This window comes from Thiohalomonas denitrificans (assembly GCF_016841685.1).
Lineage (GTDB): Bacteria > Pseudomonadota > Gammaproteobacteria > Thiohalomonadales > Thiohalomonadaceae > Thiohalomonas > Thiohalomonas denitrificans_A.
Map to the genome: position 1 here is coordinate 1 of NZ_JAENYR010000025.1, position 42533 is coordinate 42533.

Here is a 42533-nt window from a genome sequence, read left to right on the forward strand (position 1 = left end):
CCGCACAAGCGGTGGAGCATGTGGTTTAATTCGATGCAACGCGAAGAACCTTACCTGCCCTTGACATCCTCGGAACTTGGCAGAGATGCCTTGGTGCCTTCGGGAACCGAGTGACAGGTGCTGCATGGCTGTCGTCAGCTCGTGTCGTGAGATGTTGGGTTAAGTCCCGTAACGAGCGCAACCCTTGTCCCTAGTTGCCAGCACGTAATGGTGGGAACTCTAGGGAGACTGCCGGTGACAAACCGGAGGAAGGTGGGGATGACGTCAAGTCATCATGGCCCTTATGGGCAGGGCTACACACGTGCTACAATGGCCGGTACAGAGGGCTGCCAAGCCGCAAGGTGGAGCAAATCTCAGAAAACCGGTCGTAGTCCGGATCGGAGTCTGCAACTCGACTCCGTGAAGTCGGAATCGCTAGTAATCGCGGATCAGAATGCCGCGGTGAATACGTTCCCGGGCCTTGTACACACCGCCCGTCACACCATGGGAGTGGGCTGCACCAGAAGTCGCTTGTCTAACCTTCGGGAGGACGGCGCCCACGGTGTGGTTCATGACTGGGGTGAAGTCGTAACAAGGTAGCCGTAGGGGAACCTGCGGCTGGATCACCTCCTTTAAAACTATCGCGCGGCCGTCGGCGCGAGCGTCCACACAAATTACCTGACCGATAGAGATGTACTCTTGCCCGGCAAGAGTGCCAAGAGCACGGGTCTGTAGCTCAGTTGGTTAGAGCGCACCCCTGATAAGGGTGAGGTCGGTGGTTCAAATCCACCCAGACCCACCATTATCAAGTGGCGAGTGACGAGTAGCGAGTGGCCAGGAAAAAACAGCCTCGCTACTAGTCACTGGCAACTGGCCACTCAGCATGGGGCCATAGCTCAGCTGGGAGAGCGCCTGCCTTGCACGCAGGAGGTCGGCGGTTCGATCCCGCCTGGCTCCACCATTTCCAGAAGCAGGCGGTCAGAGAAAAGGGCATTGTAGAGTGCCCTTTTCTCTGATTGAGAAGTTCAATCAGTGCTCTTTAACAATTTGGGAAGTTGCTGCATAGCATCAGCGAAAGGGTTCGGCATTCGCGCCGAAACCCAGCTAATAGGGTTTTTGCTGAAAAGCGAAAGCCCGCCAAGGTGTTATTCGTACATAGGCTCCAGACTGTTTGGGGTTATATGGTCAAGCGAATAAGCGCATATGGTGGATGCCTAGGCGGTAGGAGGCGATGAAGGACGTAGTAGCTTGCGATAAGCCTCGGGGAGCCGGCAAACAGGCTGTGATCCGAGGATTTCCGAATGGGGCAACCCGGCCATCTTTTGGTGGTCACCGGCATCTGAATACATAGGGTGTCGGGGCGAACCCGGGGAACTGAAACATCTAAGTACCCGGAGGAAAAGAAATCAACCGAGATTCCCCAAGTAGCGGCGAGCGAACGGGGAACAGCCCTTAAGCTTCTTTTGATTTAGCGGAACACTCTGGAAAGTGTGGCCATAGCGGGTGATAGCCCCGTACGCGAAAGGTCAATTGAAGTGAAATCGAGTAGGGCGGGACACGTGATATCCTGTCTGAACATGGGGGGACCATCCTCCAAGGCTAAATACTCCCTACCGACCGATAGTGAACCAGTACCGTGAGGGAAAGGTGAAAAGAACCCCGGAGAGGGGAGTGAAATAGAACCTGAAACCGTATGCGTACAAGCAGTGGGAGCCCCGTCAAGGGGTGACTGCGTACCTTTTGTATAATGGGTCAGCGACTTACTTTCAGTGGCAAGGTTAACCATTTAGGGGAGCCGTAGGGAAACCGAGTCTTAATAGGGCGTCTTAGTCGCTGGGAGTAGACCCGAAACCGAGCGATCTACCCATGGTCAGGGTGAAGGTGGGGTAATACCCACTGGAGGCCCGAACCCACTTATGTTGAAAAATGAGGGGATGAACTGTGGGTCGGAGTGAAAGGCTAATCAAGCTCGGAGATAGCTGGTTCTCCCCGAAAGCTATTTAGGTAGCGCCTCGTGTATCACTGCCGGGGGTAGAGCACTGTTTCGGCTAGGGGGCCATCCCGGCTTACCAACCCGATGCAAACTCCGAATACCGGCAAGTGCAATCACGGGAGACACACGGCGGGTGCTAACGTCCGTCGTGGAGAGGGAAACAACCCAGACCGCCAGCTAAGGTCCCAAAATTGTGGCTCAGTGGGAAACGATGTGGGAAGGCTAAGACAGGCAGGAGGTTGGCTTAGAAGCAGCCATCCTTTAAAGAAAGCGTAATAGCTCACTGTTCGAGTCGGCCTGCGCGGAAGATGTAACGGGGCTTAAGCCACATACCGAAGCTGCGGATGCCAGTTTACTGGCATGGTAGGGGAGCGTTCCGTACGCCGTCGAAGGTGTGCTGTAAGGCATGCTGGAGGTATCGGAAGTGCGAATGCTGACATGAGTAACGATAATGCGGGTGAAAAACCCGCACGCCGAAAGCCCAAGGTTTCCTGCGCAACGCTAATCGGCGCAGGGTTAGTCGGCCCCTAAGGTGAGGGTGAAAACCGTAACCGATGGGAAACAGGTTAATATTCCTGTACCGCGTATGACTGCGATGGGGGGACGGAGAAGGCTAACCGATCCGGGTGTTGGAAGTCCCGGTTCAAGCGTGTAGGGAGTCATTCCAGGAAAATCCGGAGTGGCCATTCTGAGACGTGATGACGAGCTCCCACGGGAGTGAAGTCGGCGATGCCAAGCTTCCAGGAAAAGCCTCTAAGCTTCAGGTCATAGGTGACCGTACCCCAAACCGACACAGGTGGGCAGGGTGAGAATCCCAAGGCGCTTGAGAGAACCCAGGTGAAGGAACTAGGCAAAATAACACCGTAACTTCGGGAGAAGGTGTGCCCCCGCTAGGTGAAGAGACTTGCTCTTGGAGCCGAAGGGGGTTGCAGTGACCAGGTGGCTGCGACTGTTTATTAAAAACACAGCACTCTGCAAACTCGTAAGAGGACGTATAGGGTGTGACGCCTGCCCGGTGCCGGAAGGTTAATTGATGGGGTTAGTCTTCGGACGAAGCTCTTGATCGAAGCCCCGGTAAACGGCGGCCGTAACTATAACGGTCCTAAGGTAGCGAAATTCCTTGTCGGGTAAGTTCCGACCTGCACGAATGGCGTAACGATGGCCACACTGTCTCCACCTGGGACTCAGTGAAATTGAAATCGCTGTTAAGATGCAGTGTACCCGCGGCTAGACGGAAAGACCCCGTGAACCTTTACTATAGCTTCACACTGAACTTTGAGCCTGCTTGTGTAGGATAGGTGGGAGGCTTTGAAACCGGGACGCCAGTTCCGGTGGAGCCATCCTTGAAATACCACCCTGGCATGTTTGAGGTTCTAACTCCGGCCCGTTATCCGGGTCGAGGACAGTGTGTGGTGGGTAGTTTGACTGGGGCGGTCTCCTCCCAAAGCGTAACGGAGGAGCACGAAGGTACCCTCAGCACGGTCGGACATCGTGCATTGAGTGCAAAGGCATAAGGGTGCTTGACTGCGAGACAGACACGTCGAGCAGGAGCGAAAGCTGGTCTTAGTGATCCGGTGGTTCTGTATGGAAGGGCCATCGCTCAACGGATAAAAGGTACTCCGGGGATAACAGGCTGATACCGCCCAAGAGTTCATATCGACGGCGGTGTTTGGCACCTCGATGTCGGCTCATCACATCCTGGGGCTGTAGCCGGTCCCAAGGGTATGGCTGTTCGCCATTTAAAGTGGTACGCGAGCTGGGTTTAGAACGTCGTGAGACAGTTCGGTCCCTATCTGCCGTGGGCGTTGGAGATTTGAGAGGAGCTGCTCCTAGTACGAGAGGACCGGAGTGGACGTACCTCTGGTGTTCCGGTTGTCACGCCAGTGGCACTGCCGGGTAGCTATGTACGGAAGGGATAACCGCTGAAAGCATCTAAGCGGGAAGCCCCCCTCAAGATGAGATCTCCCTGGGACCTTGAGTCCCCTGAAGGGCCGTTCAAGACCAGGACGTTGATAGGCTGGGTGTGGACGCGCAGTAATGTGTGAAGCTAACCAGTACTAATTGCCCGTGAGGCTTGACCATATAACACCCAAGCAGTTTGGTGTTTCGGTCGAATGCCGGACCCTTTTGTTGATGTACAGCAACTTCCCAGAACAGGTCGATGACGCGACAGGTGGCATCGACGAAGGTTTGCCTGGCGGCCATAGCGAACGGGAACCACCCGAACCCATGCCGAACTCGGAAGTGAAACCGTTCAGCGCCGATGATAGTGCGGGGCTTCCCCGTGTGAAAGTAGGTCACTGCCAGGCTTTATAACAAGAAGGCCCCAGCACGTCGTGCTGGGGCCTTTTTTTTGGTGGTGCGCCATCATGGCGCTGCGCGCGCCATGACTGGGCGCGGCCCCGGTCCGCTGTAGTGGCCGCCCGGGGTGACTTGGCAGTGCAAGTCTCCGCAGCTATCTTCAGGCTGGTATCATGGAAGGCAGGATCACGACCCCACGGACTGAGAGTACACCGCAAGACGGGCCGCTCTTTCGAGAAGAGGATCTGCGAGATTATCGCTTCTGCCGGTATGCCGATGACGTGCAGATGGAAGGCGCCTTGCGCAGGAATGGAGGGACTTTGACGCGCAGGGATGCACTGATGCTGCAGGGGAAATGGATGCCCGGGAGCAGCCAGGTAAGGCAATGCCGCAGTCGGCCGGCCAGTTGGCGCCTTGTGCTTTCGGGCAGGGCAACCGCATACTTTGAAGCGAGCGATATAAGTCCTTGATAGCAGATCGTCGGCAGCACGCCGCCAGGGATGGCGGTGTTAGACAATGCAGGAGCACACTTGTCGAGGGATGCTGCCGTCGAGCGTACACGGATGAAAGATGATTGCTCCTGCATCATCTTCACTTCCTACATCCCTGTAGGTCGTATTCACAGCGTACCTGCTATCAAGGACTTAGTTCGTTCGTCCGGCATCAAAAATGTGAGTATGCGTTTACCCTGTGCTTTCGGGGGTTCTGAATGCACCTCTAAGCATGAAACAGTACACTACAAACTCCCGATCAGGAGAACGTCGTGTCCGGATACCGAAAAATACTGCTCGCCGTCGACTTTGCCAAAGAGGCGGATTTGGTCTGTGAACGGGCCGTCTCCCTGGCGAATCTTTATGACACTGAGCTCTACCTTGTGCATGTCATCGAGCCGATCATCATTGATCCTGCCTATGATATCTTGCCTGCCCTGCCGGCCGGTTTCGAAAAAGAGTTGACCGATAATGCCAGAGAGCGACTTCGGGAAATCGGGCACCGCCTCGGGGTACCCGAAAACAGGCAAGCGGTAAAATTGGGCTCTACGAAAGCGGGCATTATCGGCCAGGCTGAAGAAGCCGGCTGCGACCTCATCGTTCTGGGCAGTCACGGACGGCACGGGCCCGCACTGCTGCTTGGTTCCACGGCCAATGCCGTGTTGCACAGCGCCTCCTGTGATGTCCTCGCGGTAAGGATTTACGACAGAACGGGTGAATAACCGTTGTGAATGTTGAACCGGACGACATTATCGAGCGTTTGGTCAGGTTGCTGGCGGACGGTCGATTCCACTCCGGTGAGGAGCTTGGGCTCCTGACGGGTATCAGCCGTGCGGCCGTATGGAAGCGTCTGCAGCAGCTCGAACCCCTGGGGCTGTCCGTCCACTCGGTACGGGGCCGTGGCCACCGGCTTGAAAAACCCCTCGATCTCCTCGACCGCGAGCGGGTATTGGCTGGTCTTGATGCGCGGGCCAGCGATCGATGTACCGGTCTCGACCTTAAATTTGCGGTTGATTCGACGAGCGCCTATCTGGGTCGACGGGCCAGCGAATACACATCGGGCCATGTCTGTCTGACGGAGTATCAGACTGCGGGACGCGGTCGGCGCGGCCGTCCCTGGGTATCACCCTTCGGCTCCAATCTCTATCTTTCACTGCTATGGCGGTTTCAGGGGGCGGGGCAGCTCGGCGGGCTCAGTCTCGTGGTGGCCGTTGCTGTGATTGAAGCCCTTGAGAGGATTGGGGCGGCCCGGTTGCTGCTCAAGTGGCCCAACGATGTGCTTTATGAGGGCCGCAAACTGGCCGGGATTCTGATCGAGGTGGCCGGTGAGGCTACCGGGGAATGTCAGGTGATTGTGGGGGTTGGAGTGAATATGGGGATGCCGTCATTAGAAGGCGATCAGATAGATCAGCCCTGGGCGGATCTTACGGAAACCGGGGCGCGCCTCGACAGGAACCATACCGCCGGTGCAATAATCGCGAGCCTGGTACGCGGATTGGAGCGCTTCGAGCGTTACGGATTAGCCCCCTTTCTGAACGCTTGGCGGGTGCGGGACGCCCTGTACGGACAACCGGTAACCGTCCAATTCGCCGACAGCGAGCTTGTCGGGATCGGACGGGGAATTGATGAAGTCGGACAGTTCCTGGTGGAACATGGGGAAGGCACCGAACGGTTGAGCTATGGTGAGGTCAGCATCCGACGGTATGCAAGCTGATGCTGTTGGCCATTGATATAGGCAATACACGCCTCAAATGGGGACTGTTTGCCGAGGGGATACTGCACGAGAGGGGCACGCAGTTCCTCTCGGTTGCTCCGAGCCCGGAGGACTGGGGCGGTTTGCGGGACCTGCCGCCCCCGGATCGGGTAGCCATCGCATCGGTTGGCGGCGAGTCGCGGTTCTCGGCCCTGCGGACGTGGTTGACCGGACAGTGGAGATGCCCTGTCCTGCAGCTCCAAAGCACCGCTTACGCCCAGGGGGTGACCAATGCCTATCGTGAACCGGTGAAGCTGGGGGTGGACCGCTGGGCTGCACTGGTAGCGGCGCGCTCACTTTCATCGGTCCCCATGATTGTGGTGGATGCCGGCTCCGCCTGCACGATAGATGCAATGGATAGCGCAGGCCGGCATAAAGGCGGATGGATAGCGCCCGGGTTGCGCTTGATGGAGTCAGCCCTTCTCAAGGGAACCCGGGAAGTGGCACTTGGATCGGAGCCGGTTCACCGGATGGAATGGGGGGTGGATACCACCCGGGCGGTGCAGGCCGGCCAGGAGGCGGCTCTGGCAGGAATGATAGAGCGCGCGGTCCGGCGCCTCGAACGAGAAGAAAATGCGCCAGTTGAGTGCCTGATGACTGGAGGGGATGGAAAACGCTTGAGATCACTGCTCGAGTTGCCGTGCCGTTACGACCCTGCACTGGTCCTTAAAGGCGTGGCTCTGCTGGCAGGTAAGGAGGCACACGGACGATGAGGGCACTTTTTTTACTATTCATTGCCGTCAACCTGGCGTACTTCGCGTGGGAAGGGTTTTATCGTCCCCCACAGGAGTTTCCACCCGAGGTGAAGGTGCCGGCAGCTATAGGCACGGGCGGCACTTTGACCCTGCTCAGTGAAACTCCCGAGATGGTGCCCGGCAAATCGACCGACCCAGCGGACCGTCGAACCACGAAAGTGGCCGAGTCCCGCAAGCAGGTGAAGGCATCTTCCCCTCCAGTCACGGAAAACGACTCGCCTGTCACCTTGCCCTCGGAGTGTTATCGGATCTCCGGCTTCAGGGAAACGAGCGAGGCCGATGCCCTGACGCTGGCCGTTCAGCAGAAAGGGGCGCGACTCTCAGGGAGGGGGGCCAGCCAGATGACTCGTAGCAATCACTGGGTGATAATCCCGCCGGTTGAGTCCCGGATCGCTGCCCGAAAGGTTATCCGTGAACTGCAAGCCCACGGAATGAATGATTTCTATCTCGTTCGCAGCGGTGAATACAAAAACGCGATTTCACTCGGGGTGTTTTCTACCGAAACCGCGGCCGTGAAGCGACTGAAGCGTATCCATGCGTTGTCTCTATCCGGTCCCAACCCTCGCCTCGATCATAGGGAAATGACCGCCAAACGCTATTGGGTCGAGGTGCAGTGGCCTGATGGCGAAGAGCCACCAGGTAAAAAACTCGTTTCGGAAAACGCCGAAATCGAAGTGGCTCGTATATCCTGTCGTTCACCGCGCTGATCCGTGAGTGAAATTCTGTCTTGTCTGGAACTCCCCTGCTGCCTTTCGGGTTTGCCTATCGTAACGTGGCCTTTTCGACTCTCGACGCGAAGACATCGTTGTGCGACGCATGCCGCCATCAATGCGAACGAACAGGTTAGCGTTGCGCCCGATAGGCTGCTAGAATACGCGCCCTCCAAAGGGAGGCCTGTGCTGGCGTAGCTCAGTCGGTAGAGCAGCTGATTTGTAATCAGCCGGTCGGGGGTTCGAATCCTCTCGCCAGCTCCATTGTTGAAGTTCCTGCCCTGCTCTGGGGGAGGTAAGCGCTTCGGATTTACGCCCGGAACGTACCGGTCATTGTGATGCGAGGTTGGAAGCGCGGCCAAAGGTCTATTGACAAACAGGCTCCAGGGGCCCAAAATTGCGGGCTTACGTTTTGGAGGGGTTCCCGAGTGGCCAAAGGGGGCAGACTGTAAATCTGCTGGCTCAGCCTTCGGAGGTTCGAATCCTCCCCCCTCCACCAAACAGTAGCAAGGTGTCAGGAAAGAGCACGGCCTGCTGCCCGGTCATGCCGGGCTTCTGGCGATGAGGTCTTGGAACCTGGCCCTGAATATGCGGGTGTAGTTCAACGGTAGAACCTCAGCCTTCCAAGCTGATGACGTGGGTTCGATTCCCATCACCCGCTCCAAAGGTGAAGTAGTTTTCGAGTTTCGAAGTACGAGGATAGCATCGAACGAGGCGTACCCTCGTTCCTCGCCCTCGTACTGTTTTTTTTTGGCCCACATAGCTCAGTCGGTAGAGCACTTCCTTGGTAAGGAAGAGGTCACCGGTTCAAATCCGGTTGTGGGCTCCAGTTTCCTGATGTAATGAAAGACGTCTTAGCACCGGTAGGAGGTCGTCCGAATGTCCAAAGCAAAATTTGAGCGTAAGAAGCCGCACGTTAACGTAGGCACCATTGGTCACGTCGACCATGGCAAAACTACGCTGACGGCGGCCATCACCAAGGTGATGGGCGAGAAGTACGGCGGCGAAGCCCAGGCTTTCGACCAGATCGACTCCGCACCGGAAGAGAAGGCGCGCGGCATCACGATCGCCACCGCCCACGTTGAGTACGAGTCGGAAGCCCGGCACTACGCCCACGTGGACTGTCCCGGCCATGCCGATTACGTGAAGAACATGATCACGGGTGCGGCGCAGATGGACGGCGCCATTCTGGTGGTCTCCGCTGCCGACGGCCCCATGCCGCAGACGCGTGAGCACATCCTGCTGTCCCGTCAGGTCGGCGTCCCGTACATTGTCGTGTACCTGAACAAGGCCGACATGGTGGATGATGCCGAGTTGCTGGAGCTGGTCGAGATGGAAGTGCGCGAGCTGCTCGACAGCTACGACTTCCCGGGCGACGACACCCCGGTCATTACCGGTTCGGCGCTGAAGGCGCTGGAAGGAGATACCTCCGAAATCGGTGCACCTTCCATCGAGAAGTTGGTCGCGGCAATGGATGACTACATTCCGGAGCCGGAGCGTGCCATCGACGGTGCCTTCATCATGCCCATCGAGGACGTGTTCTCGATCTCCGGTCGCGGCACCGTGGTGACCGGTCGTATCGAGCGCGGCATCGTCAAGGTGGGTGACACGATCGAAATCGTCGGCATCAAAGACACGACCTCGACGACGGTCACCGGCGTCGAGATGTTCCGCAAGCTGCTCGATCAGGGCCAGGCTGGCGACAACGTCGGTGTGCTGTTGCGCGGCACCAAGCGTGATGAAGTGGAGCGTGGTCAGGTTCTGGCCAAGCCGGGTTCCATCACGCCGCACACCAAGTTCGAATGCGAAGTGTACGTTCTGTCGAAAGAAGAGGGTGGTCGTCACACGCCGTTCTTCAACGGTTACCGTCCGCAGTTCTACTTCCGGACCACGGACGTGACCGGCGCATGCGATCTGCCCGAAGGTGTCGAGATGGTGATGCCGGGCGATAACGTTCTGATGACGGTATCGCTGATTGCGCCGATCGCGATGGAAGAGGGGCTGCGTTTCGCAGTTCGTGAAGGCGGCCGCACCGTAGGTGCCGGCGTTGTCGCGAAGATCCTCGAGTAATCTCGGGTAATTGAAAGAATGAACGCGGGTCCCGGCTATGGCCGGGTTCACGCACATCGGGTTAAAAGGCCAGTAGCTCAATTGGCAGAGCAGCGGTCTCCAAAACCGCAGGTTGGGGGTTCGATTCCCTCCTGGCCTGCCACTTTTTGCCCGGACAGGCAAAGGCTTAGCTAAATAGATGGCCGACAAACTAAAGTTGCTGGCAGCAGCACTGATCGTCGCGGGAGCCATTGTCGGCTTCTACGTGTTCGCGGATCAGGCGCTGTTTGTGCGCGTACTGGGAGTACTGGTTGCGGCCGGCATTGCCGTAGCTATCACGCTGCGCACGGAGCCGGGTGCAAACACCTGGCGATTTGGTCAGGGTGCGTTGATTGAGATTCGCAAAGTCGTCTGGCCTTCACGCAAAGAAACCACTCAGACCACATTGATCGTGATGGCGATGGTGTTCATCGTCGGCATCATCCTTTGGGTGTTCGATATGTTTCTGGCGTGGGCTATCCAACTGCTGACCGGCCAAGGGGGCTGAACGGAATGGCATTGCGTTGGTATGTGGTCCATGCCTACTCGGGCTTTGAGAACCAGGTCAAGCGTTCGCTGGAAGAGCGCATCGTACGCAGCGGTCTTGACGATAGGTTCGGAGAAATCCTTGTGCCGACCGAAGAAGTGGTCGAGATGCGGGAGGGTCAGAAGCGTAAGAGTGACCGCAAATTCTTCCCGGGCTATGTGCTCGTTCAGATGGATATGAACGATGAGACCTGGCATTTGGTAAAGGATGTCCCGCGAGTCATGGGCTTTATCGGTGGTACTGGTGACCGGCCGGTACCGATCTCCGATCGCGAAGCTCAGTCCATTCTCGAGCGTGTTCAGGAGGGTGCCGAAAAACCGCGTCCAAAGGTACTGTTCGAGCCGGGAGAAGTGGTTCGGATTACCGAAGGCCCGTTCAACGATTTCAACGGCGTCGTCGAGGAAGTGGATTACGAAAAGAGCCGACTGCGAGTCGCAGTGCTCATTTTCGGTCGTTCCACGCCCGTCGAGCTGGAGTTTGGGCAAATAGAGAAAGGTTAAACGTGGACCGCACAGCATGACGGGTGAGGCGAGGAATCGCCGCACCCGTCATGGCGTGCGTGTTTGCAAAACATCGGGGAGCCGTAAGGCGTTCGAACCCACGCTAAGGAGTCATCATGGCTAAGAAAATCCAGGCTTACATCAAGCTGCAGGTGCCTGCGGGGCAGGCGAACCCGAGCCCGCCCGTTGGCCCCGCGCTGGGTCAGCATGGCGTGAACATCATGGAGTTCTGCAAGGCGTTCAACGCGCAGACGCAGAGCATGGAACAGGGCCTGCCGACACCGGTGGTGATCACGGTCTACAACGACCGCAGCTTCACGTTCGTCACCAAGACCCCCCCAGCCTCCATTCTCCTGAAGAAGGCCGCTGGCGTTCAAAAGGGCAGCAGTGTGCCCAACCGTGACAAGGTGGGTTCGGTCAACCGGGAGCAGCTCGAAGAGATTGCCAAGACCAAAGACCCCGATCTGACAGCTGCCGATCTTGATGCTGCGGTGCGGACCATTGCTGGCAGTGCCCGCAGTATGGGCATCAAGACGGAGGGGGTGTAAGCCATGGCGAAAATATCCAACCGAATGCAGGCAATCCGGGAGAAACTGGAACCCGGTAAAACCTATGCCATCGATGAGGTTTTGAATCTCCTGAAGGAGATCCCGAAGGCGAAGTTTGCCGAGTCGGTCGATGTGTCCGTGAATCTGGGTGTTGATCCGCGTAAGTCGGACCAGGTCGTTCGTGGGTCGACGGTTCTGCCCAACGGCACGGGCAAAACAGTACGGGTGGCAGTCTTCACCCAGGGCGCCAATGCTGATGCCGCCAAAGAAGCCGGGGCCGATATCGTCGGCATGGAAGACCTCGCCGACGAGGTTAAGGCCGGCAAGATGGAATTCGACGTGGTTGTTGCCTCGCCGGATGCCATGCGGGTGGTTGGACAACTGGGACAGATCTTGGGTCCCCGGGGCCTGATGCCGAACCCGAAGGTTGGCACGGTAACGCCGGATGTGGCGACGGCCGTTAAAAATGCCAAGGCCGGTCAGGTGCGCTACCGCACCGACAAGGGCGGCATCATTCATTGCTCGATCGGAAAAATCGACTTCGATGACGATGCGCTGAAACAAAATCTGCAGGCGCTCCTGGGCGATCTGCAGAAAGCGAAGCCTTCGGCCGCCAAGGGCATTTATATGAAAAAGGTGACCCTCTCCACCACCATGGGGCCGGGGGTTAGTGTGGATCTGGCGACGTTGGCGCTGTAACGACTTCGGCCGACGACTATTGTTGTCGGCAATGAGCCCGTCGGTCCTCGAAAGGGACTGGCGGTCGTCGAAGACCGCAGGCGTGCCGAAAGGCGCTTAATCCGTAAGGTGCCTGCGCAGACGGTGCTTCCCTTGGGTATCCCGAGGGCCACCGTTAGGGGCGGAACCAAATGGTTCCGCTAAGCAAGCAAGCACGGAAGCCGCACCAAGCGGTGACCGTGCTCAGCAGATGAGGTGATTTCGCGTGGCTCTCAATTTGGAACAGAAGAAGTCCATCGTTGCAGAAGTCGCCGAAATTGCTGCGAATGCGCACTCCGCGATCGGTGCGGAGTACTCCGGCTTGTCCGCCGGGCAGATGACCGAACTGCGTGCCAAGGCACGTGACGAAAACGTCTATCTGCGGGTGGTCAAAAATAACCTGGCCCGTCGGGCCGTCGACGGCACCGAATTCGAGTGTCTGAAAGACGGACTGGTCGGACCGCTGTTGCTGGCGTTCTCTATGGAGGACCCCGGTGCCGCGGCAAGGGTTATCAAGGAGTTTGCGAAGGAGAACGAGAAGCTGCTGACAAAGCTGGTCGCCGTAGGCGGTCAACTTTACTCTGCAGCGGAACTCGATCGGCTCGCGACACTGCCGAACAAGGAGCAGGCGATCAGCATGCTCATGTCGGTGATGAAGGCCCCGAGCGAGAAGTTCGTCCGTACCCTCAACGAGGTGCCTGGAAAGCTGGTTCGTACAGTCGCGGCGATCCGCGACGAAAAACAGGCAGCGTAGGGTTCGCAAGACGCATTTTGGGTGATTTTGGTGTCAAACGTTTTTATTAGGAGCAAATAGCATGGCCGTTTCTAAAGAGGATATCCTGGAAACCATCTCCAACATGACCGTGATGGAGGTCGTGGAACTGATCGAGGCGATGGAAGAGAAGTTCGGTGTTTCCGCCGCCGCGGCCGTCGCGGCTGCACCGGCTGCCGCTGGTGGAGAAGCTGCCGCTGAAGAGCAGATTGCGTTCGATGTGGTCATGAGCAGCTTTGGCGAAAACAAGGTTTCCGTCATTAAAGCCGTTCGCGCCATCACCGGCCTGGGTCTCAAAGAGGCCAAGGAAATGGTTGAAGGTGTTCCGGCGACGGTTAAAGAAGGTGCCGAAAAAGGCGAAGCCGAAGATATCAAGAAGCAGCTCGAGGAAGCCGGCGCTTCGGTTGAACTTAAGTAGTCGCTTGATGCCTCAATATGTCAGGCAGAGCCTGACCGCCGGCCCGGATTCGGCCAGGCGGAACCGCCACGGATGGCGGGTACCTGAATTTATGGCTGGTGGACCGTGCGCCACCGGCCTTTTTCCGCTGGAAGAGTGCCAATTTCTGGATGGCCGCCGGCAGAAGTTGTGGGATAGTCTTGAACAAGCTGAGGAACTCTGATGGCTTACTCGTTCACTGAGAAGAAACGTATCCGCAAGGATTTCAGCAAGCGCCGCAGCGTCCTTGAAGTCCCCTACATGCTCTCGATCCAGCTGGACTCGTATCGCAACTTCCTGCAAGCGGACGTAGCCAGTGGCGAGCGTAATGAGCAGGGTCTTCACGCAGCCTTCAAATCGGTATTCCCAATCGTCAGTTATTCGGGGAATGCCGCACTGGAATATGTGAGCTACCGGCTCGGCACCCCGGCGTTTGACGTCAAGGAGTGCCAGATGCGCGGGCTCACATACGCCGCTCCGCTGCGTGTCAAACTGCGTTTGGTCCTTTACGATAAGGATTCCTCCACCAAATCCGTCAAGGATATCCGGGAGCAGGAAGTCTACATGGGCGAGCTGCCCCTGATGACCGAAAACGGTACCTTTGTGATCAATGGTACCGAGCGGGTCATTGTCTCTCAGCTGCATCGCTCACCGGGTGTATTCTTCGAGCATGACAAGGGCAAGACTCACTCGTCCGGAAAGCTGCTGTTCTCCGCCCGGGTTATCCCGTACCGGGGTTCCTGGCTGGATTTCGAATTCGATCCCAAGGATCTGGTCTATGTGCGTATCGATCGTCGTCGGAAATTGCCCGCCACGATCCTGCTGCGCGGTCTCGGTTACAGCGCCGAGGAGATCCTGGATGTTTTCTTTGAACGTGATACCTACACCTTCACCAAGAATGGTGTGAAGATTAAGCTCGTCCCGGAGCGACTGCGCGGCGAAACGGCAACCGTGGATATCAAGATTGACGGCAAAGTGCTCGTCGAGCGGGATCGCCGGATTACGGCGCGCCATATCCGTGAGATGCAGAAAGCCGGTCTCGCGAGTCTCGATGTGTCGGTCGATTACGTTCATGGCAAAACCCTGGCGCAGGATATCGTCGACAAGGAGAGCGGTGAGTTACTGGCTCAGGCCAATGACGAGCTTACTCCGGAGCTGGTCGATAAACTCATCGATGCCGGTGTCAAGAAATTCGACACGATATTCACTAACGACCTGGACCGGGGTCCGTATATCGCGGAGACCCTGCGTATCGATCCGACCACCACTGCTCTGGAAGCATTGGTCGAGATCTATCGCATGATGCGTCCGGGTGAGCCGCCGACCAAGGATGCGGCGGAGAATCTGTTCCACAACCTGTTCTTTACCGGGGACCGTTACGACCTCTCCCATGTCGGCCGCATGAAGTTCAATCGCCGCGTGGGTCGCAAGGAGGTCGAAGGACCGGGCGTGCTCTATGACAGCAAGTATTTCAGTGGACGTGACAAGAAGGACACAGTGGCCCATGAGCGGGTCAAGCAGTTCGGCGAACAGTCGGACATCCTCGAGGTTCTGAAGACGCTGGTCGATATTCGCAACGGCAACGGTCAGGTGGACGATATCGACCATCTCGGCAATCGCCGCGTCCGCTCGGTGGGCGAGATGGCGGAAAACCAGTTCCGTATCGGTCTTGTGCGTGTGGAACGCGCCGTCAAGGAGCGCCTGTCGCTCGCCGAGTCGGAAAACCTGATGCCGCAGGAATTGATCAACGCCAAGCCGGTCTCCGCGGCCGTCAAGGAGTTCTTCGGCTCGTCGCAGCTGTCCCAGTTCATGGACCAGAACAATCCCTTGTCGGAGGTCACCCACAAGCGGCGGATCTCCGCACTGGGGCCAGGCGGCCTGACGCGTGAGCGGGCCGGGTTCGAGGTGCGTGATGTGCACCCGACGCACTATGGCCGCGTCTGCCCGATCGAGACTCCGGAGGGACCGAATATCGGTCTCATCAACTCGCTGGCGGTGTACGCGCGGGCCAATCCCTACGGGTTCCTGGAGACGCCTTACCGGAAGGTGGTCGATGGCAAGGTGACCGACGAGATCGTCTACCTGTCGGCCATCGACGAGGGCGAATACGTCATTGCGCAGGCCAACGCCCGCACCGATGCCGACAGCAATCTTCTGGACGACCTGGTCTCTTCCCGGCACATGAATGAGTTCACGTTATCGCCGAAGGAGAACATCCAGTTCATCGACGTATCGCCCAAACAGATCGTTTCGGTAGCGGCCTCGCTGGTGCCTTTCCTGGAACACGACGATGCCAACCGCGCGCTCATGGGTTCCAACATGCAGCGCCAGGCCGTTCCTACCCTGCGTCCCGACAAACCGCTGGTCGGCACCGGCATCGAACGCACAGTGGCGATCGACTCCGGCGTTACGGTTACCGCCCGGCGTGGGGGTACGGTGGATTCGGTGGATTCCGGTCGAATCGTGGTGCGGGTGAATGATGACGAGACCGAAGCGGGTGAATCCGGCGTCGATATCTACAACCTCATCAAGTACACCCGTTCGAACCAGAATACCTGCATCAATCAGCGTCCGCTGGTTGGCCCCGGCAACGTGATTGCCCGGGGAGACGTGCTCGCCGACGGCTCGGCGACAGACATGGGTGAACTGGCACTGGGTCAGAACATGCTGGTCGCGTTCATGCCCTGGAACGGTTACAACTTCGAGGATTCCATTCTTATCTCCGAGCGTGTTGTCGAGGAGGATCGCTACACCACGATCCATATCCAGGAGATTACCTGTGTGGCCCGCGACACCAAGCTGGGGCCCGAAGAGGTTTCGGCCGATATCCCCAACGTAGGCGAGGCGGCCCTCGCCAAGCTCGACGAGGCGGGGATTGTTCATATCGGCGCCGAGGTCCAGTCGGGTGACATCCTGGTGGGTAAGGTGACACCGAAGGGTGAAACCCAGCTCACGCCGGAAGAGAAGCTGCTGCGTGCCATCTTTGGTGAGAAGGCCTCGGACGTAAAGGATACTTCTCAGCGGGTACCGTCGGGCATGAACGGTACGGTTATCGGCGTACAGGTCTTTACCCGTGACGGACTGGAGAAGGATTCGCGCGCCAAGGCGATCGAGGAGTCGGAGCTGGACCAGGTCCGGAAGGACCTGCGGGATCAGCAGCGCATCATGGCAGACGATGCGTTCGCCCGTGTCGAAAAGATGCTGGTGGGCCAGGAAGCGGCCGGCGGTCCGGACAATCTCAAGTCGGGCGACAAGATCAGCAAGGTCTACCTGCAGGGTCTGGCGCGTGACAAATGGTTCGAAATCCGTCTGAAAGATGACGACGTCAACAGTCAGCTCGAAGCGGTCGGCGAAAGCCTCAAACAGATGAAGGCACATTTCGATGATCTCTACGAGGAGAAACGCAGAAAGCTGACTCAGGGCGACGATCTGGCCCCCGGTGTGTTGAAAACGGTCAAGGTCTACCTGGCCGTGAAACGCCGCATTCAGCCGGGTGACAAGATGGCCGGCCGCCACGGAAACAAGGGTGTTATCTCCATGATCGTCCCGGTCGAGGACATGCCCTACATGGATGATGGTACCCCGGTGGATATCGCACTTAATCCGCTCGGTGTGCCGTCCCGAATGAATGTCGGGCAGGTATTGGAAACCCATTTGGGCTGGGCGGCCAAAGGGCTGGGCCGCAAGCTCAACAAAATGGTGCAGGCGAAGGCCAAAATCGACGAAGTGCGCAAGTTCCTGCACGAGATTTATAACCAGTCGGGCAAGAAAGAGGACCTGGACTCCCTCAGTGATGACGAGATCCTGGAACTCGCCAAGCATCTGCGCGGCGGCGTCCCTATGGCCACGCCGGTCTTTGACGGGGTCAACGAGGACGAGATTAAACAGATGCTTCGCCTCGCCGATCTTCCCGAAAGCGGCCAGACCACACTTTATGACGGCCGTACCGGCGACTCGTTCGACCGCCAGGTGACGGTGGGCTACATGTACATGCTCAAGCTCAACCACCTGATTGACGACAAGATGCACGCCCGTTCCACCGGACCGTACAGTCTGGTGACACAGCAGCCGTTGGGTGGTAAGGCCCAGTTTGGTGGCCAGCGCTTCGGGGAGATGGAGGTCTGGGCGCTGGAAGCGTACGGCGCCGCCTACACCCTGCAGGAGATGCTGACCGTCAAGTCGGACGACGTGAATGGTCGGACCAAGATGTACAAGAACATTGTCGACGGCGACCATCGCATGGAGGCCGGTATGCCGGAGTCGTTCAACGTGCTGCTCAAAGAGATCCGCGCGCTGGGTATCGACATCGAGCTGGAGCACGAGTAGGAGCGGCGTCCCCGCCGCGAAGACGGGCGGGGCGATTCGCCCCCGCCATTGGAATCACGGGGTCGCGCCGAGACGGCGCTCCTACAACCGAGGAGACGAACACGGTGAAAGATCTACTCAAGCTTCTCAAGCAGCAGGGTCCCATCGAGGATTTCGACGCCATCCGTATCGGCTTGGCGTCGCCCGACAAGATCCGCTCCTGGTCCTTCGGCGAAGTCAAAAAGCCCGAGACCATTAATTACCGGACCTTCAAGCCGGAGCGGGATGGCCTGTTCTGCGCAAAGATTTTCGGACCGGTAAAAGACTACGAGTGCCTGTGCGGCAAGTACAAGCGGCTCAAGCATCGCGGGGTCATCTGCGAGAAGTGCGGCGTCGAGGTGACGTTGGCCAAGGTGCGTCGCGAGCGCATGGGTCATATCGAGCTGGCCAGCCCGACCGCGCACATCTGGTTCCTGAAGTCCCTGCCCTCGCGCATGGGGCTGCTGCTTGACATGACGCTGCGGGACATTGAGCGGGTCCTCTATTTCGAGGCCTTCGTGGTGGTGGACCCGGGCATGACCCAGCTCGAGCGGGGGCAACTGCTTTCCGATGAAACCTACCTCGACGCCATCGAGGAATATGGTGACGAATTCGACGCCCGCATGGGCGCCGAAGCGGTCCTGGAAATGCTCAAGTCCATGGACTTGGAGGCCGAGGTCAACCGGTTGCGCGAAGAGATTCCGCAGACCAATTCCGAGACCAAACTCAAGAAGTTCACCAAGCGACTGAAGCTGATCGAGGCATTCATCGATTCCGGGAATAAACCGGAGTGGATGGTCCTGACGGTGCTGCCCGTGCTGCCGCCCGAGCTGCGGCCGTTGGTGCCGTTGGAAGGGGGCCGATTCGCCACCTCCGACCTCAACGATCTCTACCGTCGTGTGATCAACCGCAATAACCGCCTCAAGCGTCTGCTGGATCTGAATGCGCCCGATATCATCGTCCGCAATGAGAAACGCATGCTGCAGGAGTCGGTCGATGCCCTGATGGATAACGGCCGTCGTGGCCGCGCCATCACCGGTTCCAACCGGCGCCCATTGAAGTCCATGGCCGATATGATCAAGGGCAAGCAGGGGCGCTTCCGTCAGAACCTGCTCGGCAAGCGTGTTGACTACTCCGGCCGTTCGGTCATCGTGGTCGGCCCGACGCTCAAGCTGCATCAGTGTGGCCTGCCCAAGAAGATGGCACTGGAGCTGTTCAAGCCCTTCATCTTCTCGAAGCTGGAGCATCGCGGTCTGGCGACTACCATCAAGGCCGCCAAAAAGCTGGTTGAGCGGGAAGGCGCGGAAGTCTGGGACATCCTCGAAGAGGTGATCCGCGAACATCCGGTACTACTGAACCGCGCCCCGACCCTGCATCGCCTGGGTATTCAGGGTTTCGAACCGGTACTGATCGAAGGCAAGGCCATCCAGCTGCACCCGCTGGTCTGTGCCGCCTTCAATGCCGATTTCGATGGCGATCAGATGGCCGTTCACGTCCCGCTGTCGCTGGAAGCGCAGCTCGAGACGCGCGCACTGATGATGTCTACCAACAACATCCTTTCGCCGGCCAGCGGCGAACCGATCATCGTGCCGTCGCAGGACGTGGTACTGGGTCTCTATTACATGACCCGGGAATCCATCAATGCCAAGGGCGAGGGCATGGCCTTCGCCGACCTCAAGGAGTTGCGCCGCGCCTACGACAGCGGAGCGGTTTCGTTGCATGCCCGTATCCGGGTGCGCATCCGGGAGCAGCTGCTGAAAGAAGAGGGCGGATTCGAGGAGAAGGTATCGATCAAGGAGACCACGACGGGCCGCGCTCTGCTGTTTGATATCGTTCCTGACGGCATGGTGTTTGAACACGTCGACAAGCCGATGGCCAAAAAAGCCATTTCCGGGCTCATCAACGTCTGCTATCGCCAGCTCGGGCTCAAGGACACGGTCGTGTTCGCCGATCGGTTGATGTATACCGGCTTCCGGATGGCGACGGTTGCGGGCGTATCCTTCGGCTCCAATGATATGGTCATTCCGGACGAGAAGGCCGATATCCTGGTCCGTGCGGAGAGCGAGGTGAAGGAGATCGAGAACCAGTACATCTCCGGCCTGGTGACCAACGGCGAGCGCTATAACAAAGTGGTCGATATCTGGTCGCACACCAATGATCAGATCGCCAAGGCGATGATGGACAAACTGGGCAAGGATGAGGTCGTCGACAGAGACGGCAATACCGTCAAGCAGGACTCGTTCAACTCCATCTTCATGATGGCCGATTCCGGCGCACGTGGCTCCGCGGCCCAGATTCGTCAACTGGCGGGTATGCGCGGCCTGATGGCCAAGCCGGACGGTTCGATCATCGAGACGCCAATTACCGCGAACTTCCGCGAAGGGCTATCGGTACTTCAGTACTTCATCTCCACTCACGGCGCTCGTAAAGGTCTGGCGGATACGGCGCTGAAGACCGCCAACTCCGGTTACCTGACGCGCCGTCTGGTGGATGTTTCACAGGACCTGGTGGTTACCCAGGATGATTGCGGGACCTCCAATGGCGTGGTTATGCACTCCCTCATCGAGGGTGGCGACGTCGTCGAACCGCTGAGCGAGCGGGTGCTGGGTCGTATGACCGCCGAGGATGTGATGGAACCCGGTTCCCGGGATCAGGTGGCCATCCCCTCGGGAACCCTGCTTGACGAGGCCCTGGTGGAACAGCTGGAGTCGATGTCCATCGACCATTTGAAAGTGCGTTCTCCGATCACTTGTGAGACGCGCTATGGCGCCTGTGCCACCTGCTATGGTCGGGATCTGGCCCGCGGTCACAAGGTGAACGTGGGTGAATCGGTTGGCGTCATCGCCGCTCAGTCGATCGGCGAGCCGGGTACCCAGCTCACGATGCGGACGTTCCATATCGGTGGTGCCGCCTCCCGTGCCGCCTCGGTCAACAATATCCAGATCAAAAGCAACGGCACCGTTCGACTCCACAACATCAAGATGGTGGAGCATGCGGAAGGCCACCGGGTTGCCGTATCCCGCTCCGGCGAGATCACGGTAATCGACGAGACGGGCCGCGAACGTGAACGCTATAAGGTGCCCTATGGTGCCAAGCTCAACGTTTATGATGGAGCCGCCGTCAAATCGGGTGACGTCCTGGCGAACTGGGATCCGCACACCCATCCGGTCATCACCGAGATTGCCGGTTTCGTGAAACTGGTCGATTTCGAAGAGGGCGTGACGGTCCACCGTCAGACAGACGAAGTCACCGGGCTCTCCTCCTTGGTGGTGATGGATCCGAAGTCGCGTAGCAGTTCCGGCAAGGACCGCCGTCCGATGATCAAACTGGTGGATGACAGTGGCAACGACCTGAACTTCCCCGGCACCGATATCCCGGCCAATTACTTCCTGCCGGCCGGCGCGGTGGTCAACATCGAAGATGGGGGTCAGGTGAGCGTTGGTGACGTCCTGGCGCGTATTCCGCAGGAGTCCTCCAAGACCCGTGATATCACCGGCGGTCTGCCCCGGGTGGCCGACCTGTTCGAGGCCCGCAAGCCGAAAGAGTCGTCCATCCTGGCGGAGATTTCCGGCACGGTCAGCTTCGGCAAGGAGACCAAAGGCAAACAGCGCCTGGTATTGACGCCGCCAGAGGGTGATTCCCATGAGGAACTCATTCCCAAGTGGCGCCATGTGACGGTGTTCGAGGGTGAGCATGTGGAGAGGGGCGAGGTGATCGTCGAAGGCGAGCCGAACCCCCACGATATCCTTCGCCTGCTGGGGGTCGAGGAGCTCTCCAAGTACATCGTCAATGAGGTGCAGGACGTCTATCGTCTGCAGGGTGTAAAGATCAACGACAAGCACATCGAGGTGATCATTCGCCAGATGCTGCGCAAGGTCGAGATCAAGGCGGGCGGCGACAGTCGCTTCCTGCACGGCGAACAGGCGGAATATGCCCGCGTTCTGGAAGAGAACGAAAAGCTGGAACGTGAGGACAAGATGCCCTGCACCTACGAAAGGCTGCTGCTCGGCATCACCAAGGCCTCGCTGGCGACCGAGTCCTTCATCTCGGCGGCCTCTTTCCAGGAGACCACCCGTGTCTTGACCGACGCGGCGGTTACGGGCAAGCGGGACGACCTGCGCGGTCTCAAGGAGAACGTTATCGTCGGTCGGCTTATCCCGGCTGGCACCGGTCTTGCCTACCATACGGAACGGCGCCGGAAACGAGAGGTGTTTAAGGAAGAGATTGCCCCGGAAGCCTTCGAGGCGGTCGGGGAACAGCCCGAGCAGGAGTAGTTCTCCGGAGGTGGGCAGGTTCGTCCTGCCCATCCGCGGGCTCTGTGAAGCAACTTATGGGTAAAGGGCAGGCTGGGCTTGACATGCCAGGCCTGCCCTCATAGAATTCCGCTTCTTTTCTGACAGGCCGGGCCAACCGGCCTGTCGTTTATATTTGTGGTGGAGCATTTAGGAATATGGCAACGATCAACCAGCTGGTCCGTAAGCCGCGGAAGCGAAAGCAGGCCAAGAGCAATGTGCCTGCGCTGGAAGCGTGTCCTCAGAAACGCGGCGTTTGCACTCGGGTTTATACCACTACGCCGAAAAAGCCGAACTCGGCACTGCGTAAGGTGGCCCGTGTCCGGTTGACCAATGGTTTCGAGGTAAGCTCGTACATTGGCGGTGAGGGGCACAACCTGCAGGAGCACTCGGTGGTGCTGATTCGCGGCGGACGTGTTAAGGACCTTCCGGGTGTTCGTTATCACACCGTACGCGGCTCGCTGGATACCGCCGGCGTCAATGACCGCCGCCAGGGCCGTTCGAAATACGGCGCCAAGCGGCCGAAGTCCTAATCGATACGTATCGGGACGCATCAGGAACTAATAAGGTTACAAAGCGATGGCCAGAAGACGAGTTGCAGCGAAGCGTGAAATCCTCCCGGACCCGAAGTTCGGTAATGTCACGCTCTCGAAATTCATGAACATCGTGATGCTCAGCGGCAAGAAGTCCGTTGCTGAACGCATCGTGTATGGCGCCCTGGATCAGGTGGCGGCGAAGAACAAAAGTGGCGAGCCGGTCGAGATCTTCGAGAAAGCGTTAGCCAATATTCGCCCGATGGTCGAGGTGAAGTCCCGTCGTGTCGGTGGTGCAACCTATCAGGTGCCAATCGAAGTGCGGGGCGATCGTGGCGTCGCGCTGGCCATGCGCTGGCTGGTGAGCTCGGCCCGCAAACGTGGCGAGAAGTCCATGGACATCCGCCTGGCAAACGAAATTCTTGAAGCCGCCGAACAGCGGGGTACGGCCGTGAAGAAGCGTGAAGACACGCATCGCATGGCCGAAGCCAACAAGGCTTTCGCCCACTACCGCTGGTAAAAACGTTCAAAGGTTCTCTTTATTATGGCACGCAAGACACCCATCGAGCGCTACCGCAATGTCGGCATCATGGCGCACATCGATGCCGGTAAAACCACCACGACCGAGCGTATTCTTTTTTACACCGGTATCTCCCACAAGATTGGTGAGGTGCATGACGGTGCGGCGGTCATGGATTGGATGGAGCAGGAACAGGAGCGCGGGATCACCATTACTTCCGCTGCAACCACCTGCTTCTGGAGCGGTATGGACCAACAGTACCCGGAGCATCGTGTCAATATTATTGATACCCCGGGACACGTCGATTTCACCATCGAAGTCGAGCGTTCGCTGCGTGTGCTGGACGGTGCCTGCGCTGTGTTCTGCGCGGTTGGCGGAGTTGAGCCACAGTCGGAGACAGTCTGGCGTCAGGCCAACAAATATGAAGTGCCGCGCATGGCGTTCGTCAATAAAATGGACCGCGCCGGTGCCGACTTCCTGCGTGTCGTCGAGCAGCTGAAGACCCGTCTGGGTGCCAACGCTGTTCCGCTGCAGCTCAACATCGGTGCCGAGGACGAGTTCAAGGGTATCGTCGACCTGATTCGGATGAAGGCCATTTACTGGAACGAGTCCGACATGGGTGCCACCTATGAAGAGACCGATATCCCGGCCGAGCTCACCGATAAAGCCGAAGAGCTGCGCGAGCAGATGGTCGAGGCCGCTGCCGAAGCCGACGAAGAGTTGATGGAGAAGTACCTGGAGGGCGGAGAGCTCTCCAACGACGAAATCAAAAAGGGCCTGCGCAAGCGTACGCTGGCCAATGAGATTGTCCCGGTCTTCTGTGGAACGGCCTTCAAGAACAAGGGCGTGCAGGCGATGCTGGACGCGATTATCGAGTTTATGCCGTCTCCGGTCGACGTTCCTTCGATTCAGGGCGAACTCGACGACGCCACTGGCACCGTTGCCGAGCGCCATGCCTCGGACGACGAGCCGTTTGCGGCATTGGCGTTCAAGATTGCGACCGATCCATTTGTCGGCACACTGACGTTCTTCCGTGTGTACTCCGGTGTTCTGAATTCCGGGGACACGGTGATCAACTCGGTGCGTGGCAAGAAAGAGCGGATTGGGCGCTTGCTGCAGATGCACTCCAATACGCGTGAAGAGATCAAGGAAGTCCGCGCTGGTGATATCGCGGCAGCGGTGGGGCTGAAGGATGTCACCACTGGCGACACGTTGTGCGACAAAGACAAAGTGATCGTGCTGGAACGCATGGAATTCCCGGAGCCGGTGATCGCGGTGGCCATCGAGCCGAAGACCAAGGTCGACCAGGAGAAGATGGGCGTTGCTCTGGGCAAGCTGGCCCAGGAAGACCCCTCTTTCCGGGTTCGTACCGACGAAGAGTCCGGGCAGACCATTATCTCCGGCATGGGCGAGCTGCATCTCGACATTATCGTCGATCGTATGAAGCGGGAGTTCAAGGTCGAGGCCAACGTGGGTGCGCCGCAGGTCGCCTATCGTGAAGCCCTGCGCAACCAGGTTGAAGTGGAAGGCAAATTTGTGCGCCAGTCCGGCGGTCGCGGTCAGTACGGTCACGTATGGCTGCGGATTCAGCCCCAGGAACGCGGCGCGGGTTACGAGTTCTCCAACGAGATCGTCGGCGGCGCGGTACCGCGGGAATACATTCCGGCCGTTGATAAAGGCGTTCGGGAGCAGATGGAGAACGGCGTTCTCGCCGGTTATCCGCTGGTCGACCTCAAGGTCGCGCTGTATGACGGTTCTTACCATGATGTCGACTCGAACGAGACTGCGTTCAAGATTGCCGGTTCGATGGCGCTGAAGGCTGCTGCCAAAAAGGCCCAGGCTTACCTGCTCGAACCGATGATGAATGTGGAAGTGGTCACCCCCGAAGAGTACATGGGCGATGTCATGGGCGACCTGAACCGCCGCCGCGGTATCGTTAAAGGCATGGATGAAACCGTTACCGGCAAGATCATCCGCGCCGAGGTGCCGCTAGCCGAAATGTTCGGCTATGCCACAGACCTTCGGTCAGCCACTCAGGGTCGTGCGGCTTACTCCATGGAGTTTGCCGACTACGCTGAAGCACCGGCGTCCATTGCCGAAGCGGTGATCAAGAAGGCTTCGTGACTTTGCAGATAACTGAACAAGAATACGAGGGGTAACTACCGTGTCCAAAGCAAAATTTGAGCGTAAGAAGCCGCACGTTAACGTAGGCACCATTGGTCACGTCGACCATGGCAAAACTACGCTGACGGCGGCCATCACCAAGGTGATGGGCGAGAAGTACGGCGGCGAAGCCCAGGCTTTCGACCAGATCGACTCCGCACCGGAAGAGAAGGCGCGCGGCATCACGATCGCCACCGCCCACGTTGAGTACGAGTCGGAAGCCCGGCACTACGCCCACGTGGACTGTCCCGGCCATGCCGATTACGTGAAGAACATGATCACGGGTGCGGCGCAGATGGACGGCGCCATTCTGGTGGTCTCCGCTGCCGACGGCCCCATGCCGCAGACGCGTGAGCACATCCTGCTGTCCCGTCAGGTCGGCGTCCCGTACATTGTCGTGTACCTGAACAAGGCCGACATGGTGGATGATGCCGAGTTGCTGGAGCTGGTCGAGATGGAAGTGCGCGAGCTGCTCGACAGCTACGACTTCCCGGGCGACGACACCCCGGTCATTACCGGTTCGGCGCTGAAGGCGCTGGAAGGAGATACCTCCGAAATCGGTGCACCTTCCATCGAGAAGTTGGTCGCGGCAATGGATGACTACATTCCGGAGCCGGAGCGTGCCATCGACGGTGCCTTCATCATGCCCATCGAGGACGTGTTCTCGATCTCCGGTCGCGGCACCGTGGTGACCGGTCGTATCGAGCGCGGCATCGTCAAGGTGGGTGACACGATCGAAATCGTCGGCATCAAAGACACGACCTCGACGACGGTCACCGGCGTCGAGATGTTCCGCAAGCTGCTCGATCAGGGCCAGGCTGGCGACAACGTCGGTGTGCTGTTGCGCGGCACCAAGCGTGATGAAGTGGAGCGTGGTCAGGTTCTGGCCAAGCCGGGTTCCATCACGCCGCACACCAAGTTCGAATGCGAAGTGTACGTTCTGTCGAAAGAAGAGGGTGGTCGTCACACGCCGTTCTTCAACGGTTACCGTCCGCAGTTCTACTTCCGGACCACGGACGTGACCGGCGCATGCGATCTGCCCGAAGGTGTCGAGATGGTGATGCCGGGCGATAACGTTCTGATGACGGTATCGCTGATTGCGCCGATCGCGATGGAAGAGGGGCTGCGTTTCGCAGTTCGTGAAGGCGGCCGCACCGTAGGTGCCGGCGTTGTCGCGAAGATCCTCGAGTAAGAAAATAAAGCGGGGGGGCGCCGGTCGGCGTCCACCGGTTTCATAGAGGCAATCGGAAAGTTATATGGCGACTACCAGTCAAAAGATCCGCATCCGTTTGAAGGCGTTCGATCATCGCCTGATCGATCAGTCTGCGCGGGAGATCGTCGAAACAGCGAAGCGGACCGGAGCCCAGGTCAAGGGGCCGATCCCGCTGCCGACCAAGAAAGAGCGTTTTACCGTGCTTACATCACCGCACGTCAACAAAGATGCGCGGGATCAGTATGAGCTGCGTACGCACAAGCGCCTGATGGATATTGTCGACCCGACCGACAAGACGGTCGACGCGTTGATGAAACTCGATCTGGCCGCCGGCGTAGACGTTCAGATTAAACTGCAGTAAGCGGGTTGCGTAGTTAACAGAGCCGCGCCTTCGGGAAGCGGTGAATCGATACAGTACCGGCCAATCGTAGTCGGTGCGGTGTAGAGGGCAAGAACAATGGCAATCGGAGTAGTAGGCCGGAAATGCGGTATGACTCGCATCTTTACGGATGACGGCGTCTCCATTCCCGTTACCGTTATTGAAGTCGAACCGAACCGGGTCAGCCAACTGAAGTGTTTGGATACGGATGGTTATTCGGCCATTCAGGTGGCGGCGGGTACCCCAAAACCGAATCGGGTTACCAAACCGCGGGCCGGGCATTTTGCGAAATCCGGCGTCGCCGCCGGTACGAAGCTGGCCGAGTTTCGCCTGAACGAGGGCGAAGGCGAAGGCCTTGAAACGGGTTCGGAGATCAAGGTCGATATCTTTGAGGCCGGGCAGACTGTCGATGTCTCCGGTCGTACCATCGGTAAGGGTTTTGCAGGCGTCGTGAAGCGGCATCACTACCGCACGCAGGATGCCACCCACGGTAATTCGCTCTCGCATCGGGCCCCGGGCTCGATCGGTCAGGGCCAGACCCCCGGTCGCGTATTCAAAGGCAAGCGCATGGCCGGTCATATGGGTAACGCCAAACGTACCGTTCAGAACCTCGAGGTCGTTCGCGTTGACGCCGAACGGAATCTGCTGCTTATCAAAGGCGCAGTACCGGGTGCCAAAGGCGGCGATGTGGTCGTGACCCCCGCGGTCAAGAGCAAGGCCTGAGGAGCGATACCATGGAAATGAATCTCACAACGGCAACTGGCCGTGCTTCCAAGAACACAGTCGAATTGTCTGACGCCAATTTCGGGCGTGACTTTAACGAAGCCTTGGTCCATCAGGTCGTCACCGCCTATATGGCAGGTGGTCGTGCCGGGACCAAGGCCCAGAAGAACCGTGCCGCAGTTAGTGGCGGGGGCAGCAAGCCCTGGCGCCAGAAGGGCACCGGGCGCGCACGCGCCGGCACGATTCGCAGTCCTATCTGGGTTGGCGGCGGCAGAGCCTTCGCGGCCCAGCCGCGGGATTACTCCCAGAAGGTGAATAAAAAGATGTACCGGGGAGCGCTGCGGTCCATTCTCTCCGAGCTGGTGCGGCAGGAACGGCTGGTGGTGGTGGACAAGTTTGTGGTGGAAGCCCCGAAGACCAGGGAGTTGAACGAAAAGCTCAAAAACCTTGGGTTGGGCAACGTCCTTATCGTCTCCGACGAGATGGACGATAACTTGTTCCTCTCGGCCCGCAACCTCAAAAGCGTTGACGTGGCCACCGCCGGCCGAGTCGATCCGGTCAGCCTGGTCGGTTTCGAAAAGGTGTTGATAACCGTCCCGGCCGTCAAAAAGCTGGAGGAGATGCTGGCATGAACCAGGAACGTCTGATGAATGTGCTGCTCGCGCCGGTCGTTTCGGAAAAGAGCACTGTGGTTGCCGAAACCGACAACCAGTACGTGTTCAAAGTGGTCACCGACGCCACTAAGCCCGAGATCAAAGGCGCTGTCGAATCACTGTTCAATGTCCAGGTCGAGCAGGTTCGCGTGTCCAATATGAAGGGCAAACAGAAGCGGTTCGGTGCGCGTCAAGGTCGCCGTAGCGGCTGGAAGAAAGCTTATGTCACCTTGGAGTCCGGTCAAGAGATCGACTTCATGGGTGGTGCTGAATAAAAGGAAGCTCGAAGATGCCTGTAGTCAAGCTGAAACCGACGTCTCCAGGGCGGCGCTTTACGGTGAAGGTGGTTCACGACCATCTGCACAAGGGCGAGCCCTATGCACCGCTCGTGGAGAAGAAAAGTAAAACCGGTGGTCGGAACAACGCCGGTCGCATCACAACGCGGCACCGTGGGGGCGGCCACAAGCAGAAGTACCGCGTTATCGATTTCAAACGGAATAAGGACAGTGTGCCGGCCGTGGTAGAGCGGGTTGAGTATGACCCGAATCGCACGGCCCACATCGCGCTGTTGAAGTACGCCGATGGCGAACGACGCTACGTTATCGCGCCGAAAGGTCTGTATGCCGGTGATCCGGTCGTATCCGGCAGTGGTTCACCGATCAAGCCGGGCAACTGCCTCAGGCTGCGGGAGATACCACTCGGTACCACGGTGCATTGCATCGAGATGAAGCCGGGTAAGGGTGCTCAGCTGGCCCGTAGTGCCGGGACTTCGGCGCAGTTGGTGGCTCGCGACGGTAAGCTGGCCACGCTGCGGCTGCGCTCCGGCGAAATGCGCAAGGTGCAGTCCGATTGTCGTGCAACGGTAGGCGAGGTTTCCAACTCGGAACACAGCCTGCGGAAACTCGGCAAGGCCGGCGCAAAACGCTGGAGGGGCGAGCGTCCCACTGTCCGCGGTGCGGCGATGAATCCCGTCGATCACCCGCACGGTGGTGGTGAAGGCCGAACCTCCGGGGGCCGTCATCCGGTAACTCCGTGGGGTGTGCCCACCAAGGGGTATAAGACTCGTACGAACAAGCGGACTGACGATATGATCGTCCGTCGGCGCAAGCAGAAGTAGAGGGCAGAATAATGCCGCGCTCAGTTAAGAAAGGTCCTTTCGTCGATAACCATCTGGCGAACAAGGTGTCAGCAGCCGCCGCAAGCGGTAATAAACGGCCGATTAAAACCTGGTCACGCCGTTCCATGGTCCTTCCGGACATGGTGGGGCTTACGATTGCCGTGCATAACGGCCGTCAGCATGTGCCGATCATGATCAACGAGAACATGGTCGGGCATAAGCTGGGAGAGTTCGCGCCCACCCGTACCTACAAAGGCCATGCGGCCGACAAGAAGTCGAAGCGATAAGGGGGTCGTCATGGAAACAGCAGCCAGGTTGAAATACGCGCGGATTTCTCCGCAGAAATGCCGTCTGGTGGCCGATCAGGTCCGCGGCATGTCCGTGGAGAAGGCGCTCGAATTGCTGACCTTCAGCCCGAAAAAGGCCTCCGGAATCGTGAAGAAAGTGCTCGAGTCGGCCGTTGCCAATGCGGAGCACAACGAGGGTGCGGATATCGATGAGCTCAAGGTCTCGCAGATTTACATCGATCAGGGGCCGGTGCTGAAGCGTCTGCGCGCTCGCGCCAAGGGCCGCGCTAACCGCATTCTCAAGCGCACCAGTCACGTCACCGTGATGGTCGCGGACAAGTAAAGAGAGGCAGTAATGGGACATAAAGTACATCCGACAGGAATTCGTCTCGGTATTACCAAAGACTGGACCTCCAAGTGGTATGCCGACAAAAAGAATTTCAAGGACATCCTGCACACTGATCTGACCGTCCGCGCCTATTTGCAGAAGCGGCTGGCACGGGCCTCGGTGAGCCGGATCCAGATCGAACGGCCGGCCCGCAACGCGCGGATTACCATTCACAGCGGGCGTCCGGGCCTCGTGATTGGTAAGAAGGGCGAGGACATCGAGCGGCTGCGCCGTGATGTGGCAGGCATGATGGGGATTCCGGTCCACATCAATATCGAGGAGATCCGCAAGCCGGAACTGGATGCCACGCTGGTGGCGCAGGGTATCGCGCAGCAGCTGGAACGGCGCATCATGTTCCGTCGGGCGATGAAGCGTGCGGTGACCAATACCATGCGTCTCGGGGCTCAGGGCGTAAAGGTTAATGTGGGCGGCCGTTTGAATGGCGCCGAGATTGCGCGTTCCGAATGGTATCGCGAAGGTCGCGTGCCGCTGCACACCCTGCGTGCCGATATCGATTACGGCTTCGCCGAGGCGAAAACCACCTATGGCATCATCGGTGTGAAGGTGTGGATCTTCAAGGGCGAGGTCATCGGCGGCGAAATGCCGGCCGAAGGCGAAAAGGCCGCGGCGAAGAAATAATTTTTTTGGGGTAACGGACAATGCTTCAGCCTAAACGAACCAAGTTCCGCAAGCAGCACAAGGGGCGCAACCGCGGCCTGGCGACGAGCGGCAACAAGGTCAGCTTCGGCGAATACGGTCTCAAGGCCGCCGGCCGTGGCCGTATCAACGCGCGCCAGATTGAGGCCGCGCGCCGTGCGATGACCCGCTATATCAAACGTGGTGGTAAGATCTGGATTCGGATCTTTCCGGATAAGCCCATCACTCAGAAACCCCTGGAAGTACGGCAGGGTAAGGGTAAGGGCAACGTCGAATACTGGGTGGCACAAATTCAGCCCGGTCGCATGCTTTACGAAATGCAGGGGGTGTCGGAAGAGATCGCCCGTGAGGCATTTCGTCTGGCCGCGGCGAAACTGCCTGTCAAAACCACCTTCGTAACGCGTACGGTGCTGTGATGAAAGCGAGTGATCTAAAACAGAAAAGCGTTGACGAGCTTAATGGTGAACTGCTCGGTCTGTTGCGCGAACAGTTCAATCTGCGTATGCAGAAGGGCACGGGCCAGTTATCGCAGCCGCATCGCATGAAGGCCGTTGGGCGTGATATCGCTCGTGTAAAAACGGTTCTGACAGAAAAGAAGGCTGAAAAATGAGTGAACAGGGCAAAACTGTCCGTACCCTGCAGGGCCGGGTGGTCAGCAACAAGATGGACAAGACCATCACTGTGCTGATCGAGCGCCAGGTCCGCCATCCGCTGTACGGCAAATATATCAAGCGTTCCACCAAACTCCATGCACACGATGAGAATAACGCGTGCAATGAAGGAGATACGGTCACCATCTCCGAATGCCGGCCGATAGCCAAGAGAAAGAATTGGCAGCTGGTGGAAGTTATCGAGCGCGCCAAGTAGGAACCGACTAACAAGCCACCGGGACGTCGTGGCAAGGGGCCCAAGTCATTTAGCACTTGGGCTTTGCCTCTTTTAGTGCTATATTTCGCGCCCTTGAACCGGGGTGGCCGGGACGTCCGGTTAAAATAGGTGTGGAGAGACTGCAATGATTCAAATGCAGACCAGGCTGGATGTGGCCGATAACAGCGGCGCGCGGGTTGTGCAGTGCATTAAGGTACTGGGTGGCTCGCATAGGCGCTATGCAGGTGTCGGCGACATCATCAAGGTAAGCGTTAAAGAGGCGATTCCCCGGGGCAAGGTTAAAAAAGGGGACGTTTACAACGCGGTGGTGGTACGTACGCGCAAGGGTGTGCGTCGTGCGGACGGCTCGGTAATCCGGTTCGATGGGAATGCGGCAGTGCTGCTGAATCCCAAACTCGAGCCGATCGGAACCCGTATTTTCGGGCCGGTTACCCGCGAGCTGCGTACCGAACGATTTATGAAGATCATCTCCCTGGCTCCAGAAGTGCTGTAGGGAGGGGAGAGCATCATGCGTAAGATTAAGAAAGGTGACGAAGTCGTCGTTAACGCCGGCAAGGACAAAGGCAAGCGCGGTACCGTGCTCCGGGTCCTGGCGAACGACAAGGTCGTGGTGGAAGGTGTCAATACGGTGAAGAAACACCAGAAGGGCAACCCGATGGCCGGGCAGCCGGGTGGCATTATTGAGAAAGAGATGCCACTGCACGTATCCAACGTTGCGATCTTCAATGCCGATAGCGGCAAAGCGGATCGAGTCGGTTTCCGTGTTCTTGACGACGGCCGCAAAGTCCGCTTCTTCAAATCGAACAACGAAGTGATTGACGCGTAACGGCGGGTGCTGAGATGGCAAGACTGAAAGAATTTTATCAGGAGAAGGTTCAGAAGCAGCTGATGGAAGAGCTGAACATCAGCAATCCGATGTCCGTGCCGCGTATCGAAAAGATTACGGTGAACATGGGTGTTGGCGAGGCAGCTGCTGACAAGAAGGTGCTGGATCACGCGGTCAAGGATCTCACAGGCATCGTGGGTCAGCGCCCGATCGTGACGAAGGCCCGCAAATCGGTAGCGGGTTTCAAGATTCGCGAAGGCTGGCCGATTGGTTGCAAGGTGACACTGCGTCGGGAACGGATGTACGAGTTTCTCGACCGGTTGGTGAACATCGCAATACCGCGTATCCGTGACTTCCGCGGCCTCAGCCCCAAGTCGTTTGACGGGCGTGGCAATTACAGCATGGGCGTTCGCGAGCAGATCATCTTTCCCGAGATCGATTACGACAAGATCGACACGCTGCGCGGTATGGATATCACCATCACCACGTCCGCGGAAAACGATGAGTACGGCCGCGCATTGCTCAAGGCCTTCAATTTCCCGCTGAAGGGTTGAGGTAAAAGTATGGCTAAAGTTTCGATGGTTCAGCGCGAAAAGAAGCGCGAGCGTCTGGTAAAGAAATACCAGGCCAAGCGTGATGAACTTCGTAAAAAGCTGAAGGATCCCGACCTGTCGTATGAAGAGCGTCAGGATCTGGAGCTCAAGATGCAGAAGTTGCCGCGGGACTCGAGCCCGACCCGGCAACGCAACCGTTGTGCGCTGACCGGTCGGCCGCATGGTTACTACCGCAAGTTCGGCCTGGGTCGAAACAAGCTGCGGGAAGCCACCATGCGAGGCGATGTTCCCGGTCTGCGTAAGGCCAGTTGGTAAAACAAGGATAAGAGAGCCGGGAATAGAGCTACGTACTTCGTATCTCGAATCTCGAATCTCGTATCTGATTTGGAGCAAACCGTATGAGCATGACTGATCCAATCGCGGATATGCTGACCCGCATTCGCAATGGCCTGCATGCGGGCAAGGTGGAAGTTTCAATGCCTTCCTCCAAGCTCAAGAAGGCTGTTGGGAACGTTCTGAAAGACGAAGGTTACGTCAGCGAGTTATCCGTGCAGGATATCGATGGTAAGCCGGTGCTGAGCGTTGTCCTTCGCTACTATCAGGGCAAGCCCGTCATCGAACATATCCAGCGCGTAAGCCGCCCGGGCCTGCGTATCTATAAGGGCAAGGACGAGCTGCCGAAGGTAATGGGTGGTCTCGGAATTGCAATTGTTTCCACGTCCGCCGGCGTTATGACCGACCGTGCCGCGCGAGCGGCAGGGCACGGTGGCGAAGTGCTGTGCGAAGTGTCCTAGGGGTGGTGCGGTATGGCTAGAGTTTTAAAACCGATTGCGATCCTGTCCGGCGTCAACATTACCGTCGAGGACCAACAGGTCTCGGTGAAGGGTTCCAAGGGCAGCATGGAACACCAGGTGCATCCGGACGTGGAGATCCATCAGGAAGACGGGCAGATGCGGTTTGCGCCGCGGAAGAACGACCACAACGCGATGGCGTTGGTAGGCACTACGCGAGCACTGGTCAATACGATGATGACCGGTGTCAGCAGCGGCTTCGAGAAGAAGCTTGAGCTGGTAGGTGTAGGCTATCGCGCTCAGGCGCAGGGCAAAGTTCTGAATCTGACCCTCGGCTTCTCCCATCCAATTGCCTACGAGGTGCCGGAAGGCATCACGGTCGAGGCGCCTTCCCAGACCGAGGTCGTGGTCAAAGGGGTAGACAAGCAGCAGGTAGGACAGGTTGCCGCGGAAATCCGTGCATTCCGTCCGCCTGAGCCTTACAAGGGCAAGGGCGTCAAGTACGCGGACGAGCGTATCGTTCGTAAAGAGGCGAAGAAGAAGTAAGGGTTTCGGTGATGAATACGAAAAAAACAACTCGTCTGCGCCGCGCAACGCGTGCTCGGGCGAAGATTCGGGAGCTTGGAGTGCCGCGGCTGTGCGTGTACCGCACCCCCCGGCATATTTATGCCCAGGTGATTGCACCGAATGGTTCGGAAGTGGTTGCGGCCGCTTCGACCGTTCAGAAAGTAGTGAGCGGCGAACTAAAGTCCACTGGCAATATCGATGCCGCCAGTGCCGTCGGGAAGGCAATCGCCGACAAAGCCAAGGCAGCGGGTGTCACGAAAGTGGCTTTCGATCGCTCCGGGTTCAAGTATCACGGTCGGGTCAAGGCGCTTGCCGATGCGGCCCGCGAGAACGGTCTGGAATTCTAAAGGTTAGACAATGGCGGGATTCGATGCATCCAGTAGCGACGGCCTGATTGAGAAGTTGATCGGGGTCAATCGTGTCGCGAAAGTGGTCAAGGGCGGTCGCCAATTTGGCTTCTCCGCACTTAGCGTAGTCGGTGATGGCAATGGCAAGGTCGGCTTTGGTACCGGTAAAGCCCGCGAAGTGCCTGTTGCCATCCAGAAGGCGATGGAAGCTGCCCGCAAGAATATGCGGGAAGTGGGAATCACCGACAATGGCACACTGCAGTATCCGACGATGTCGCGCCATGGTGCGGCAAAGGTCTTCATGAAACCGGCCTCCGACGGTACCGGTATTATCGCTGGCGGTGCCATGCGTGCGGTGTTTGAAGTTGCCGGTGTGCACAATGTGCTCGCAAAGTGCATCGGCAGCAACAACCCCATCAACGTCGTGCGGGCTACCCTGCGGGGCCTGACCGAGATGGCTTCACCTGAGCAGGTGGCGGCCAAGCGCGGCAAGAGCGTGAAAGAGATTCTGGAATAGAGCCATGGCCGAGAACAAAAAGGTAAGGTTAACCCTGGTGCGCAGTAAGCATGGGCGACTGCCGACGCACAGAGCGTGCGTCGCCGGCCTGGGCCTGCGCCGCATGCACCAAACGGTCGAGGTCATTGATACGCCTGAGAATCGGGGCATGATCAACAAGGTCTCCTACTTGCTTAAAGTGGAAGAGGTTTGACATGAGACTGAACGAACTCAAGCCCGGTGAAGGGTCGAAAAAAGCCGCCAAGCGCGTTGGCCGTGGCATCGGCTCCGGTCTGGGAAAAACGGGTGGTCGTGGCCACAAGGGACAGAAGTCCCGGTCCGGCGGCTTTCATAAAGTGGGCTTCGAAGGCGGTCAGATGCCGCTTCAACGCCGGTTGCCGAAGGTCGGATTCAGCTCTCGGGTTGGCCGCACCGTCGCGGAGGTTCGCCTTCACGAGCTGGCAAAGGTCGAAGGTGGTGTTGTGGACCTGGCTGGGTTGAAGGCAGCGAACATTGTCGCTTCCGATATCCGGCGAGCGAAGATCATCGCCTCCGGTGAAATCAATACTGCGGTTACGATTAAAGGTCTGGGTGTCACCAAGGGTGCCCGGGCGGCAATCGAAGCCGCCGGCGGAAAAGTCGAGGAATAAGTGGGCGCTTCGCGTTCATCTGTTGCCAATGCGTTGGGTGGCGGTAAGCTGACCGAACTCAAACAGCGTCTGCTGTTTGTGTTGGGGGCGCTGCTGGTATTTCGTATTGGGGCGCACATCCCGGTTCCGGGGATCGATCCGGTGGCACTGGCAAAGCTGTTTGAACAGCAGCGCGGCACCATCCTGGACATGTTTAACATGTTCTCCGGCGGGGCCCTGAGTCGGTTTTCGGTATTCGCACTGGGTATCATGCCGTATATTTCGGCGTCGATTATTACCCAGTTGCTGACCAAGGTCTCACCGAAACTTGAGCAAATAAATAAGGAAGGGGCTCAGGGCCGTCGCAAGATCAGCCAATATACCCGCTACGGGACATTGGTACTGGCGACGTTCCAGTCTTTCGGGGTCGCGGTGATGCTCGAGGGACAGATGGCTCCGGGCAATATCCCCGTAGTTATCGAGCCCGGTCTTGCTTTCCGGCTGATCACGGTGCTGACCCTGGTAACCGGCGTCATGTTCCTCATGTGGTTGGGCGAGCAGGTGACCGAGAGAGGTATCGGTAACGGTATCTCCCTGATCATCTTCGCAGGCATCGTCTCTGGGCTGCCATCCGCCATCGGTGGGACACTCGAACTGGCTCGCACCGGTGAACTGAGCTCTGCACTGGTCCTGATCCTGTTCGCTCTGGCCATTGCAGTCACCGGCTTCGTTGTGTTCGTAGAGCGAGGGCAGCGCCGTATTACCGTGAACTATGCGAAGCGCCAGCAGGGACGGCGGATGTATGCGGCGCAGAGCAGCCATTTGCCCTTGAAGGTGAACATGGCCGGTGTTATTCCGCCCATTTTTGCCTCGAGCATTATCCTGTTCCCCGCGACGCTGGCCGGTTGGTTCGGCTCCAGCGAAGGAATGAGCTGGCTGCAGAATCTGTCGACGACGCTCTCGCCGGGACAGCCGCTGTACGTGTTGATGTATGCAGCGGCGATCATCTTCTTCTGCTTTTTCTATACGGCGTTGATGTTCAACCCGAAGGAGACGGCGGAGAACCTCAAGAAGTCCGGTGCCTTTATCCCCGGAATTCGGCCAGGGGAGCAGACCGCGCGGTACATTGACGGCATTCTCGGTAAGCTGACGTTCGCAGGTGCGCTTTACATCACTGCGGTCTGCCTGCTGCCCGAGTTCCTGATTCTGACGTGGAATGTGCCCTTCTATTTCGGCGGGACATCATTGCTTATCATCGTGGTTGTAGTTATGGACTTCACATCACAGATGCAGAGTCACCTGATGTCGCATCAGTACGAAGGTCTGATGAAGAAGGCTAACCTGAAGGGCCACCGTCGCCCCGGGATCTAAAATCTGAACCACAGAGGGCACGGAGTACACAGAGAGAAGAAAAGATTTGCGGGCGGGACGCGAACGCCAGTGATTGGAAGCATTTCGCGAGCCCTTGAAAGCTTTTCTTTTGAAGGTGACTCCTCTGTGCTCTCTGTGCCCTCTGTGGTTAAAGCAGTTTTTTTATTGAGGACAAGACGATGAAGGTTCGTGCATCTGTCAAAAAGATCTGCCGCAATTGCAAAATTGTGCGTCGCAACGGTGTTGTGCGCGTGATCTGTTCGACCGACGCCCGGCACAAGCAGCGCCAGGGTTAAAGTGATCAGCTCCGGAACTCGGGGCTTGATTGAACATACATTTATCGGTACTATGGCGCGTTTCACGGCGCGCGTAGCGTCCTAGTCTGTGATATTCGAGGGAGTGGCTCCATGGCCCGTATTGCTGGCATCAATATCCCGGTCAACAAGCACGCGGTCATCGCGCTGACGTCGATTTTCGGCATTGGCCGGACCCGTGCAGAAAAGATTTGCGAAGCGACCGGCGTCAAGCCGAGCGTTAAAGTGAAGGACCTGTCGGAAGCCGAGGTCGAGGCGCTGCGCGCCGAGGTCGGCAAGTACGACGTAGAAGGCGATCTTCGCCGCGAAGTGTCCATGAACATCAAGCGCTTGATGGACCTGGGTTGTTACCGTGGCATTCGTCATCGCCGCGGACTTCCGCTCAGAGGACAGCGCACCCGTACTAACGCCCGGACGCGGAAGGGCCCGCGCCGGCCGATCAAACGATAAGCCTGTTGAACGGCTGAAACACGGTCATTTGGGAAACGGTTATGGCAAAAGCGAGTACTCGCACCCGCAAAAAGGTAAAGAAGAACATCGCGGACGGCATTGCGCACGTCCACGCGTCCTTCAATAACACCATCATCAGCATCAGCGACCGTCAGGGTAATACCCTGTGCTGGGCGACTTCAGGGGGCTCCGGTTTCCGCGGCTCGCGCAAGAGCACGCCTTTTGCGGCTCAGGTCGCGGCTGAACGTGCTGGAACGCAGGCCCAGGAATATGGCATGAAAAACATGGAGGTGTGGGTGAAGGGTCCCGGGCCGGGTCGCGAGTCTGCAGTGCGCGCGCTGAATAATCTCGGTTTCCGGATCACCAACATCACCGACGTGACCCCGATACCCCACAATGGGTGTCGTCCGCCTAAAAAGCGTCGCGTCTAAGCCAGGAGATAGGTAGTGGCCAGGTATATCGGTTCCAAATGTCGTCAATGCCGTCGGGAAGGCGAGAAGCTCTTCCTGAAGGGCGAAAAATGTTTTTCCAGCAAGTGCCCGGTCGAGAATCGCCCGTTTCCGCCGGGGCAGCATGGGCAGCGCCGGACGCGATTGTCCGACTATGCACGCCAGCTGCGTGCCAAACAGAAGCTGCGTCGGATTTACGGCGTGCTGGAGAACCAGTTCCGACTCTATTACAAGCAGGCGGACAGCAAGAAAGGCTCCACCGGCGAAAACCTGCTTACACTGCTCGAAGGTCGGCTTGACAACGTCGTCTATCGGATGGGTTTTGGCGTTTCCCGTACGGAAGCGCGACAGCTCGTGCGTCACAATGGCGTGCAGGTGAACGGCCGCAAGCTGAATATTCCTGCCTACACTGTAAAGCCGGGGGACGTAATTTCCGTTTCCGAAAAGGCCAAGCAGCAGCTGCGGGTAAAGTCAGCGATGGATCTGGCCCAGCAGCGCGGTGTCCCGGAGTGGCTTGAAGTCGATGCCACCAAACTCGAGGGCACCTATAAGGCAGACCCGGAGCGGAGCGAACTGCCGGCCGACATTCAGGAACAGCTGGTCGTCGAGCTCTATTCGAAATAAACGGCTGACGTATCCCGCGTTTGGGTACTAGCCTGGATTGCTAACCGCAAAGACGCAAAGAACGCCAAGATACTTTATCGACGGGTTTTCGTCTGAGGCAGTACAGCCGAAGCGGTTGCATTCAAGGAGTCGATGGTAGGGGATAAAACCCTTTGCGCTCTTGGCGTCTTTGCGGTGAATTCGAGACGTTCGGGATTAGGATACAAAGCGATTTTAAAGAGGACTGTTCATGCAGGGCTCAGCTAGCGAACTGCTCAAGCCGCGCCTCGTTGGTGTGCAGAAGGTCAGCGGTACCGCCGCGAAGGTGACACTGGAACCATTGGAACGCGGTTTTGGTCACACCCTCGGTAACGCGCTGCGTCGCATTCTGTTGTCATCGATGACCGGCAGCGCCATTGTCGAAGCGGAAATTGAAGGCGTGCTCCACGAGTACACCTCGATCGAAGGTGTTCAGGAAGACGTCATCGAGATCCTGCTGAACCTGAAGGGTGTCGCCCTTCAGCTCAGTCATCGAACAGAAGCGACTATGACCCTCAGCAAAAAGGGCCTGGGTCCGGTGACGGCCGGGGATATCGAGCTTCCGCATGATGTGGATCTGATCAATCCGGAGCATGTGATTGCCCACCTGACCAAGTCGGGCGAGCTGAACATGACCCTGAAGGTGGCGACGGGACGCGGCTATGAGCCCGCTAACGTTCGAGCCGAAGCCGACGAAGAGAGTCGCCCGATTGGTCGCCTGCTGATCGATGCGAGCTACAGCCCGATTACCCGGGTGTCCTATGTGGTGGAAAGTGCACGCGTCGAGCAGCGGACCGACCTGGACAAGCTCGTCATTGAGCTGGAAACCAACGGCACGATCGAACCTGAAGAAGCGATTCGCCGTGCTGCGACCATCATGCAGGACCAGCTCTCCGCGTTCGTGGAACTGGAAGGCAAGGAGCAGGCAGAAGCCGAAGAGGCTCAGCCGGAGATCGATCCGATTCTGCTGCGCCCGGTTGACGATCTCGAACTGACGGTGCGTTCTGCCAATTGTCTGAAGGCGGAAAACATCTACTATATCGGCGATCTGATTCAGCGGACCGAGGTAGAGCTTCTGAAAACACCGAATCTCGGCAAGAAGTCGCTTACCGAAATCAAGGATGTGCTGGCAACTCGCGGGCTTTCGCTGGGGATGCGCCTGGAAAACTGGCCGCCGGCGAGCTTAAAGAACAAAGACGATAAGGCTAGCGCGTAACTGCCTTAATAAACCTTGATCGGGCCGCTCATGGACATCGGTTCTTGCGGCAAGGTCATCGTGGACATAAACGAATTCAAGTAGGGTAAACCCATGCGTCATCGAAATTCCGGTCGCCAACTGAACCGCAATAGCTCACATCGGAAGGCGATGTTCCGTAATATGGCGGTGTCTCTTTTTGAGCATGAAATGATCAAAACCACGCTGCCGAAGGCGAAAGAGCTGCGCCGGGTGGCTGAGCCACTGATTACCGTGGCCAAAAAGGACAGTATTGCCAACCGTCGGTTGGCGTTCGCACGGCTACGTGATAAAGACGCAGTTGCCAAGCTGTTTGGCGACCTCGGTCCGCGCTATGAAAGCCGTCCGGGCGGTTATCTGCGGATCCTGAAGTGCGGATTGCGTACAGGCGACTCCGCGCCGATGGCTTACGTCGAGCTGGTCGATCGGCCGATGACGGAAGAAGCTGAAGAGGCAACGAAAAGCGCCGCCGCAGAGTAGGCGTTACGCCATTCCGTTCCAAAAAAGCCGGGCATTGCCCGGCTTTTTTGCGTCGTGCCCTGATAAAGAGCCTTGGCTCGTGGCTTCCGTCGCTCCTACTCGATCGGGCTTCCTCCTGAATCGTAGGGTGCATTCTTCCGAATGCAGCACTCCACTGACGAACCGAGGCGCTACTCGCGAATACGCCCCCGGAACGGTCAAATTCTCCAAATGCACCTTTCAGTAAGCGGTTGGAGTCGCGGCGCATTTATTGCCGGGCCTCACAACGTGTGGGGGGAACCGCAAGCGCAGCGGGCTTTTGAATCCGTCGGTGGCTTATCGAGAATGCGCCCCACGTGGGGCTCCCTCCGCAAACGTCCCCTGGATTTGTGAAACAGAACACGCATGAGTGCATTCTCCAACTGCACCTTGCCAAGCCCGGCTCGCGGCTTCCGCCACGCCTACCCAGTCGGAACTTCTCCTGAACCGTAGGGTGCACTCTCCAAATGCACCATTGCCGCCCAAAGGACATATAGTCACCGAAGGAGCGACGGCAGTCGCGTTAAAAGGCCCGGCACGTGGCCTCCTATCCGATTGCACGACCAAAAACCGAAAAGGGCACAATCAAGGGAAAATTACCAATGATCCTGATGTTTACGGACTTCGGCTGGAAAGGGCCCTATCTTGGGCAGATGGAGAGCGTGCTACGGCGGGATGTACCGGACATCCCGATTATCAACCTGATGTCTGACGCGCCGGCCTTCAATCCGAAAGCGGCCGGTTACCTCCTGAGCGCACTGACCGCCGAAGCCCCCGCCGGGGCCGTTATTCTCGGCGTCGTAGACCCGGGTGTCGGCAGCTCCGCCAGGGAACCGGTGGTTTTGCACGCCGACGGTCGCTGGTTCGTGGGTCCAGGCAACGGGTTGTTCAATGCCGTTGCGGCCAGAGCCGACGCCGCCAAGTGGAACAGGATCCAATGGCAGCCACCACGTTTGTCTGTCAGTTTCCATGGTCGTGACCTGTTTGCTCCCGTTGCTGCCGGGCTGGCCTCGGGCCACCACGTAGAATTGGAGGCGTTCGACGGCCCGGACCTCGCGGGCTGGGATGGCGACCTGGATGAGGTCGTCTACATCGATGGCTTCGGCAATGCGGTGACCGGGATTCGGGCGGATGGGTTGGATCGGGGAAGCCACCTGAAGGCCGGCCCGCACACGCTCCGCTGGGCCCGAACCTTCAGCGACCGCCCGGAAGGCGCGGCGTTCTGGTACGGCAACTCCCTGGGGCTGGTGGAGATTGCCGCCAACAAGGCCAATGCCGCCGAGCAGTTATCCCTGGATATCGGAACAAAAATAGAGACCCTCGGCCTGAGGAAAAGGTGAAATTTGGGGGCGTGGGGGCAACGTTTCAGATTACGGCAACTGCCTCTATTGGAATCGCGCCGGGGCGGCCCTCCTACCGTTCCGCGGCGGAGAGATGTTACCGGTAGGAGGCGCGCCCCCGCGGCGATGTCCGTCCCGGGCGCCCCTGCCCGAGAACAACCCGCCATCGGCCAACGAAGGCAATGGCCCCCGTAGGAGCGGCGGAAGCCGCGAAAGCGCTGGTGGAGGCGCGCCCCCGCGGCGATGTCCGTCCCGGGCGCCCTGCCCGAGAACAACCC

The 42533-nt window shown here is 58.2% G+C and carries 46 protein-coding genes, 7 tRNA genes and 3 rRNA genes; all 56 read left to right on the forward strand.

What is annotated here, in order from left to right:
- A 16S ribosomal RNA gene (locus tag Q7L05_RS07305) occupies positions 1–613 on the forward strand; the annotation flags it as partial.
- A 91-nt stretch (positions 614–704) separates the two neighbouring features.
- Positions 705–781 (forward strand) — tRNA-Ile (locus Q7L05_RS07310).
- An 83-nt stretch (positions 782–864) separates the two neighbouring features.
- Positions 865–940 (forward strand) — tRNA-Ala (locus Q7L05_RS07315).
- Between the two features lie 222 nt (positions 941–1162).
- A 23S ribosomal RNA gene (locus Q7L05_RS07320) occupies positions 1163–4054 on the forward strand.
- 111 nt (positions 4055–4165) lie between these two features.
- Positions 4166–4281, forward strand: a 5S ribosomal RNA gene (rrf, locus tag Q7L05_RS07325).
- Between the two features lie 755 nt (positions 4282–5036).
- Positions 5037–5486, forward strand: coding sequence for a universal stress protein (locus tag Q7L05_RS07330; protein WP_303904153.1), 450 nt, complete (start codon positions 5037–5039; stop codon positions 5484–5486).
- Between the two features lie 5 nt (positions 5487–5491).
- The gene (gene birA / locus Q7L05_RS07335) at positions 5492–6478 is read left to right on the forward strand and encodes a bifunctional biotin--[acetyl-CoA-carboxylase] ligase/biotin operon repressor BirA (protein WP_303904156.1); all 987 of its coding nucleotides are present in this window, start codon (positions 5492–5494) and stop codon (positions 6476–6478) included.
- The gene (locus Q7L05_RS07340; protein WP_303904159.1) at positions 6478–7230 is read left to right on the forward strand and encodes a type III pantothenate kinase; all 753 of its coding nucleotides are present in this window, start codon (positions 6478–6480) and stop codon (positions 7228–7230) included. Before birA ends, Q7L05_RS07340 begins: the two co-directional genes overlap by 1 nt.
- A complete protein-coding gene (locus tag Q7L05_RS07345; protein ID WP_303904162.1) occupies positions 7227–7979 on the forward strand; it encodes an SPOR domain-containing protein in 753 nt (250 codons plus the stop codon). Before Q7L05_RS07340 ends, Q7L05_RS07345 begins: the two co-directional genes overlap by 4 nt.
- Before the next feature lie 191 nt (positions 7980–8170).
- Positions 8171–8246: transfer RNA gene (locus Q7L05_RS07350), tRNA-Thr, on the forward strand.
- Positions 8247–8396: 150 nt separating this feature from the next.
- Positions 8397–8481: transfer RNA gene (locus Q7L05_RS07355), tRNA-Tyr, on the forward strand.
- 91 nt (positions 8482–8572) lie between these two features.
- Positions 8573–8646 (forward strand) — tRNA-Gly (locus Q7L05_RS07360).
- 89 nt (positions 8647–8735) lie between these two features.
- A tRNA-Thr gene (locus Q7L05_RS07365) sits at positions 8736–8811 on the forward strand.
- Positions 8812–8861: 50 nt separating this feature from the next.
- Entirely contained in the window at positions 8862–10052 is a 1191-nt protein-coding gene (gene tuf, locus Q7L05_RS07370) for an elongation factor Tu (RefSeq protein ID WP_303904165.1), read from the forward strand.
- A gap of 66 nt (positions 10053–10118) precedes the next feature.
- Positions 10119–10194 (forward strand) — tRNA-Trp (locus Q7L05_RS07375).
- 36 nt (positions 10195–10230) lie between these two features.
- Positions 10231–10578 carry a preprotein translocase subunit SecE gene (secE, locus tag Q7L05_RS07380; RefSeq protein ID WP_303904167.1) on the forward strand — a complete coding sequence of 116 codons (348 nt, stop codon included), beginning with the start codon at positions 10231–10233 and terminating at the stop codon, positions 10576–10578.
- Between the two features lie 5 nt (positions 10579–10583).
- Entirely contained in the window at positions 10584–11117 is a 534-nt protein-coding gene (gene nusG / locus Q7L05_RS07385; protein WP_303904169.1) for a transcription termination/antitermination protein NusG, read from the forward strand.
- A gap of 116 nt (positions 11118–11233) precedes the next feature.
- Positions 11234–11665 carry a 50S ribosomal protein L11 gene (rplK, locus tag Q7L05_RS07390; RefSeq protein WP_303904172.1) on the forward strand — a complete coding sequence of 144 codons (432 nt, stop codon included), beginning with the start codon at positions 11234–11236 and terminating at the stop codon, positions 11663–11665.
- A 3-nt stretch (positions 11666–11668) separates the two neighbouring features.
- A complete protein-coding gene (gene rplA / locus Q7L05_RS07395) occupies positions 11669–12364 on the forward strand; it encodes a 50S ribosomal protein L1 (RefSeq protein WP_303904175.1) in 696 nt (231 codons plus the stop codon).
- 244 nt (positions 12365–12608) lie between these two features.
- On the forward strand, positions 12609–13136 hold the full coding sequence (rplJ, locus tag Q7L05_RS07400; RefSeq protein WP_303904177.1) for a 50S ribosomal protein L10: 528 nt from the start codon (positions 12609–12611) through the stop codon (positions 13134–13136).
- 61 nt (positions 13137–13197) lie between these two features.
- A complete protein-coding gene (gene rplL / locus Q7L05_RS07405) occupies positions 13198–13572 on the forward strand; it encodes a 50S ribosomal protein L7/L12 (RefSeq protein ID WP_303904180.1) in 375 nt (124 codons plus the stop codon).
- A gap of 201 nt (positions 13573–13773) precedes the next feature.
- On the forward strand, positions 13774–17916 hold the full coding sequence (gene rpoB / locus Q7L05_RS07410) for a DNA-directed RNA polymerase subunit beta (protein WP_303904183.1): 4143 nt from the start codon (positions 13774–13776) through the stop codon (positions 17914–17916).
- A gap of 104 nt (positions 17917–18020) precedes the next feature.
- Positions 18021–22208, forward strand: coding sequence for a DNA-directed RNA polymerase subunit beta' (gene rpoC / locus Q7L05_RS07415; RefSeq protein ID WP_303904186.1), 4188 nt, complete (start codon positions 18021–18023; stop codon positions 22206–22208).
- A 176-nt stretch (positions 22209–22384) separates the two neighbouring features.
- Positions 22385–22759 carry a 30S ribosomal protein S12 gene (rpsL, locus tag Q7L05_RS07420; RefSeq protein WP_092999336.1) on the forward strand — a complete coding sequence of 125 codons (375 nt, stop codon included), beginning with the start codon at positions 22385–22387 and terminating at the stop codon, positions 22757–22759.
- 46 nt (positions 22760–22805) lie between these two features.
- The gene (rpsG, locus tag Q7L05_RS07425) at positions 22806–23279 is read left to right on the forward strand and encodes a 30S ribosomal protein S7 (protein ID WP_303904192.1); all 474 of its coding nucleotides are present in this window, start codon (positions 22806–22808) and stop codon (positions 23277–23279) included.
- Between the two features lie 24 nt (positions 23280–23303).
- Positions 23304–25403, forward strand: coding sequence for an elongation factor G (gene fusA / locus Q7L05_RS07430; protein ID WP_303904195.1), 2100 nt, complete (start codon positions 23304–23306; stop codon positions 25401–25403).
- Between the two features lie 40 nt (positions 25404–25443).
- Positions 25444–26634: an elongation factor Tu gene (gene tuf / locus Q7L05_RS07435; protein ID WP_303904165.1), complete on the forward strand. Its 1191-nt coding sequence runs from the start codon at positions 25444–25446 to the stop codon at positions 26632–26634.
- Between the two features lie 64 nt (positions 26635–26698).
- Positions 26699–27016: a 30S ribosomal protein S10 gene (rpsJ, locus tag Q7L05_RS07440; RefSeq protein ID WP_092999313.1), complete on the forward strand. Its 318-nt coding sequence runs from the start codon at positions 26699–26701 to the stop codon at positions 27014–27016.
- Between the two features lie 96 nt (positions 27017–27112).
- Positions 27113–27757 (forward strand): 50S ribosomal protein L3, encoded by a 645-nt coding sequence (gene rplC / locus Q7L05_RS07445; RefSeq protein ID WP_303904200.1) that lies wholly within the window; start codon positions 27113–27115, stop codon positions 27755–27757.
- Positions 27758–27768: 11 nt separating this feature from the next.
- Entirely contained in the window at positions 27769–28389 is a 621-nt protein-coding gene (rplD, locus tag Q7L05_RS07450) for a 50S ribosomal protein L4 (protein ID WP_303904203.1), read from the forward strand.
- Positions 28386–28685 carry a 50S ribosomal protein L23 gene (gene rplW / locus Q7L05_RS07455; RefSeq protein ID WP_303904206.1) on the forward strand — a complete coding sequence of 100 codons (300 nt, stop codon included), beginning with the start codon at positions 28386–28388 and terminating at the stop codon, positions 28683–28685. Before rplD ends, rplW begins: the two co-directional genes overlap by 4 nt.
- 14 nt (positions 28686–28699) lie before the next feature.
- Entirely contained in the window at positions 28700–29527 is an 828-nt protein-coding gene (rplB, locus tag Q7L05_RS07460; RefSeq protein WP_303904209.1) for a 50S ribosomal protein L2, read from the forward strand.
- Positions 29528–29538: 11 nt separating this feature from the next.
- On the forward strand, positions 29539–29814 hold the full coding sequence (gene rpsS / locus Q7L05_RS07465; RefSeq protein ID WP_303904212.1) for a 30S ribosomal protein S19: 276 nt from the start codon (positions 29539–29541) through the stop codon (positions 29812–29814).
- A 10-nt stretch (positions 29815–29824) separates the two neighbouring features.
- Positions 29825–30157, forward strand: a complete 333-nt coding sequence (gene rplV, locus Q7L05_RS07470; RefSeq protein WP_303904215.1) for a 50S ribosomal protein L22 — start codon at positions 29825–29827, stop codon at positions 30155–30157.
- A gap of 12 nt (positions 30158–30169) precedes the next feature.
- Complete coding sequence (rpsC, locus tag Q7L05_RS07475; protein WP_303904218.1) at positions 30170–30841, forward strand: 30S ribosomal protein S3; 672 nt, start codon at positions 30170–30172, stop codon at positions 30839–30841.
- A 20-nt stretch (positions 30842–30861) separates the two neighbouring features.
- Positions 30862–31275 carry a 50S ribosomal protein L16 gene (gene rplP, locus Q7L05_RS07480; protein ID WP_092999299.1) on the forward strand — a complete coding sequence of 138 codons (414 nt, stop codon included), beginning with the start codon at positions 30862–30864 and terminating at the stop codon, positions 31273–31275.
- The gene (rpmC, locus tag Q7L05_RS07485) at positions 31275–31469 is read left to right on the forward strand and encodes a 50S ribosomal protein L29 (RefSeq protein WP_303904222.1); all 195 of its coding nucleotides are present in this window, start codon (positions 31275–31277) and stop codon (positions 31467–31469) included. Before rplP ends, rpmC begins: the two co-directional genes overlap by 1 nt.
- On the forward strand, positions 31466–31726 hold the full coding sequence (rpsQ, locus tag Q7L05_RS07490) for a 30S ribosomal protein S17 (RefSeq protein ID WP_092999295.1): 261 nt from the start codon (positions 31466–31468) through the stop codon (positions 31724–31726). The genes rpmC and rpsQ overlap by 4 nt, the downstream gene beginning before the upstream one ends.
- A gap of 145 nt (positions 31727–31871) precedes the next feature.
- Positions 31872–32240: a 50S ribosomal protein L14 gene (gene rplN / locus Q7L05_RS07495; protein ID WP_303904227.1), complete on the forward strand. Its 369-nt coding sequence runs from the start codon at positions 31872–31874 to the stop codon at positions 32238–32240.
- A gap of 15 nt (positions 32241–32255) precedes the next feature.
- Complete coding sequence (rplX, locus tag Q7L05_RS07500; RefSeq protein ID WP_303904230.1) at positions 32256–32573, forward strand: 50S ribosomal protein L24; 318 nt, start codon at positions 32256–32258, stop codon at positions 32571–32573.
- 14 nt (positions 32574–32587) lie between these two features.
- On the forward strand, positions 32588–33127 hold the full coding sequence (rplE, locus tag Q7L05_RS07505; protein ID WP_303904233.1) for a 50S ribosomal protein L5: 540 nt from the start codon (positions 32588–32590) through the stop codon (positions 33125–33127).
- A gap of 9 nt (positions 33128–33136) precedes the next feature.
- A complete protein-coding gene (rpsN, locus tag Q7L05_RS07510; protein ID WP_303904237.1) occupies positions 33137–33442 on the forward strand; it encodes a 30S ribosomal protein S14 in 306 nt (101 codons plus the stop codon).
- Between the two features lie 83 nt (positions 33443–33525).
- Positions 33526–33921 (forward strand): 30S ribosomal protein S8, encoded by a 396-nt coding sequence (gene rpsH, locus Q7L05_RS07515; protein ID WP_303904241.1) that lies wholly within the window; start codon positions 33526–33528, stop codon positions 33919–33921.
- A 12-nt stretch (positions 33922–33933) separates the two neighbouring features.
- Entirely contained in the window at positions 33934–34464 is a 531-nt protein-coding gene (gene rplF / locus Q7L05_RS07520; RefSeq protein WP_303904244.1) for a 50S ribosomal protein L6, read from the forward strand.
- A gap of 11 nt (positions 34465–34475) precedes the next feature.
- The gene (rplR, locus tag Q7L05_RS07525; RefSeq protein ID WP_303904247.1) at positions 34476–34832 is read left to right on the forward strand and encodes a 50S ribosomal protein L18; all 357 of its coding nucleotides are present in this window, start codon (positions 34476–34478) and stop codon (positions 34830–34832) included.
- 10 nt (positions 34833–34842) lie between these two features.
- On the forward strand, positions 34843–35349 hold the full coding sequence (rpsE, locus tag Q7L05_RS07530) for a 30S ribosomal protein S5 (protein WP_303904249.1): 507 nt from the start codon (positions 34843–34845) through the stop codon (positions 35347–35349).
- Between the two features lie 4 nt (positions 35350–35353).
- A complete protein-coding gene (gene rpmD, locus Q7L05_RS07535) occupies positions 35354–35542 on the forward strand; it encodes a 50S ribosomal protein L30 (protein WP_303904252.1) in 189 nt (62 codons plus the stop codon).
- Position 35543: 1 nt separating this feature from the next.
- Positions 35544–35978 (forward strand): 50S ribosomal protein L15, encoded by a 435-nt coding sequence (gene rplO, locus Q7L05_RS07540; protein WP_303904255.1) that lies wholly within the window; start codon positions 35544–35546, stop codon positions 35976–35978.
- The gene (gene secY / locus Q7L05_RS07545; RefSeq protein ID WP_303904258.1) at positions 35979–37328 is read left to right on the forward strand and encodes a preprotein translocase subunit SecY; all 1350 of its coding nucleotides are present in this window, start codon (positions 35979–35981) and stop codon (positions 37326–37328) included.
- 179 nt (positions 37329–37507) lie between these two features.
- Positions 37508–37624 carry a 50S ribosomal protein L36 gene (gene rpmJ, locus Q7L05_RS07550; RefSeq protein WP_092999272.1) on the forward strand — a complete coding sequence of 39 codons (117 nt, stop codon included), beginning with the start codon at positions 37508–37510 and terminating at the stop codon, positions 37622–37624.
- Between the two features lie 111 nt (positions 37625–37735).
- Entirely contained in the window at positions 37736–38092 is a 357-nt protein-coding gene (gene rpsM / locus Q7L05_RS07555) for a 30S ribosomal protein S13 (RefSeq protein WP_092999270.1), read from the forward strand.
- A 41-nt stretch (positions 38093–38133) separates the two neighbouring features.
- A complete protein-coding gene (gene rpsK, locus Q7L05_RS07560) occupies positions 38134–38523 on the forward strand; it encodes a 30S ribosomal protein S11 (protein WP_092999268.1) in 390 nt (129 codons plus the stop codon).
- A gap of 15 nt (positions 38524–38538) precedes the next feature.
- Complete coding sequence (gene rpsD / locus Q7L05_RS07565) at positions 38539–39165, forward strand: 30S ribosomal protein S4 (RefSeq protein ID WP_303904266.1); 627 nt, start codon at positions 38539–38541, stop codon at positions 39163–39165.
- 229 nt (positions 39166–39394) lie between these two features.
- Complete coding sequence (locus tag Q7L05_RS07570) at positions 39395–40399, forward strand: DNA-directed RNA polymerase subunit alpha (RefSeq protein WP_303904268.1); 1005 nt, start codon at positions 39395–39397, stop codon at positions 40397–40399.
- A 93-nt stretch (positions 40400–40492) separates the two neighbouring features.
- Positions 40493–40897 carry a 50S ribosomal protein L17 gene (rplQ, locus tag Q7L05_RS07575; RefSeq protein WP_303904271.1) on the forward strand — a complete coding sequence of 135 codons (405 nt, stop codon included), beginning with the start codon at positions 40493–40495 and terminating at the stop codon, positions 40895–40897.
- Between the two features lie 620 nt (positions 40898–41517).
- Positions 41518–42255 (forward strand): SAM hydrolase/SAM-dependent halogenase family protein, encoded by a 738-nt coding sequence (locus Q7L05_RS07580; protein WP_303904274.1) that lies wholly within the window; start codon positions 41518–41520, stop codon positions 42253–42255.
- The last annotated feature ends 278 nt before the right edge of the window (positions 42256–42533 follow it).

Excerpts from the sequence above, each read along its gene's own strand:
- rplX (WP_303904230.1), top strand. The coding sequence starts at position 32,256 with ATGCGTAAGATTAAGAAAGGTGACGAAGTCGTCGTTAACGCCGGCAAG.
- rpmD (WP_303904252.1), top strand. The coding sequence starts at position 35,354 with ATGGCCGAGAACAAAAAGGTAAGGTTAACCCTGGTGCGCAGTAAGCAT.
- rplQ (WP_303904271.1), top strand. The coding sequence starts at position 40,493 with ATGCGTCATCGAAATTCCGGTCGCCAACTGAACCGCAATAGCTCACAT.
- rplC (WP_303904200.1), top strand. The coding sequence starts at position 27,113 with ATGGCAATCGGAGTAGTAGGCCGGAAATGCGGTATGACTCGCATCTTT.
- rplK (WP_303904172.1), top strand. The coding sequence starts at position 11,234 with ATGGCTAAGAAAATCCAGGCTTACATCAAGCTGCAGGTGCCTGCGGGG.
- rpsQ (WP_092999295.1), top strand. The coding sequence starts at position 31,466 with ATGAGTGAACAGGGCAAAACTGTCCGTACCCTGCAGGGCCGGGTGGTC.
- rplE (WP_303904233.1), top strand. The coding sequence starts at position 32,588 with ATGGCAAGACTGAAAGAATTTTATCAGGAGAAGGTTCAGAAGCAGCTG.
- nusG (WP_303904169.1), top strand. The coding sequence starts at position 10,584 with ATGGCATTGCGTTGGTATGTGGTCCATGCCTACTCGGGCTTTGAGAAC.
- rplO (WP_303904255.1), top strand. The coding sequence starts at position 35,544 with ATGAGACTGAACGAACTCAAGCCCGGTGAAGGGTCGAAAAAAGCCGCC.
- rplN (WP_303904227.1), top strand. The coding sequence starts at position 31,872 with ATGATTCAAATGCAGACCAGGCTGGATGTGGCCGATAACAGCGGCGCG.
- rplL (WP_303904180.1), top strand. The coding sequence starts at position 13,198 with ATGGCCGTTTCTAAAGAGGATATCCTGGAAACCATCTCCAACATGACC.
- Q7L05_RS07570 (WP_303904268.1), top strand. The coding sequence starts at position 39,395 with ATGCAGGGCTCAGCTAGCGAACTGCTCAAGCCGCGCCTCGTTGGTGTG.
- rpsH (WP_303904241.1), top strand. The coding sequence starts at position 33,526 with ATGAGCATGACTGATCCAATCGCGGATATGCTGACCCGCATTCGCAAT.
- rpsJ (WP_092999313.1), top strand. The coding sequence starts at position 26,699 with ATGGCGACTACCAGTCAAAAGATCCGCATCCGTTTGAAGGCGTTCGAT.
- Q7L05_RS07580 (WP_303904274.1), top strand. The coding sequence starts at position 41,518 with ATGATCCTGATGTTTACGGACTTCGGCTGGAAAGGGCCCTATCTTGGG.
- rpsS (WP_303904212.1), top strand. The coding sequence starts at position 29,539 with ATGCCGCGCTCAGTTAAGAAAGGTCCTTTCGTCGATAACCATCTGGCG.
- rpsK (WP_092999268.1), top strand. The coding sequence starts at position 38,134 with ATGGCAAAAGCGAGTACTCGCACCCGCAAAAAGGTAAAGAAGAACATC.
- rpsC (WP_303904218.1), top strand. The coding sequence starts at position 30,170 with ATGGGACATAAAGTACATCCGACAGGAATTCGTCTCGGTATTACCAAA.
- rplW (WP_303904206.1), top strand. The coding sequence starts at position 28,386 with ATGAACCAGGAACGTCTGATGAATGTGCTGCTCGCGCCGGTCGTTTCG.
- Q7L05_RS07345 (WP_303904162.1), top strand. The coding sequence starts at position 7,227 with ATGAGGGCACTTTTTTTACTATTCATTGCCGTCAACCTGGCGTACTTC.
- rpoB (WP_303904183.1), top strand. The coding sequence starts at position 13,774 with ATGGCTTACTCGTTCACTGAGAAGAAACGTATCCGCAAGGATTTCAGC.
- rplF (WP_303904244.1), top strand. The coding sequence starts at position 33,934 with ATGGCTAGAGTTTTAAAACCGATTGCGATCCTGTCCGGCGTCAACATT.
- rpsM (WP_092999270.1), top strand. The coding sequence starts at position 37,736 with ATGGCCCGTATTGCTGGCATCAATATCCCGGTCAACAAGCACGCGGTC.
- rpmC (WP_303904222.1), top strand. The coding sequence starts at position 31,275 with ATGAAAGCGAGTGATCTAAAACAGAAAAGCGTTGACGAGCTTAATGGT.
- rpsL (WP_092999336.1), top strand. The coding sequence starts at position 22,385 with ATGGCAACGATCAACCAGCTGGTCCGTAAGCCGCGGAAGCGAAAGCAG.
- rplB (WP_303904209.1), top strand. The coding sequence starts at position 28,700 with ATGCCTGTAGTCAAGCTGAAACCGACGTCTCCAGGGCGGCGCTTTACG.
- Q7L05_RS07340 (WP_303904159.1), top strand. The coding sequence starts at position 6,478 with ATGCTGTTGGCCATTGATATAGGCAATACACGCCTCAAATGGGGACTG.
- rplD (WP_303904203.1), top strand. The coding sequence starts at position 27,769 with ATGGAAATGAATCTCACAACGGCAACTGGCCGTGCTTCCAAGAACACA.
- rpsN (WP_303904237.1), top strand. The coding sequence starts at position 33,137 with ATGGCTAAAGTTTCGATGGTTCAGCGCGAAAAGAAGCGCGAGCGTCTG.
- rpmJ (WP_092999272.1), top strand. The coding sequence starts at position 37,508 with ATGAAGGTTCGTGCATCTGTCAAAAAGATCTGCCGCAATTGCAAAATT.
- rplA (WP_303904175.1), top strand. The coding sequence starts at position 11,669 with ATGGCGAAAATATCCAACCGAATGCAGGCAATCCGGGAGAAACTGGAA.
- rplP (WP_092999299.1), top strand. The coding sequence starts at position 30,862 with ATGCTTCAGCCTAAACGAACCAAGTTCCGCAAGCAGCACAAGGGGCGC.
- rpsE (WP_303904249.1), top strand. The coding sequence starts at position 34,843 with ATGGCGGGATTCGATGCATCCAGTAGCGACGGCCTGATTGAGAAGTTG.
- fusA (WP_303904195.1), top strand. The coding sequence starts at position 23,304 with ATGGCACGCAAGACACCCATCGAGCGCTACCGCAATGTCGGCATCATG.
- rplR (WP_303904247.1), top strand. The coding sequence starts at position 34,476 with ATGAATACGAAAAAAACAACTCGTCTGCGCCGCGCAACGCGTGCTCGG.
- rplV (WP_303904215.1), top strand. The coding sequence starts at position 29,825 with ATGGAAACAGCAGCCAGGTTGAAATACGCGCGGATTTCTCCGCAGAAA.
- secE (WP_303904167.1), top strand. The coding sequence starts at position 10,231 with ATGGCCGACAAACTAAAGTTGCTGGCAGCAGCACTGATCGTCGCGGGA.
- tuf (WP_303904165.1), top strand. The coding sequence starts at position 8,862 with ATGTCCAAAGCAAAATTTGAGCGTAAGAAGCCGCACGTTAACGTAGGC.
- rpsG (WP_303904192.1), top strand. The coding sequence starts at position 22,806 with ATGGCCAGAAGACGAGTTGCAGCGAAGCGTGAAATCCTCCCGGACCCG.